This is a genomic window from Psychrobacillus sp. FJAT-21963 (assembly GCF_001420585.1).
Taxonomy (GTDB): Bacteria; Bacillota; Bacilli; order Bacillales_A; family Planococcaceae; genus Psychrobacillus.
In genome coordinates, this window is record NZ_LJIY01000001.1 from 173,014 (window position 1) to 222,515 (window position 49,502).

Here is a 49,502-nt window from a genome sequence, read left to right on the forward strand (position 1 = left end):
ACTGTATCACCTATTTGATAGTTTCCTACATCGTAAAGTCCAATAATATCACCAGCTACTGCTGTTTCAACAGTTTCCCGGTCATCAGCTAAAAATTGTGTGGACTGCGTCACTTTGAAGTTTTTACCAGTACGAGCTAGTGTTACATTCATACCTCTCTCAAACTTTCCAGATACGATTCGAACGAATGCGATACGATCTCGGTGAGCAGGATTCATATTAGCTTGAATTTTAAAGATGAAACCAGAGAAATCTTCGTTAATAGGATTAACTTCTTCCCCGTTATCCGTTTTACGCGGCTGTGGAGTAGGGGCAAATTGTAAGTAAGTCTCTAAAAATGTTTGTACACCAAAATTGGTTAATGCACTACCGAAGAATACAGGAGTTAAATCTCCTGAAAGGACTTTTTCTTTGTCGAAGTCATTTCCTGCTTCATCTAACAACATGATGTCTTCCATTGCCTGTGTATAATAAGAAGTTTGTTTCATCGAATGATCAACAGCAAGCTCCCCATCGTCATCTAATGGAAGGTATCGTTGGTCATCTTCCACCCGGAATTGTTCAATGCGTTTGTTATATCGATCGTAAATTCCTAAAAATTCTTTTCCCATGCCTATCGGCCAGTTCATTGCGTAAGATTGGATTCCTAAAACTTCCTCTAATTCTTCCATAAGCTCTAGAGGCTCTTTCCCTTGTCGGTCAAGCTTATTTATAAAAGTGAAAATCGGAATTCCTCTCATTCGACAAACTTTAAATAGTTTTAAAGTTTGTGCTTCAATCCCTTTTGCTGCATCGACAATCATAACCGCACTGTCAACAGCCATTAGCGTTCGATACGTATCTTCACTGAAATCCTGATGTCCTGGTGTATCGAGAATATTAATACGACAATTATTAAAGTCAAATTGCATGACAGAAGATGTAACTGAAATACCACGTTGTTTTTCGATTTCCATCCAGTCAGATGTTGCAAATTTTCCAGATTTCTTCCCTTTTACAGTTCCCGCGTCACGTATAGCTCCACCGAAATATAAAAGCTTTTCGGTAATAGTCGTTTTACCAGCATCCGGATGGGAAATAATCGCAAAGGTTCTTCGTTTTAATATTTCATCTTTTAATTGTAAGTCCATATATTTTGTATCTCCTTCTTATTTACTTTTTTATCATATGGATTTGAGCGTGAAAATACAAGTAAAAAAGAACCAGTCAACGGTTTTTCTGCATATTTTATCGCAGAATTAGTTGCTGATTCTAATCATTTTAAGAAACAGGTATTTAATTTATCTCTAAATAATTCTTACAATAGTTTTGAGTTTACATATGCAAATAAAAGTTTAGCAGTTTGTTCTAATGATTCCACATGCGTACGCTCATAGGCATGTGATGCCTCAATACCTGGTCCGAATAATGCATGCTTTACGTCAAATCCAGCTCGGATGGCAGCAGAAGCATCAGAGCCATAGTGTGGATAAATATCTAATTTATAATCAATATTTTCATGTTTAGCTAGATCTACTAGTTGTCTCGTTAACTCATAATGGTATGGACCAGAAGAGTCTTTCGCACAAATAGAAACAGTATATTCATCTGAAGCTTGCCCATCACCTATTGCTCCCATGTCAACTGCAATATATTCAGTTACTTGTTCTGGTATATTCGAGTTTCCTCCATAACCAATTTCCTCATTATTTGAGATATAAAAGTGAGTAGTGTTAGGGAGTGTCACTTTATTTTCTTGAATGTATTTAATCAATTGAAGTAACAACGCTGTGCTCGCTTTATCATCTAAATGGCGTGATTTTATAAACCCGGATTCTGTTTCTTCAAAACGAGGATCAAAAGAAACAAAATCACCAACTTCAATACCTAACTTACGTGTTTCTTTCGCATTTGTCACTTTTTCATCTACACGAACTTCTATATTATTTTCATCTCGTGGTAATCCACTAGCATTCTTATATACATGAACAGTAGTTTGGTGCATAAGAATCGTTCCACGTATTCTTTTACCATCCGCAGTATGAATTGTACAATACTCTCCTTCTACAGCATTCCAATTGAAGCCACCTACCATTGTAAGTTTTAATCTTCCACTCGACTTAACTTCTTTCACCATAGCTCCAAGTGTATCGGTGTGCGCAGTAAGCAAACGATGCTTGTAGTCATCTTCTCCAGTTATAGTAGCAATTAAAGCACCTTTATTTGTTCGTTGGTAAGTAACTTGTAAATCCGCTAATATTTTCTCCATAAAATCCATTATCTCTTTTGTATAACCGGATGGACTTGGTATTTCGACTAATTGCTTTAACAATGCAATAGTTTCTTCTTTCTCAAATAAAAATGACATATATATCCTCCTTATTCACTCATTTATTTTAACAAAATTAATTATTTTCTTACACGACCAATTGAACACCTATTTTTGTTGTATGTACGTTTTTTTAATCGTACCATTTTGAGGAATTTTGTATTCTTACATTCAGTATACCATTTTAGATATTATTAAGTGAAAAGCATTACAAAGGAAGAGGAATCTATCCACTTCATAGATTATTAACTTAAAAGACTGCTTTGTTGATTCACTGTTGGCGGACGCTTTTCGCTGTCGGTCCGTTAACCAACTAATTTTTTCCCTGAGCTTACAACGAAGTGCTAGCAAAATCTTTTGTTTGCGACGTGCTTTCCGAAGATGCAACGATGAATGCTATCGTTCGTCAACAGTTTGAAAGGACTGCTAATGAAGCAGTCCTCTTAGTTGAAAGTTTGGAATTTCCTCTGAATGTAACGGTTTAGAATAATAAAACCCTTGAACTGTATGGCAATCATGTAATTTAAGAAAATCAATTACCTCTTTTGTTTCTACTCCCTCCGCAACAACCTCTAATCCCAAGCTATGACCAATGCGGATAATGGATTCAACAATAACTTCGTCTCTATTTTCAACAATTCGATTCATAAACATACGGTCGATTTTCAGTGTATGAATCGGTAAATTACTTAGATATCGAAAATTTGAAAAACCAGAACCAAAATCATCCATCGCAATTTTAATACCAAGATCTTTCAAATCAATTAATAGTTTTGTTAAACGTTCAATATTTTTCATTAATACATTTTCCGTAACTTCAAGTTCTAGATAATGTGCTGGTAATCCTGTTTCTTTCAATATTAATTGGATATTTTGAAAAAAATCATTTTGTTCCAGTTCAGCAGGGCTTATATTTACCGATAAGGTATGAAACGATATCCCCATTTTTATCCATTCTACCGCTTGCTTACAGGCTTCTCTCAGCACATATTTACCAATAGGAATTATGAGTCCTGTTTCTTCTGCAAAAGGTATAAAATCATTAGGAGGAATCATTTCTTTTCCTTTTTTATTCCATCTAATCAACGCTTCAAAACCATGAACCGTCTCTGTTTTTAAATTGATTTTCGGTTGATAAACTAATATAAACTCTTTTTTCTCAAGACCTGTTCGTATGTCGCTTTCTAATTGAACTTTATTCACAAAACCTTCTACATGTGCTTGATCAAATACTACTACATTTCTCTTTCCACTTTCTTTTGAAACATTTAATGCTAAGTCTGCAGATCGATGTAATGTTTGATAGGATGTACCGTGGTTTGGATAAAAGGAAATTCCTACTGAACAAGATATATATACTTCCATTTCATCAATTAAGAATGGTTGCTCCATTTCTTGTATTAGTAATTCTGCACAACGAAATGGTGTATCTATTAGTTGATCATCGTCTAAAAGAAGAACAAATTCATCTCCGCCAATTCGATATAAAAGTCCTTCTCCTTTTTTCTGAATATATTTCTTTATTCTCGTAGTAACTTTTTTCAATAATTTATCCCCTGTGACGTGTCCTAGGGAATCATTAATATTTTTAAATCGATCTAAATCCATATATAAAAAGCTGAAAGGCTTATTTTCATTAATCTTTTTAATAACATCTCTTTCCAAAGCTGCCGCATTAAAGGTATTGGTTAAATGGTCAAAATAAGCAATTTCTGCTAATTTTTTTCTAGTATACTCTAACTCGGTAATATCGTTACCAAAACCTACTACAGCTGTAACTTTTCCTTTACGTTCGTAAGGTGAAAGTGTTATATAGATGCATTTTTCATCAAACCATTCTTTATACGATACCTCTTCTCCTTTAAACACATATTGGAGGTGACCTACTAATCTTTCGGTCATTTCTTCGGAAAAATATGCATCAATAGGTGTAGATAGTAATAAATTCTTTTCCAAAAATGTATCTCTTGAGGGTTGAACAGGCTCTAATCCTCGTTTAGATAAATATTCATGGGCTATTTTTCCGCTCAATAAAGAAAAACCAAAATTTCCGAAAGCATCGAGTTTTACTTGGAATACTAAGTTATTTACATAATTCGCTACAGTTGCAAAGGAAGATACTAAAGAAGATTGTAACAATTTTTCCTTCTCTTTTTCTGATGTTATATCAGTTCGGATACTCAAGAAATAAGATTCTTTTTCATTTAATTCAACAGGTAGAATATATGTTTTTACCCAATATAATTCACCATTTTTTCTTCGATTACATATTTCGCCTTCCCAAACTTCACCACTTAAGATTGTATTCCATATTTTTCGAAAGAAAGAAGCAGGGTGTACGTTGGAGTTCACAACTTTATGCGTTTTACCAACTAATTCTGATTTTGCATACCCAGATATCTCTACAAATCGATCATTCACATATAGAATTTGACCAGATTTATTTGTCACTGCTACTATCATTGTTTCGTTTAGGGCATAATCCATTAGTTCCATCTTGAAGAAAGCATCTTCTAGTTGCTCCTGAAGGATCATATCTTCAGCTAAAGACTCATTAAAAATCGCCTTTTTAACTGTATATAGCAGTTCATCTGATTTTGTATCGAAAATAGATCCCATAATTTCCTCTTTCTCCTTCTGATGAATTAGTTATATTGTCTCTGATAATTTACTATCGTTAGATATTTATGTTTAGTTCATCATAAGGAATAAGTAATGGTTTTCTTTTAATTTAACACATATCAACTTAAAAAACTCTATAAATTTTAATATACACTTGCTTCTTTTATTAAAAAGTCCAAAATTTCAAAAAAACATCCACAGATTTGTAACAATCGTGGATGTTTTTTATTATTTTAAAAGACTTCTGACAAGCTTCACTTTATTTTTATAAGGAGGAAATACTAGGTCAATTGGTAATTTCGTATTCTTTTTAATAATAGACTTTTGATGTGTAAACAAAGTAAAACTTGCCTTGCCATGGTATGCATGTACTCCTGAGTTACCTACCCCACCAAAAGGTAAAAAAGCATTTCCAGCATGGGTAATTGTATCATTAATACAACCTCCGCCAAATGAAAACTCTTCTAAAAAATAATTTTGAGCCCGCTCATGCTCACTAAACATATATGCTGCAAGAGGCTTAGGCAATGTACGTATTTGTCGAATTATCGCTGGCAAATTGTTGTAGGAAATGATAGGTAAAATGGGACCAAATATTTCATCTTCCATAGAAGGACTTGAAAAACTAACACCATCTAATAAAGTTGGTTCTATATATAAATCATCTTTATCGGTACTTCCACCAAAAATAATATGATCCTTTTCTTCATCTAGTATTTTTTTCAAGCGATCAAATTGAGCTGCATTTACAATTCGCCCTAAATCGACACTATTTTGAATATTTTCTCCGTAAAATTGATGAATAGATTGTTTTAAAAGATCAACAAACTTTTCTTTTACACTTTCTTCTACCAAAACATAATCAGGAGCAATACATGTTTGACCTGAATTAACTAATTTTCCCCATATTATCCTCTTTGCTGCCACTTCCAGATTTGCAGTATGATCTACTATTACTGGGCTTTTACCGCCAAGCTCAAGAGCTATAGGCGTTAAACGTTCTGAAGCAGCCTTCATGACAATTTTGCCCACTTTAACACTACCCGTGAAAAAAATGAAATCGAATGGAGCGTGGATTAATAATGAAGTTTCTTCTTTTTCCCCTTCTAAAACTCGTATATAGCCAGGATCAAATGTCTCTTCTATAATCTTCTTAATGACTTCAGCAGTATAGGGTGTGGATTCAGAGGGTTTGATAATTGCACAATTTCCCCCACAAATGGCTCCCAAAAGTGGTTCCATCACTAATTGAAATGGATAGTTAAATGGAGCAATAATCAGGACAGTTCCATAAGGGTCATTTACTATAAAGCTTTTTGATGGCATTAATGCTAATGGGGTTTTTACTTGCATCGGTTCCATCCATTTTTCCAAGTTTTTTTTCATATAAGATATATTGTCATATACAAGTCCTATTTCAGTTGTATATGCTTCAAATTCACTTTTACGTAAATCATTATATAAAGCTTTAATAACTTCCTTCTCATATTTTTTGATTGAGTTTTTAAGCTTGTCAAGTTGTTCTAACCTAAAATTAGCTGATCTTGTTTTACGAGAATAAAAAAAATTTTGATGTTCCTCTAAAATATTTTCCAATTGTTGGGCAGTAAAATTCATCATAACATCTCCTTTTTTCATTCAAAACCATATATACTAAACGTTCTTTATATTAGAATCATACAATTATTTTCTAGTCTAGGAAAGAATATCACATATAAGTTTTTTTCTGATATACATGATTCTTATCAAAGGTGGAAATACTCTTTTATGTAGAGAAAATTCTTTCCTTACACTTTCCACTCCATTAGTCTATAAGTCTTGCTTTGGTTGTGTGATATTTGATTCATTTTCTAATTAACAAGTTTGTTAACCAAACTTTTTAGGGTATGTATTGGTCAAATGGACAAACAGAAAATTAAAGGAGGAAATAGAAATGACAATAACAGAAACTTGGTGGGAAACCATTTTTACTGGAGCAATTGCAATGGGGATTAATAAGGAACGTATAGATGAATTGGATGAGGAATCGTTTTTATACTTCAAGGAAGTACAAGACGAACTGGAGAGCAATAATTGAATAATGTATTCACATAGAATCAGCTTCCTTCTTATTATATAAAGGAAGCTGATTTTTTATTCAATATTTCTCCATAAGTATAAAGAAGCATAGCTTAAATAAGGTGACCAAGATTCAAAATGAATAATAATTTCTTCTTTCGAAGGCTTTTTCTCCATATTCCACATTTGTTTTAATGAGTTTTGAAGTCCTATATCTCCTAATGGAAAAAGATTCTCTCTACCAAGGCCAAAAAGCAAAAAACTTTCTGCTGTCCAAGGACCTATCCCTCGATAGGAAGTCAATTTTTTCATAATCGTCTCATCAGTCTCATTAACGAAGGTATTCAATTTTAACTCCTCTGTTGCAATTGCTTTCGAAATACCAATTATATATTCCGCTTTTCTTGTACTAAATTGCATACCTCTTAGTGTGTCCACTTCTAGTTTTGCTATTTTATCAGCAGTAGGGTAGATCCATACACCATCTATCTGTTCACCAAATGTTTGCACAAATCTAGTTGTTAATGTTCTTGCAAAAGAAAGGTTTAATTGTTGATGAATAATGCTTTTTATTATATTTTCGTATAAAGAAAAATCCGTAATGATAGGAGTACCTTCAAATTTTAAGAATAAATCCTTCAGATTTGTTTTTATAAAATGTGCATGAACTGCATCTAGACTGCGATCAAAATGAAAAATGGACAATATACGTTGAAGCTGTTCATCCGATTCTATTCCGGTTAGTATAAACTTCGGCTCTCGATGTGATCCAATACTTTTTACAGTAATAATGGAATGATCTAATGGAACTCTAACTATTTGATTGGCTAAATCTACAGAATTTAGAGGGTCTAATGATAATCTGCTGATTGCTTCATCAAAACGATAAGCAAATGGTAACTCTATTATATGTGTCAACAGTATCTCTCCTTTATTTATATGCTAAACTAATGACGGTGATAAAATGAAAAAGTTATTATTATTAATAATTATTTCTTTGCTTTTTGGTTGTGAGGAAATTCCATCTAACGGTATTACTAAAACAAGTGGCTTTACTGATCAAATTCCAGTTGAATTACTTGAAGTAATTGACGGAGATACAATTAAAGTAAATTATAAGGGAAATACCGAAACAATTCGATATTTACTTATTGACACACCTGAAATAAATCATAAACAACTTGGAAAACAGCCTTTTAGTGAAGAAGCAAAGAATCGTAACAAAGAAATACTAAGCAACGGAAATTTAAAAATTGAATTCGACGTAGGAAATCGATTGGATAATTACGGTCGCATGCTTGCCTATATTTACATAGATGGAGTAAGTGTTCAAGAAACTCTTTTAGAAGAAGGTTTAGCACGTGTTGCTTACGTATTTCCGCCAAACACAAGGTATTTAGACGACTTTGAAAAAGCATCTAATATTGCGGAGAAAGGGAAAGTTGGAGTATGGGAAACCCCCAACTATGTTACTTCACGTGGTTTTGATTCTTCTGTGTTAGTCGAAGATACGGATTCTTCCAGAGAGCCAATTGGTAAATGTTTGATTAAAGGAAACATTAGCAAAGAAGGCAAGAAAATTTTTCATGTTCCTAGTGGAAATAATTATGATGTAACTAAACCGGAAGAATGGTTTTGCACAGAAGAGGAAGCAATTAAAGCAGGCTTTAGTAGAGCTAGAGAATATTAAAGCGCTTATATTATAAGTTAGTTGTGTGTATTTACAGATAATAGGAGAAGCACAAAGTCGCGTCCGAAGATACAATTCGGACGCGACTCTGTTATTTTATTTGTTATTGTTGATAATGACCCTGGCAGCTTTGTTGTTCAAATTTTGCATTTTTAAAAGACTTTATAGAAACGAATGGTACTGTATCTCTGATATTTTTCAGGGTGTGCACCTTACACCTGCAGGCAGCACGAAGGGCACCTGCAATTACTTAAATTTAGAGGTTCAGACAAAAAACGAGTATGTGAATGAAATGACGTTCACATACTCGCTAAAAAAATATCTTGATTAGTTTTTCAGTGCCCTCAGTAGCACGAAGAAAGCCCCCAATTCAGTAGCGACTCCTCCGCGGAGGCACATGCTTAGAGAGCGACAAGCGGAAGTTCGGTCAGCTACTAATGCCTATCGATTAGTACAGTGCCCTTTCATTCTTTAAATATCTATAATGAAATATTTAAGTTCGAGATCCTTTAACCTTTGTTTCTGGTGCAGTTTCTTCTGGAGGGATATCCTCAAATGTTTCGTTTGCCTCTGCTAAATCACGTGTTCGATGTGCTAAACGAGAAGCCGCGCTTGCAGCAATACTGGCAACTATATCATCTAAAAATGTATGGATAGTGCCTGTCTCTGCTTTTGTGTCCAATTTTGAAATAATACCGATTTTATTTTTATCTAAATGACCAAAAGTTGTCACTGCAATACTTCCATACGTATACACTGCTCCCAGAGCAATCGTTTCATCTATACCAAATAACCCTTCGTCTGCTTCTACAATCTGTTGCAATGGCTCCGATAATAACTTTTTCTCAGCTAGTTCATCTAGTTCAATCCCAACTAAAATGGCATGCTGCATTTCTCTTTTCTTTAAAACACTTTTAATCGACTCGATACAATGCTCAATTGTTAGACCTTTATTGTATGGAAATTGCATTTCATAAACGATTTTAGCAATCTCTTCGATTGTCACACCTCTTCGAAGTAATGCATCATTTGCAGCTTTCTCAACAGTCCGTGAATGTACTTTTGATGTCTGTCTGTCCAATTTAATTAACCCCTTTATTTATCTGATTTATTTTGAACTCAGCGCTGTCCCATATTCATAACCATCGAAATAATAATCTTTCAAATTTTCTAGTTGTTGTTCATTATACCTCTCTTCATGTATATGTTACAATTTCTATACAACATGATTATTGTAGGAGGTTCTTTATGAATAAAGGAGTTGTAAAAGATCTAACACTTTTTAGTGAATCTTTACAAGAAGAAATGCAGTTACTTATATACTTACCACCAAATTATTCGCCATTATATAAATACAGTGTACTTATTGCAAATGACGGTAAAGACTATTTTCAATTGGGAAGAATTTCTCGAGTGGCTGACGAGCTGTATGAAGAAAATGAAATTGAAAACCTTATTATTGTTGGTATTCCATATAAAAATGTGAAAGATCGTAGAGCAAAATATCATCCAGACGGAGAAAAGCATAAAGCGTACATACGTTTTTTAGCGCATGAACTCGTTCCTTATATTGATGCCAATTATCCTACCTATCAAATGGGTTTAGGCAGAGCACTAATCGGTGATTCACTTGCTGCTACAGTATCCTTACTTACGGCTTTACAATATCCTAATACATTTGGCAAAGTTATTTTACATTCTCCTCTAGTAAATGAGTATGTATTGAATCAAGTTGAAAAACATAAAGAAATACATGCATTTTCACTTTATCATGTCATTGGCTTGGAAGAGACAGATGTTAAAACAGGAGATGGACTAATCACAGACTTTGTCACACCAAATAGATCTTTGCATAATTTATTCATAAAAAAAGGATTTACGACATTTTATGACGAATTAGATGGAAACCACACTTGGAAGCTTTGGCAACCAGATATAAGGCGTTCACTAAAAAACAATTTCGGCTTGTAAATATTTTTTTGTTATAATGATAAGGTGATCTGTTACAAAAATTCGAGGAGGTAATGAAAAATGAAATACGGAATAGTTGCTTTCCCATCAAAAAAAGTGCAAGATTTTGCTAATTCTTATAGGAAACGTTATGACCCGCACTACGCACTTATAACACCACATATGACGATAAAAGGTGTATTTGAAGCAGACGAAAAGGAAATTAAAACAGTGGCTGAACAAGTAGCTCAAGTGGTTAGTAAGCATAAGCCATTTACATTAAAGACTTCTAAAGTGAGTTCTTTTGCTCCTGTAACAAATGCTATTTACTTTAAAGTAGAGCCTACAAATGAGCTATTAGCACTTCATGAGGATTTAAATGCTATTGAATATAACGATGAAGCAAATTATACGTTTGTACCTCACATTACTATTGCTCAAAAAATGAATTCTAGTGAACATGACGACATTTATCCGCAGTTAAAAATGATTGGTGCGGAATTTGAAGAAGAAATTGATCGACTTCATTTACTTTATCAATTAGAAGACGGTTCTTGGACTGTTTATGAAACATTTAGATTGTCTGGAGCTGAATAATCCTTGGTTTATGCAAAATTAGTTGAAACAGAAAAAGAATATCAAGATGCCATACTCATTAGAAGAAAAGTTTTTGTAGAAGAACAAGATGTGCCGCTTCACATGGAATTAGATGAATATGATCAAACCGCTACTCACTTTGTGGCATATGATGGAGAAACACCTTTTGGTGCAGGAAGAATTCGTACAGTTGAATCTTCTATTGGAAAAGTAGAACGTGTCTGTATACTCCCTAAATACCGAGGAAAAAATTATGGTAACTTGATGATGCAATGTATGGAAGAATACGCGCAATCGAAAGAATACGATAAACTAAAACTAAATGCACAAAGTCATGCTGTACCATTTTATGAGAAAAGAAATTACATGATTACATCTCCAGAATTTTTAGAAGCAGGAATTCCTCATCGTGCAATGGAGAAGAAACTAATTAAAAACAATTGATTTTAAAGTGGGATGATTATTCATCCTGCTTTTTTATGCATTTGATTTCAATATTCAGTAGCATTTTCACCTAGTATCACATATACATATTAAGAACGATTAAACAATAAAACTGTGTATTTAAATTGATGCTCATTGAAAGTATATATAAATTCCACTGCTTTTTCTTGAATCTTTGGGCTTTTAATACAAATTCTGATTGATCGAATGCCTTAACTACAAATTTAATATTCACTCATATAGATTCTTTTTAAACGCATCTAATCAATGTTTTGAAAGGATCTTTTTTCATTGAACAAAGAGATTAGCAGGAAATTTTTTTAGAATTTCCTGCTTTTCTACTTTATATTGCCCCTCAGATAACGTGTTCTTTTAGAGTTAATCCCTAGGATTAAAATAAAATTATTAGTAAATACAGTCTCCAACCTTCCAATTTAAGATTTTAATTAGAAAATACCATTTGTACCCAGAAAAATAAAAGAGCAAGCGTTACAATAGTCGTTATTGGTATAACGATAATCGTTACGCTTAGATAATCTTTCCAAGAAACTTTAATTTTATTTTTTCTTAAAATATGCATCCAAATAAGGGAAGCGAGTGTACCGATAGGTAATAATAACGATCCCATATCACTACCAATGATATTGGCAAGATAAATTGTCTTAAGGGTGATTGCATCCAGTCCCATTTCTGTTAATGAAATTGTTCCAATCATTAAAGCTGGGTGGTTATTAAACAAGTTCGAAAGCACTGATACAAGGCCCCCCATGATAAAACTTGCTTGAAATAATCCTTGATTTACAATTGGTTCAAACCACTGAACTAACAATGCTGTTAACCCTACATTATTCAAGCCATATATTATCACATACATGGAAAAAGCAAAAATTAGAATATGCCAAGGAGTCTTTTTCAAAATATCTACTGGGTTCGTACGTAAATGATACCATCTCCAAATAAGTAGTATTACAGAGCCGAGAACTGCAACGACTTCAATTGGTACGTTTATATAAGATGCAACGAATAGTAGACAACGCATGATAAACACAAATAGTAATAACTTTAACATAAATTTAGTGCGCTTGCGCTTTGTTTCTACAGGGATTTTCGTTTTTAAAGGATGAAAATTCTCTGTAAAAAATGTTTCTTCTATATCTATAGCGGAATCTGGTAATCTTCTCGGCAAATTTTTTCTCACTACTAAATACATCAAGTAAGACATAAATAATAAACCTAATGTAGCGGGCACAAACATCATCGCTGTATGCATCCAAAGTGTCATATGAACTATCTCTAGAGCGATCAAATTAACGATATTGCTTACACCTATTGGGGCACTAGAAGCTGTTGCGATAAGTGCTCCACTTAATAAATAAGGAATCTGTTGTGATGGTTTTAGTCGTAAATTTTTCAAGAGCAATATTAGAATTGGGGTGGTTATTAAAATACTTCCATCGTTATTAAATAATAAAGTCATTAAAAAACAAAGCAACTGAATATACCAGTATAAACGGTGACCAGAACCCCTTGCTAAATTCGCCAGTCTTGCAGCTGCCCAGTTAAAAAATCCAAAACTTTCTAATATTACTGCCATAACTATTGTTGCTATTATAGTAATGGATGCGCCGCCAATTTTATTGAGAATGTCCATAATGTCCGCATGAGAAACGATACCTACAACTAATATAATCGCTGCTCCTATAGATGCTGGCCATGCCTCATTCAGTCCTTTAGGTCTCCAAAAAATGACTAGCATAGTAGTTAGGAACACCAAACTGGCGACTCCAACATGAAAACTCATACATATCCCATTTCCTCTCGTTGTTTGTTTGTCCGTTCCTTGTATGTATATTCACCTCGTCCTACTAAGATAGAGGTGTATGTCCTTATTGAAAAAAAACTAATTTTTTGTCTAATAAAAATAAAAAAATTGTCTATCCATAATTGGTTAGACAATTTTTTATGTATACGGAGCATATATTTTTTTCAAGAAGCATGAAACATTTCATGCTTCTATAGTTTTTGTATTTCTTTATTGTTCTCTTCATAAATCAAGTACTTTAGTCTATCCATCGTTTACACCTGGTGAAGAGTTTTAATATGATCCAGGTTTAGATAGATAGGAACTATTCTAGCAGTTTTCATCTCAATAATCTGTTTTTCCACATTGTTTATTTTACCAACATGACTATGTTTACCTCCAATGTTTAGGACGACAATCGAACTTTTCAACTTTTCAACTTGAGCTTCAAACGTGTTCTCTAAAGAATCTTTGTCCGTTTGCAAGTTGCCTTCTTCTTTAATCTGGCCATAAGGGTTTTCATTTTTAACATAGGGTATTAACCACTTCAGATGATTAATAGCAATGTACATCTTTTTATAAATAGGTGAATAAAATTCAAAATAGTCATTTTTAATATGTGTAATATAACCATGTAGAGACTGATCATCTGTTATATAAATCTCCACATATTTTCCTTTTGCTTGTAATAGTACCTCATTATAAGATAACTCATCTTCAGTTTCTCCAGAGAATATGCTAGGAGAAACTGTCGGGGGCTGTATTTCGTATTCCTCATTACTACCAATATCTAAACTCTGGATATGATGTAAAGGGATGTACATAAAATCTGCTCCATTAAAAAGAACCACTATGTCGCTGCCTAAATCAATCAAAGTACCATTAATTTGCTTCTTCCCCGAAACTTCGATTTGAACAACTTCATTGATTAGACTTTGAATAATTTTATTCAAGGTCACATCTCCTTTTATTTTATTATAATAACTATAGATAAAGATTGAACAAACAAACGATTATGTCTATTGGAAAAACATGAAATGATATTTTAGCCAGCAACACATATAGCTTTAATGCATCTTGGTTTACTAATACTCAAAATATCGCCAATTAAGTTCTTAGACATATTTTTTTCGCCGTTCATAAATTAATATTCTTAATCAAAAATCTCTTATTTGACGATACATCTTTGCAGCATGCCTCATCAATGAATAAAATTGATTTTCTAACACTGCTTTTTCTTCTTTTAGACTTTCTGATACATAAGAATTCTTTAATTCTTCAAACTCTGGTTTATTGTTTACCTGATAATCTAAAGTTGGGTACCGTACAGAACGATATTCCTGGTTAGCTGAATTATTCTCTGCATGTTTCATTAATGCATAGTATTGTTTAAGCAACATCGCTTTTTTTTCTATGGGACTTATTGGATCTGCAGTAAAAAATACTTCAGAATGCTCTGGTGCAATAACCAATTTACCATGCTCCTCTGTTGTATTATTTTCATGCATCTCTTCAACAAATGATTTTTCATGGTCTGAAGCTAAATCTACAACAACTGAACTTGTTTTATGAGTAGGAGATTCGCTTTCTACATTTTTTTTGGGGGGAATAGTAATTGAATTTTGGTCTAGATTCATTTTACTCCATGCAGTTAAAAGTATTCTTTTTTCCTTGTTTTGAATCTCAGGTTCTTTAGAAATAATTTGTTCTTCATTAATAACGCTACTCCTTGAATTGTAAGGATCTAAATAATCTGCTTCTAGGTCTTCTCTATTCGGAAGATTTTGCGTTTCTTCTTGATTTAATGAAATCTTCAGTTTATCTATTAATTCCATTGTTTCTTGAACCTCAACTTCTTGACTTGTATCCACATGGTTCTCATTTTCGTTATACATATTTAATAATTCATCATCTTGCACAGATAACACTTGATTGGTTTTTATTTCTAGTACATCATTATTGGAGTCAATATTATCAACTAAATGAGATACCGATTTTAACAGTTCTGAATTGTTTTCTTTCATCGTTGAATTGAAGCCTAAAGCTGAGTAATGTAATTCAGAAATTAAATTTCTTAGATTTTTCGCTTTGTTTTGGTCATCGTTATTGGATTTGATACTCCATTCTTTTGTTAAAGGAATATCTTCTACACTATGCAAACTTAGAACATCTGGAACTTCATTAATAGCTTTATTTTTCTCTTCCGTCTGCTCTTCCATAATAGGCACTTTAACAAATTCTTCATAATTATTGTATGTTTTAAAACGTTCAGCGAGAATTTGTTCCTGATGCTCATCTTTTTGCTGCTTTTCATTCATTGCGACGTTTGTAAATTGTATTAGTTCAGCATTTACACTAGAAACGGTGTCTTGAATAACTAATTCATTACTGATTTCTGTCGATTGCTCATTAATTTTATTTATCTCCATCTTGGATATACCTTTATGAATACTTGATATATAAGATTTTGGGATATAGTATAGATCCTGATTATTTATTAAAATGATATGATCTTCCACAATGCTCGTTAGTACTCCAAATAGCGCCTGATTACTCAAACTATTAATGGTAACCCAGTTGTATTTCAATACTTTCAAAACATCTGTTAAATCATTGCTTTCTGGATAGGAATCAGTTTTGGGGTAGACGCTATAGTCCTTAGCATTCTTAGATATAGCTCCAATATGTTCAAATGCGAAATAGAATACGTTTCCATTGACATCAACAGCAAGGTGATCTTGTTTGACGTCTAATAAAATACCTTCTACAAATTTACTGTTTCGTAAATACAAACCAATCTTCATATTAATAAGGGCGCATAAAACTTTTTTAATATTGTCCTCTTGCAAGATAGAGCGCCTCCTTCATAGAATATTCGTCGCTTCGGATCAACAGAAGCGACGAAAACATCATTTATTTATTCACTATCTTTTTTAGATTCATTTTTATTTTCTGCTTCATCTTCTTTTGGAAGTTTTACTCCGTAGCTAATGTTTCGGATATGGAACAAAGAAATACGGATTATTTCTTCGTTTGAGACAATCGTTATATAATCATCATCGACATAGTCCATTACTCCTTCTAACGTTTCAGGTCCACCACGATTAATTTTTACCCATCGAAGTGTTAAATTTCTTAAAACGCCTTTGAAGTCATCCGCTTGTATGAATTCAAAATCCTCTGGTACTTCAATATTAACTTGATCCTGATTTTTCGTATTAATTGTTAAGCTTTTAATATGTTGTGTATTGTAATAAATGATTCCATCGTTATCTGTAAGTAGAGTTAAGTGATCATCTTGAACTGCAAGTAGTTTTCCTATACGAGACTCCGGACCACCTCTATCTACTTTTACTACTCTATCTACTAGTGAAAGCATCATCTTCTTATTCATATTTTCTAACCTCCTTTTATAGTATCCTAATATTTATATGTATCTTGGGTCAGCTAAGCATTGGCCAAACGCCCATTTTATTTTAATTGTACAAACCAACCTAATAATCCATTTTTTATTTATATTAGTGCAGAAAAAAAATGCCGATTTTAAATCGGCATTTAAATTTAATCACTTTATANGGTTGGATAAAAGATTTAAATAAAGGCGGATTAGTTGGATACTTATCAAACGATGATGATTTCTCATCATTATCTTCATTTTCTTTAAGTACCTGTTCCTGGTCCTCAAGATGTTCATCAAAAGTTGATTTCATCTTTACTCCATTAATATTGCTTACATAAGCAAAATTATAATCATCCATCGACATACGATTAGCATAAATTTGCGACTGAATTGGTTGAACTGGTATGATGTATCCCATTTCCTCCACCTCCGATTTATTTATCACTCTATACCCTATGTCTCCAAGTATTAAACCTATTACTCTTAAAATCTTTTCTTACTATTACAACAACTTTTCGATATCAGATAAACTTAACGAATTTCCACTTTTTAAAATGGAATTCGTCAGTTCATCTTCTAGCTGTTGAGAAACTGGTTTATTTGCTAGCTTGCCAACTTTGCGTACAATTTTACGAACTTGTTTTTCATCCGTAAAATCAGCATGCGAGATGGCATTGGCAAGCGTAAAAAGATCTTCCATCGAAACACCAGTTTTATTTTCTATTGCTTTAAAAAATGAATTTTGCACTAATTTTCCTCCTCACATTAATTATTTATGATTAATGGAGAAAGCTTGCTCCTACAATTATTAATAAGATAAATAAAACAACGATCAATACAAAAGTTGAGCTTTTATTTCCGCCATAGCCTCCGCCATAACCGCCGCCGTAACCAGGGTATCCTCCACCACAGTAGCCGTACATAATCTTTCCCTCCTCTCCTCTTCAACATATAGTATGCAAAGGCAAGAAAAAGAAAAAGGGCTAATCAACTAGTAGTGAGTTTTCTGTTTTTGAAAAATAAACGCTCCAATAATTCCAAATAAAATAGCAGAACTAATCCCTGAGCTTGTAACCTCAAACATCCCTGTAACTACTCCTATTAGTCCGTGCTTTTCTGCTTCTGCTAAAGCACCGTGTGTTAGTGAATTACCGAAAGATGTTATTGGAACAGTAGCACCTGCTCCTGCAAAATCAATTAACGGCTCATATAATCCAAATCCATCTAAAATAGAGCCACTAACTACAAGGGTACATAACGTATGTGCTGGGGTAAGCTTAAAAACATCCATTAATATTTGTCCAACTACACAAATTAGACCTCCGACAATAAATGAAACTAATAATGATGAAATCATTTTTATCCTCTTTTCTCCATACGACATTCAATGGCATGAGCAATACAAGGGATTGTTTCACCTTGTTGAAAAGTTAATGGCGATAATAATGCGCCAGTTGCGACTAGTAATACCCGTTTGTATACACCGCTTTTTAATTGATTAAATACATAACTGAAATAAACAGCAGCAGAGCATCCTGCACCACTTGCTCCAGCCTTAAAAAATTCATCTTCACCATAAAATTGTGCACCAGCGTCTTGTAGGATTACTCCACTATTTTCATCTTGAAACATTTCTTTTAATATAGACAAACCTATTTTCCCTAAATCACCGGTCATAATTACGTCATAATCTGCCATCCTACTATTTGTATTCGTTAAATGCCTTTCAATTGTATCTCTTGCGGCTGGTGCCATTGCAGCTCCCATAAAAAGTGGGTTCTTTTGTCCACCATCCACTACTCTTCCAATGGTGGCGTGCGTAATAATAGGGGCATTTTTTGCATGCTTTTGTAGTAGTGCAAAACCTGCTGCAGTGACAGTCCATTGAGATGTTCCAGGTCTTTGTGCTCCATATTCAAGAGGATATCTAAACTGTCTCTCCACGCTCGGATGATGGCTAGAGGCACCAGCAAGTACAGATTTTGCATTTCCTGATTCCAGTAGAAGACTTCCCAAAATAACTGATTCTACAGAACTTGCGCATGCGGAAAAAACACCTAAAAATGGAATCGCTAACTCGCGAGCAGCAAAATTAGTAGGGGAAAGTTGATTTACTAGGTCTCCTCCAATAAATACATCTACATTTTCAAGCTTTTCATGCCCTTTTCTCAAAGTTTCTTTACAAGCTTTTTCGATAAAATGGGTATGCGCTTGTTCAAATGTTTCACCTTTTTCATTCTCTAAAAGAAGAACTTCATCAAATGATTCAGCAAAAGTACTCTTCTTTTCCGTAGGACCTACCACAACACCCGTACTTGCTATACTTGGATTTTCTTTAAATTGTATTGTCCCAGACTTTATTACCATGAGAGCACTCCCATTTTAACTAAAATTGTTTTAATCAAGGCTACTATAAAAGCGGAAAGTACACCAAAAACAATAACAGAGCCGGCTAGTTTAAACATATTTCCACCGACACCTAATACGTACCCTTCTGTTTTGTGTTCTAAAGAAGCAGATATTACAGCATTTCCAAAGCCAGTTACTGGAACAGCCGATCCCGCTCCACCTATTTGAGCAATCTTTTTATATAGTCCTGTACCCGTTAGGATCATTGCAATAAAAACCAAAGTTGCTACAGTTGGGTTTCCTGCTGTTTTCTCTGTAAATGGAAAAAAACGAATATAAAAAAAAGTAATAAGCTGTCCAATAGCACAAATAATGCCCCCAACTAAAAACGCTTTTAACATATTCATAAAAAGTGGTGTTTTCGGTGTTTGATTATCTACTATTTTTTCGAATTGTTTTTGATCCATTATGTCTCTTCCTTTGATAAAGATTTTATTTCTTCAATTGATTTGGTTAGCTTTTCGGATTTTAATTTCTGGTCAATTATTTTTTCAATTTCCCATTTTACTTTTAAATCACCTGTGACTAGCACTTCTTTCTCCGGAAATTTTTTCTCTAATTCTTTTGTTATTTTTTTTTCTATTTTTTCTTTATTGAACCTACTCATTCTTTTTATGTCGATTGCCACTAACACATTATTATTGTCAGTAACACTCTGAAATCCTTTGACCGAATCATGGTGTTTTATTTCTTCCTCTATCTCAGGTGAAGTATTAGAAGGATAAACGATGTGCACAGATTCATCAGAACATGCACTTAAGAGAAAAAACAGCAGAAGGACAGTAATAATTTTATGCATAGGATTCATGGCCCCTTTTCGAGTAGTATGAGCATGAGAAAAAGAAATATACGAAGAGCATTTGAGATATTTGCCCTAACCTTTATGAAGAAGCTACATAAGTTAGATAGAGAAGAGGAGGTGAAATCAATGGGTTGTGGAAGAGTTGAAGATATTGCAGATGTAAGAAGAAATGAAGGCTGTGTTTGTGACGTTGTTCGTGCAATCAAAGATATTCAAGATCAAGCAACACGTGACGATTGTCCAGGATGTCCAACAAGTTGTTTCTTAGAACCACTAGGTGGTATCGTTAGTCCAGCACGTAACCAAGCGGACACACGTGTATTTATGCTTTTGAATAAAGACGGTACTCCATTCAAAGCATTTTTCCGAGATAGAGATAGATGCGATAATGATTGTTTCTCCGTATTTTTCCGAGTGGAAGATATTTTTGATACATGCTGCGCAACATTACGTGTATTAGAACCGCTAGATAGAGAAAGAAATGAAGTTGATTTGTTAAATGATGATGGTACAAAAATCGACTTAAGACAAATTTGTAAAGTTCGTAATTGGAGATTGACTGGTAGCTGTGTAACAGTCGATTTAAATTGTTTCTGTGCAATCGAATGTATAGCGGACGTATTTTTAGATGTATGTGACTGATTAGTTTCCTCCTCGCAATGTCTACTCCGTTCGGGATATCCCGAACGGTTTTATCGTTTATACAGAAAAAAAACTACCCTTCATAGGATAGTTTTTTTGTTCATTTCATTTCTACGCCACGCCACACTATTTTTTCTACTTTATTTACTGGGTAAGTAACAATTTCACCTTCTCCAATTATTAAAGTCACTACATCATCATCTACATCTACTACCTCACCTTGAAGGTATATACCACCTTCCATATGAAAAACTAGTGGCCGATACGCTTTTCGTTGAAACGGCTTAGAAAGAAAGTGCAATTTTTCTAATATAGCAAGTGTTTTTTTTGACATTGTTGTTCTAATTTCGTATATGGAAGTACTTTCATCTTGGACTTCTTCTACAGCATCCATTTGGACTTCCACCGGTACGCTAACTTTAACGTTTGGTGGTAAATGGAATACAGGCGGTGCTTTTATAAATAATAAAGGATCATTGAAAGAGTTCACAGACACATCCTTTTTTGCTTTAATTTATGCTTCATTAGATGAAATGGTGAAAATACCTTCTCACGATAAGGAGGAAATAAATAATGTAGCAAGTCCAAGATAGATTAAAATACTTACTACGTCATTAATCGTAGTAATAAACGGACCAGATGCAACAGCAGGATCGATTTTCATTCGATGGATCAGCAAAGGAATAAATGAACCTCCAAGTGTAGCGACAAAAATAGACCCAAAAATTGCAGCTCCAACTAGTAATCCTATTAATAAGTCATGTTTCCAAAAGAAAACTATGCCTACCACTATCAAACCACATAATAGACCAGTTATTAGTCCCGTTCCAGCTTCCCGTAGTAATATTTTAAATTTGCTTTCTTCTTCAATATCTCCTGTTGCAATACCTCTAATGGCAACAGCTAATGCTTGTGTTCCACTATTGCCTGCAGTACCTGCTATTAGCGGAATAAAAACAGCAAGCAATGCAACCTGTTCCAAAGTTTCTGTAAAAATACTCATTAAATTTGCTGTCATCATACCTAAAAATAATAATACGATAAGCCAAGGTAATCTCTTCTTAGCAGCAGTGAAAGGACTTTTGTCAAATGTATCCATATCAGAAACTCCGGCAAGTTTAGAATAATCGTCAGAAGCTTCTTCATCTAATACATCTATGACATCATCGACAGTAATAATTCCAAGTAGATGTTGTTCAAAATCTACTACTGGTACTGCAAGAAAATCATAATCTTTTATAGTACGAGCAACCTCTTCTTGATCTTCACTTACTAAAACACTAACGACACGTTCATTCATTATTTCTTTAATCAATGTATCTTCATCAGCTATGATTAAATCACGAAGAGATATAACCCCTGTCAATTTATGGGAATCATTTACGACAAATAAATAATAAATTGTTTCGGCGTTTGGAGCCTCATTTCGCAAAATTGTCATCGCTGATCTACATGTAGATGATTCTGGAATTGCTACATATTCAGTAGTCATGATAGAACCCGCAGTATATTCTTCATAATGGAGAAGCTCTTTAATTTCTTGTGCAGATTCTTCGTCCATAATACTTAAATAACTCGCTACTTGGTCTTTCCCTAATTCGTTCAAGACGTCAACAGCATTATCTGCATACATATAAGAGAGCATGTCTGCAGCGTATGTGGTGTCCATTTCTTTTAAATAAAATTCATATTGTTCCTCTTCGAACTTAGTCGCTTCAAAAATTTCCGCCAATTCCTTTGGAGAGAGATAGTGATATATTTTCTTCCTTATTTCAGGCTCCACCTTCTCAAAAAATAACGATTGATCATATGGGTGAAGTTGCATAAATTCATCCCTGAACTCATCCATTAAATCATTTGAGAGAATGTCAATTAACTGGGATTCTTCTAATGCAATTGGATTCAATTCTTCTTTCACATTTCTCACTCCTTTCTGCGGTTATCCTTATTCATTGTATGAGGTTTAAAGATATTAAGCAACATCCGTAAAGTATGTTTTATAAAATTATTCCCTGGGAAATTATCTTAAAACTAATTTAATATATAATAAAACAAATCCCTCCATAATACCTTTTAGACAGGTAAAATAAAGGGATTTATAATACAATTTGATACATATCTTTAGGGAAAGGCGCTTCTATAAGAAGATTTTCTTTTGTAAAGGGATGAATTAACTTTATCGACTTTGCATGTAACGCTTGTCGATCAATTAGAAATCGACTCCCTCCATACAAATCATCGCCAATCAATGGATGACCAATTGACATCATATGTACTCGAATTTGATGTGTTCGCCCAGTATGAAGATTTAATCGCACATGGGTAATATTTTCTTCTTGAAATGTAAAACGCTTAATTACTTGGACCGTTGTTTTTGCATACTTACCTTCTGAAGTAATGATTCGTTCAATGATACTCCCATTTTTACGACCTATTGGTGCTTCAATTGTAAAAGAATCTTCCATCACATGTCCATGCACAATCGCTTCATATGTCCTATAAATCGAACCTGTTTTTTGCATTTCACTTAACAAATGATGAGCATGTCTATGCTTAGCAATACAAATAATTCCTGAAGTATCCTTATCTAATCTTGTAACAATATGAACTGTAGAAGCAATTCCTTTTGATTGATAATAGCCTGCAACTTTATTGGCTATCGTTCCATTTGGATGCTCTCTAGAAGGAATTGTACTTATTCCTGCTTCTTTTAAAATTATTAGTATATGATCATCTTCAAAAAGAATTGGAAAGTCACCAAATTCAGGGATAAGTCCCTCACTTTTTTTCTCTTCTGGAAAAATAAGGGATACAACATCTCCAACTTTTAGTTCATGTCTTACAGTCTTTTCTTCCCCATTAACTAAAATTTTTCCACCTTCATATTTAATACTCGTCAAAGCTTTTTTTGAAATACCATACTTTCTGATTGCATCTCTAAGTAGTATATGATTTTCCTTCATTGTAAATGTTAGCGTTAATTTTGTGTTTTTCATTCTTTCAAATCACTATCAATAAACGAATCATGCACACGTTGCCAAAATGGAAATGAACGAAAACGAGCAAAACGTATTTTTTCATTGGCAACTCGATACATAATAGATTGAACATCTTTATGCAAAAGTTGCAAATGATCTACTGTTACCATAAAATCTGGACCTTTTACTGGTTTTAATAAACACGAATGATGCTTCGGTAATACAAGGGGTGAACCAACCGTACGGAAAACACGGTTATTAATAGAAGCAATTTCTGCTAATTGCATCGCCTCTAATGAAGGATGAACGATAGCACCACCAAGTGCTTTGTTATATGCCGTACTTCCAGATGGAGTAGACATACACAATCCATCACCTCTAAAACGTTCGAAGTGCATACCGTTTAGCTCTACGTCCATTACTAAAGTAACGTCAGGAGATTTTACGGTTGATTCATTCACCGCTAAATAAACCGAGCTATCTTCTTCATGACGATAGTTAATCGTAACTTCCAGTAATGGATATTCTATTACATCGTATTCTTTCTTAGCAATACTAATAACTAACTTTTCAATTTCAACCGGTTTCCAATCCGCGTAAAATCCTAAATGTCCAGTATGAATACCAACAAAAGCTACGGAAGATGTTAAGTGCTTATACTTATGAAAAGCATGTAATAATGTTCCGTCACCACCAATGGATAAAACGATATCAGGATTTTCTTCATCAAATGTAAGACCGAAATCCACTAGATACAATTTTGCATCTTCCATTAACTTATTGGAAAGATCATCATTTCGAGACTGTATGAAAAATTTCATTATTCACGAGACCTCTCTTCTGTTTGGTTTAGATGTAGTTTTGGATTGGACAATTCTTTTATTTCGCTAAAATATTTTTGAGCTTCTTGAATTTCTCCTCTGATTAAGGACATTTCTTCATCTAAGCGAAAGGCCGCTTCTGCTGCGTATTGTAATCTTTTTTTAATTTCTTCAGGAAATACGCCTTTGTATTTATAGTTTAAAGAATGCTCAATAGATGCCCAAAAATTCATTGCAAGCGTACGAATTTGAATTTCAGCTAATATGTTTATTTCTCCATGGATTGTTTGAACTGGGTATTCAATTATCATGTGATACGATCTATATCCACTTTGTTTTTTATGAGAAATATAGTCTCGTTCTTCTACAATTGTTAAGTCATTCCGTGCACGTAATAAATTAACGACAGTTTCAATATCATCTACAAATTGACACATCATCCTGACCCCTGCAATATCGGGTATTTCTTTCGCTAATACATCAGAAGGCACGAATACAATTCCTTTTTCTAACGATTTATCATATATACTTGCTAATGGTTTAACCCGTCCAGTTACAAATTCAATCGGGGAATTTATATTTTCTATTTCATATTGTGTACGCATTCCCTTTAGCTTAATTTTCAGCTCTGAAACTGCTTGCTTGTACGGCTCTAAAAAACGTTCCCACTGCCCCATAAGCGTGACCTCCACTCCACATGACTTTCTATGCTTTAAGAATCTCGTTAAATGCTTCCTCTACCGCACTTGAAAATTCAACACCATAGTTTTCATTTCCTTCGATATTGAAAATTAGCATCTCAAGTTCTTCTCGAAACATATCTAACACTAATTCATCCTCACCATATTGCAAAGTTGGATCTTTTGTTGCTTTTAATGTAGTAACTAAAAGCGGCCATACATCTTGTCCAAACTTAACATAATGATATCCTGTTTCATCTTCTAGTAAATAAACAAATGCTAACGAATCTGAATCCGTTATCATTTGACCGCCTGCTTTTATTTGTGGATTTATTGGATTGTCATCTAAAATAAATCTGATATCATTTTCTAATTGCACACCACTGTGCACATTATAAGTAATAGGCAAAGTATATCTTCCTCTCTATCCATTCTTCCCCTATTTTATCATATTGAATGTCGTTGCAAAGCGTCTATAATAGAAATAATAAGAAAGGTTGTGAATTCATGCATACTGAAAAAGAAATCGAATTTAAAAACTTATTGACTAAAGATGAATTCGAACAAATGCTCGCTCACTTTCAAGTAGACTCAGATGATTTCTATACACAAACTAATTACTATTTTGATACCTCAAGTAATTATTTTAAAGAAAAGAAAATGGGCTTTCGCTTGCGAGTGATGGACAATAAAAATGAACTCACATTAAAAGTTCCTGAGAAAGAGCATATTATGAACGAAACAACATATCTACTAACGGATAGTGAAAAAGAAGAGATTTTGCAGAACCTCCATTTTCCAGATATTCCAATTATAAATCAAATAAAGAATGAAGGAACTCTCACTTGCATAGGAAGTATGCAAACTAATCGGGCTAATAAAACCTTTGAAAATGGAATGCTCTTTTTTGATCATTCACTTTATAGTCAAACAGAAGATTTTGAAGTAGAATATGAGTGTGATAATGTCGAAAATGGAAAAAAAGTATTTGTAAATTTATTGGAATCGCTTCAGATACCCATAAGAAGTGCCGATAAAAAGATTGCACGACTAATAAACTATAATCATACCTTGAAAGGTTGACACCTTGTGGATATACAATCATTAAAAACATTATTAGAAATTAATGCTATGCAAACCCTAGGATCAGTACAAAGTTCTCAAAACTCTAGTAATTCTTCCTTGTTTTCAGACCTACTTGGAGAAGTACTTCAAGATAGCGGAAGTACTGCGAATTCCAAAACTGCTAACTCTCTTTTTTATAATGGGAATGCTCCAGTATTTATTCCATCAAGTATTTCTATTCAAAATGACAGTCTAGCAACAACTTTATCGTCTTTCACATCACAAGGCGTTGCTTCTTCTAATTATGATAAAATTATTCAACAAGCTGCTTCAAAATACAATTTACCTGAAAAGCTTATTTCATCCGTCATTAAACAAGAATCGAATTTTAACGCCAATGCTGTAAGTACGGCAGGTGCTTCTGGATTAATGCAATTAATGCCTGGTACTGCAAAATATTTAGGAGTAACTAACATTTTGGATCCTTTAGACAACATAATGGGCGGCGCAAAATATTTACGTCAGATGCTTAACCAATTTGATGGGAATATTGAAACTGCTCTTGCTGCATATAATGCCGGACCGGGAGCTGTTAAGAAATATGATGGTATTCCACCATATAAAGAGACGCAAAACTACGTAAAAAAAGTGATGAATTACTTCCAAGCTTAATTCGTCACTTTACTGACCCCTACATGATGCATAATGAAACGACCTCATTTAGTGGTCGTTTTTTTATGGCTCTAACTTTAGAGACAGTCTAATTGTTTGAGATATTTGATGCAGATTGATAGAATATAAATAGAGCTAAGCAAAGGAGTCAGAAAGATGACAGAAAAACCAATTCTTCCTTTTGATGAAATCGGAGCAGAAAAATTATCAGAGTTAGTCGATGCATTCTATAGTAATGTAGCAAAACATCCTAAGCTGAAGCCAATCTTCCCAAATGATTTAACAGAAACTGCAAGAAAACAGAAACAATTTTTAACTCAATATTTAGGTGGCCCTAATTTATATACTGAAGAACACGGACATCCTATGATGAAGATGCGCCATAATCCGTTTCCAATCACACCCGAACGTGCAGAAGCCTGGCTTGCTTGTATGAGTGATGCAATGGATAAAGTGGGTCTAGAAGGAAAGTTCCGTGATAATTTTTTTAGAAGACTTGTACTTACTGCCAACCACATGGTCAATCAAATGAGTCATGAGGAGGAAAAAATGTGACAAGAATACAAATTCCGGCTGAAACGATTGCACATTCTTTAATAAACAAGCCAATTGAAATGTATATTTTTCTTGATCCTCTTTGTTCAGCTTGTTGGGATTTGCAACCAATCATTCGGAAATTGCAAGTGGAATATGGACAGTATTTTACAGTTCGCACAGTACTAAGTACTCAAATTAGTAAATTGAACACTGTTTGCAAAAAACCAAAGGAACAGATACTAAAAACAGAATATGATGTATCTGAAATAGAGCACCCTGTTTTCCCTACAATTGCAGTTAAAGCTGCAGAGTTTCAAGGAAAAAAAGCAGCAATACGTTATTTTAATAAACTACAAGAACATCTCTTTCTAAAAACTAGAAACGTAACCTCCTTCTCTGTGCTACAAGATTTAGCAAATGAGGTTAAAATTGATGTGAAGGAATTTACAAATGATTTTCAGTCAAAAGAATGTGCTCGTTCTTTTCAAAATGATTTATCGATAACAAGTGAAATGGAAGTAACTTCTTTTCCAAGTATCGTTTTCTTCAACGAAAATATAGAAGACGAAGGCATTAAAGTGTCCGGCATTTATCCTTATGAAATTTATGTACAAATATTATCGGAAATGCTTTATGAAGAACCTAAGAAACAACAACCGCCGACCCTAGAAAAGTTATTTGACTGGTTCCACTCATTATCAACTAGTGAAATAGCTTGCTATTATAATATATCTGAACAACAAGCCGAGCGTGAAATGAAAAAACGTCTATTATTACAAGAGGTGGAAAGAGTTTTCATAGAGGGCAACGTTTTGTGGCAATTAAAATAAATAAAAGCAGTCTAACATTTCAGTGTTATAAAACTAGAATGTTAGACTGCTTTTTAAATTGGTCTAGCAAAAAGAGTGCAGTGAAATTGTCTGAACCAATTCACTACACCTCAACATTTTAATTAGATTCTTTAAATAATAAGTTATACTTTATATTTACATAAAAATAATGGAAAAAGAAAAAGCCCATTCCTCCAATTGAGGAAAAGGCCTTATCTTTTTACAAAGGGGATGGGAGAAATGTTCACGTTCAAACAAAGGGGTGTATGTTATCTTGTGATTTATTTCACACTCTTACTTTAACATGTCATTTTTAAAAATACAATATATTAGATACTCTTTTCACAAAATCGTCATACATAGGACGTCTAACCTTTATTAATTACTTAAACAATACCTTTATCCGCATTGGTTATCACAACCAGCACCTGCCAAATATACGGATGTGCGCTTGCTGCACAGTACGCATCCGCCCCGCAGGATAAGTCGCTCCTTCGTCCAATCCCTCATTACTTTACGAGACTCCATTCTGCTCACTCCAGTGGCGTGTTGGGCGTACATCCTGATAACTTCTGAAAGATGACCATCAGATAACAATCGATTAAATAGATACAATTCAATGAAAGTAGTATGCCAAATTCAGTTTTTCAGTAATATTTATTAACATTCTTGCTGAGCCATCTGATTGTATACGTGGACCGACCGATTATTGAGACAAACCATCCGATTATCTAACCGAACCTACCGATTATTGAAACAAACCAACCGATTATTGAGACAAACCGTCCGATTCGACCGGATAAGCATTTTTTCTGACCGGATAGAAAAAATTGTGTCCGGATAAGCGTAAATATGACCGGATAAAAAACTTTGTACCCGGATAAATTACTTTCTGTCTGTTCAACATCTTTTCTACATTAAAAATGGACTAATTATAAAAAAGACTGACATAAAAAATGTCAGTCTTTCGATCTTATTCTCCTAAAAGCAGTTGCTCTAGTTCATTTAGTTTTTCTTCGAATACACGACATGCTTCCTCAATTGGAGCGGCAGTATTCATATCTACCCCAGCCTTTTTCAACACTTCAATTGGATAATCTGAGCATCCAGCTTTTAAAAATTCATTAATATAACGATCAACTGCTGGCTTGCCCTCTGTCAGTATTTGATTGCTAAGCGCAGTAGCAGCACTTAATCCTGTTGCATATTGATACACATAGTAATTGTAGTAGAAATGTGGAATGCGTGCCCATTCTAGTCCAATTTGCTCATCAATAATAATTTCATCACCAAAATACTTTTTGTTTAAATTGTAATATTCCTCTGTCAGCTTATCTGCAGTAAGGGCTTCTCCGTCTTGATCTAGTTTGTGAATGATATGCTCAAATTCAGCAAACATTGTTTGACGGAAAACTGTCCCACGGAAACCTTCTAACCAATGATTTAATAAATATATACGTTTTTTAGGATCTTCAATTGTTTTCAACAAGTAATCATTTAACAATGCTTCATTACTTGTAGATGCAACCTCTGCAACGAATATAGAATAATCTCCATAAACATATGGTTGATTTGCTCGAGTATAATAACTGTGTATACTATGTCCAAACTCATGAGCTAACGTGAATAAATTATTCACGTTATTTTGCCAGTTCATTAATATAAATGGATTTGTTCCATACGAACCCGAAGAATATGCTCCTGACCGTTTTCCCTTCGTTTCTACAACGTCCACCCAACGATTTTCCAATCCTTTTTTCACTAGGGATACATACTCTTCCCCTAGTGGTTCAAAGCTCTTTAGCATTGTATTGCATGCTTCTTCATACGTATACTCCATATCTACCTCTTTAACAAGTGGTGTATATAAATCCCACATATGAAGTTCATCTACACCTAACACTTTCTTCCGTAATCCTACATATTTATGAAGTAAATGCACATTTTTATTGATCGTACCTACTAGATTATCGTATACACTTTCCGGAATATGATTTTGGGACATTGCAGCTTCACGAGCAGACGCATAATTTCTAATCTTTGCGTTTACATTGTCCCCTTTCACATTACCACTTAAAGTGGAGGCAAACGTATTACGAAACTTACCATAGGTGTCATACATCGCTTTGAATGCATCCTCGCGTACTCTTCCATCTTCACTTTCTAATAAGCGAGTATATCTGCCGTGTGTAAGTTGTATTTCATTACCATCTTCATCTTTTATAAATGGAAATTCTAAATCAGCATTATTTAATTTACCAAATGTATCGGCAGATGCACCAGCTATTTCGGAATATTGAGCAAGGAGTGCTTCTTGTTCTTGTGAAAGAACATGAGGGCGTTCCTTATTAATTTCTTCTAACAACTGGTTGTATAATTTCAAGTCATTATTCTGTGATAAATAACTCGAAATGATTGTTTCATCTATAGATAATATTTCAGGAACTAAGAAAGACAATTCAGTGGAAACCTTTACAAAAAGGGATTTGATACGGCTCTCCATTGCTTGATAAGTGCTATTTGCTGTATCTTGATCATGACGCATATGTGCATACGTATATAGTTTGCGTAAACGTTCCGTTAGTTCATCTCTATATTTTAAAACAGCTAATAGTGCGTCTGCTCCATTATTAATGGTTCCTTTGTATGAAGCTGCTTTTTTAGATAGCTCTGAAACTTCCTTGAACTCCTTTTCCCATACATCATTAGAAGCAAAAATATCTTCTAATTTCCATGTTAAATGCTCATCAACTTCTTCTCGTGATAAGATTTTGTTTTTTGTTTCTGCAGTCATGATGAACTCCCCTTCCATTTGCTTCGAATTTCGAATCACTTTTTATTTTCTCAATTTTCTAGTTAATATGCAAGAAAATCACTGTACAATAGTTTAACCATTTTAGGAAAATTGATATGACCATCATAACCATCTTCCCCAATTTTAAGCATACTTTCATTTAAAATATTTATATAAGCTTTTACCGCTAGTAGCTTTTGTTCATCTCCCGCTAGTCCAATTGGTCGGATTCGAATAAATTCCTTAGCATGCGAAACGTTGGCAGAGTCAATTGGTACATTTATTTCTTTTAAATAATCAAGAAGTTGAATTTGCCATTCCACTGCATGGACACCAAATACTTCTGCATAGGTAGTTGGAATTCCAATAAACAACGGGAGTTTTAATGGAGATATTCTCCATCTATAACATACTTGTAAAAAGGCAGATTGGATTCCTCTTCTATTATAGTAATACAAGTGATTAATATGCTTGACCCTATGGTTTTGATATAGATAAAGATATTTTTGAAATTCTTCCATTGATATGCGCTTTAAAACCGCAAATGGCCATGTTTGATCGTTTATAGATAATTTTTTCGTTTTGATAATATAAGTATTTGCTTTAATATGAAGCATATTTGAAATATATTGAAATTGTTTTGTACGGGGACAGTAGGTGATAATGGTTTTTCCATCAGTAGGATATCTAATAAAGAAGTGTTTTTTAAATGCGGATAACTTCATGATACCAATGTCATTAATAGGGAGCTCAGTCATAGGGGGAGTTCTTAGTATCCATAATGGTGTTATGGATTGTTTCTTATAGCCTTTTGACCGATCAATTAAAAGAGAGGTAGGTATTTGACTACATTGAAATTCAATAGCGATGGACTGCTTTTTGTCTTTGATTAAAATATCAGGTCTCTGTTTAATTGAAGGTATATATCCCTCTAAATAAGCTTGTACTTTTTTCTGTTGAAAAAATGAAAACAATTGAAGTTTACCGTTTAGATGGTCTTCGGTTTCTCCTTCAGAAAATGAGCTGACACAATCCGACCTACTTCTGTGAGCAAAATGCGGGATATTAATTTGTCCATTTTTTAATATGACTTCTTCTCTGCATTGTAGACAATAAAAAGTTGTATGCTTCTTACATTCCGATAGATGTTCTTTTGTATAGTGCGCTGGCATAAAAATTTTTCCATGTTTTGTAATTGCGGTAAGAAATTTAAACACCTCCTCACTCAAAGTTACGAATATTCAGATAAAAAGTCAAGTCCATACAATATTTTGTATTGTACAGACTTTAGTAGAAAAATAGTTCTCAAATAAAAAAAAACCTTCTATTACAGAAGGTTTAAAAATGTTTGTTTAGTTCTTGAAATGCATCGTTTGCTATTATTTCTTTCCCGTATTCTTGAATTATATGAATTGTTTTATTTGTTTTATTAGCAAATTCTGATATAACACTTAGCGTATCCAGGATAGATACCAGTTCATTCATATCAAAGTTAAAGTGTACATTCAAGTAATATTTATCTTCGTAATAATATAACGATGACTGGGTTATTTTTTTATCCATTTTTTTAGCCAGAGGGAGCAAGTCATCAAAATTTTCAAATACAAACGTATAATCTGATGGTAATTCTTCTAAATCATCCATATAGCTTGGGAAGTCTTCAAACTCATGGGGACCTATAGAACTTGATACACCGTTTTTGAAAATTTTTCCTGATTGATCTTCCAATTCAAAACTTGATTCTGATCGGTCATTTCCTTTAGTCATTTCCGTTCGAGTAACAATTACTTCCAAACCTTTTTCCATCGCATGAACTTGAATCCATAATGGACCATCTAAATCGTCAAAATGATCATCATCATGAACCTCATCCATCATCTCCCAAAAAAGCTGCTCGCTCTTATCTTTGTTAAACCATATTTCATCTCGGCTGAAGCCTCTTTCTTCAATGTCGATGTATGAAATGTATACTTTGAAAGTGTTATCATTGATACGCTCGATATCCATTTAACACATCTCCTTTCGCTTCTGACCGTTTCTTGCTGCAATGTCTACTACTATTGTATGTTGTTTAATAAAAAAAGAAAAGGATTCATGCTCACCTTTTCATAATAATAAGTAGACTATCTGCATTGTAAGAAAATTTAGGTAACAATGCAAGTACTAAAATAAAAACGCAAGACAATTTTCAGGCAAATGCCTAAATTGTCTAGCGTCTGTTCATTTTATAATTAGAATTAAGTTGCTAAGATAAATATAAATTATCTTAAAATAATACACATTGCTATTAGTTTACAAGTCGTTGAGCTTCAAGCAATTGATACGCTCGAACTTTTCTCGGCAAAAATCGACGAATTTCGTCTTCGTTGTATCCAACTTGTAATCGTTTTTCATCTAAAATGATTGGACGGCGTAATAATCCAGGATACTCTTGAATTAACTCATATAGACGTTGAAGTGGTAAGCTTTCCACATCAACATTTAATTTTTGGAATATTTTAGAACGAGTTGAGATAATTTCATCAGTCCCATCCTCTGTCATTCGTAAAATCTCTTTTATTTCACTTATGCTAAGTGGTTCAGAAAAAATGTTACGCTCTGTATAAGGAATATCATGCTCTTCTAACCATGCTTTTGCTTTTCTACAAGAAGTACAACTTGGTGAAGTAAATAATGTAACCATCAATAAAAACACTTCCTTTCAATTAGTGATTGTGTTATATGAAGTAGATTATAATTAGTTTAATGTAAGAACTTTACTTTTAAAGTATACACCAATTTTATATTAATTAAAATATGTTTATAAAAATTNTATTTAAACCTACTTAAAAATATTTTTTGATATTATTCTCAATTAGAAAAGTCAAATTGAAAATGCCTGTTATACTTAATAGTACGTTTTTGATGAAAAAAGGTTTCAAAAAATAAAAAAAACACAAGATTTTCATCTTGTGTTTCTTCATAAATGCTTCAATTTGGTGTGTAATCCACCCCTGGAGAATACTTATTGCCAGCATTCCAAAGTAAAAATTCTTTAATACCTGCTTCATTTAACGCTTTAATTTGTGCTTCTACTTCTTCCTTACCATACGTTTGATAATTGCCAGCACCTAAATATGAAGCAGTAAAATCCTGTAGCCAAGGTCGTGATATTGGTGGATTTTTCAGTTCTCCCAATTTAGCATTCTCTACCTTAGCATATTCCTGAACTAATCGATAAGGTTCGAGATCTGGTTTAGCAATCCCAAAATAAGATGTCCAATGACTTGGGTATATCATAGATGAAATGACATCTACGTTTGCCGATATTTTAGAAAAGTTTTGTCCAATGCCTGGTGCTTCAGGAAGTGTTGCAGAATAACCAAAAATATCTACAGATACTTGTGCTCCGTATGGTTCCAATTTTTCCTTAGCATAGGCAACAAAATCTGTAACAGCTTGTACTCGTCTTTGAACAGGATCAAGCTCTGAAGTTTCATAGTCCCCCATGTTGTATTTGAGCGTGCTATCTCTTTTTTCAAATCCTTCGGGGAAACGTACGTAGTCGAATTGAATTTCTTTAAAACCCATTTTAGCAGCTTCAATTGCAATTTGGACGTTATGATCCCATACTTCTTGTAAAAATGGATTAACGAATGCTTCACCTCTTCCATTTTTCCACACAGAATCTCCTTCCACAAACGACCATTCTGGTTTCATTTCAGCAAGCTCTGTATCTTTAAAAACTACTACTCGAGCAATCGGATAAATTTGTTTCTCTTCCATTGTTTTCAACATTGCTTGAGGGTCCTTTATGTATGGTTTACCAATTTCATATTTTGCTAAAGATGAATCCTCCTTTGGTATGTATGTTAAATTTCCAAAGTCATCTTTTATATCTATTACCATAGCGTTTAGTTCAGTGGAGTCCATTAGTTTTACTAAATCGTTAAATCTAGAACCACCTGCGGAATGACCAGTCACATATACCCCTCTTACTGCATCTGGATATGCAAATTTAAGCCCTGAATCATATATGAATAACTTGGAAGTGGAAACGAGAGACTCGTCAATTGCTTGAAAGCTATATTCTTTAGATGAAAAGCTTTCCGAGAACAAATTGCCTTCGGCTGACACAGAAGTAGGAATAATAAGTGTAGTTGCAATGCCAAATGTTGTTAACAATCTTAAAGAATTCTTCATATGTTATAGACTTCCTTTCTGCTTTATTTATTCATTCTATCAGTAGTACTTATAGATTGAAAGAATATATATAATAAAAAACGGCCATTCCAATTAGAATGACCGTTTAAACAAACTATAAACGTGCGCTTGCAGCTGCCTTTAATGCCACATATTCTTTTTCTGAGCAATAAACAAAATGCCCAGGTGTAATTTCACGCATAGCTACTTCTTCTCCGTCTTGATAGTTATGAGAAGAAGGATCATATGATTTACGAACACGAGTGCGTTCATAATCAGGATCCGGAAGCGGAATAGCGGATAATAAAGATTGAGTATATGGATGTAGAGGATTGTTATATAAATCCTCCGCAGGAGCTAGCTCGACCAGTTTACCAAAATACATTACACCAATTCTGTCTGAAATGTATTTAACCATCGATAAGTCATGGGCTATAAACAAATACGTCAATCCTTTTTCTTTTTGCAATTCCTTTAATAAGTTAACAACCTGCGCTTGAATAGAAACATCAAGAGCTGAGATAGGCTCATCAGCAATAATAAACTCAGGATTAACTGCAAGTGCTCTTGCAATTCCTAAACGTTGACGTTGACCTCCGGAAAACTCATGTGCATAGCGGTCAGCATGTTCACGATTTAAACCTACTGTCTCTAATAATTCCACAACGCGTTCTTTACGTTCTTTTGGATTTTTCACTAGACCATGAATATCTAAACCTTCTGCGATAATATCCAATACTTTCATACGTGGATTTAATGAAGCATAAGGGTCTTGGAAAATCATTTGCATTTTGCGATTAAATATTTTTAAATCTTGTTTAGATTTTTTATCGTGAACATTTACACCATCATAAATTACTTCGCCATCTGTTGCATCGTAAAGACGAATGATAGTACGACCTGTTGTAGATTTTCCACAACCCGATTCTCCAACAAGACCTAGTGTTTCACCTTTATAAATATCAAAGCTTATATCATCTACCGCTCGAACTTCGTTTGGCTTACCTGGATTGAAATATTGCTTTAAATTTTTAATTTCTAGTAATTTTTCAGCCATTAGTAAGTACCTCCTTCAGTTCCATTATAATAGCGGCTTCCCGGGAATTTTTTCATTCGCTCCACAATTGATACAGGTGGTTCTACTTGAGGCGCGTCTGGGTGTAATAACCAAGTTGCTGCATAATGTGTATCACTTACTTTAAAGAATGGTGGCGCTTCTTCTAAATCGATTTTCAATGCATAGTCACTACGTAATGCAAAGGCATCTCCTTTTGGTGGATACAATAAATCCGGAGGAGTTCCTGGTATTGCATACAGTTTTTCTTCCGTCACATCTAGAGAAGGCATCGAACTTAATAGTCCCCATGTATATGGATGTTGTGGATTATAGAAAAGTTCATCAACCGTCCCAATCTCTACGATTCGCCCACCGTACATAACTGCCACCCTATCTGCTACGTTCGCTACAACACCTAAATCATGTGTAATGAATATAATTGATGTGTCAATTTTCTTCTGAAGATCTTTCATTAACTCTAAAATCTGCGCTTGAATAGTAACGTCCAGTGCAGTAGTAGGCTCATCTGCAATAAGTATTTGTGGATTACAAGCCAAAGCTATTGCAATAACAATACGTTGACGTTGCCCTCCAGAAAATTGATGAGGATACTGTTTAATACGTGCTTCTGGTTTCGGCATTCCTACTAAACGTAATAAGTCTACCGCTATTTTACGAGCCTCGGTCTTACTAACTTTTTGATGTTTCAAAATAGGCTCCATAATTTGTTTGCCTATTGTCATAGTAGGATTCAAAGAAGTCATAGGATCTTGGAAGATCATTGAGATATCTTTCCCGCGAATCTTCTGCATTTCTTTATCCGTTAATTTAGTTAAGTCTTTCCCGTTAAAAAGAATTTGACCATTTTTAAATTCTGAACTATGTTCAGGTAATAAGCGCATAATTGCTTTTGTTGTAACTGACTTTCCAGAACCAGACTCTCCAACAATTGCAAGAGTTTCCCCTTTTAATAAGTCGAAATTAACGCCTCGAATAGCTTTAACTTCTCCTGCAAAAGTATGGAAGGAAAGCTCCAAGTCTTTTACTTCTAATATTTTTTCCATCTCGGCTTTCCTCCTTTTAGTCTTTCATCTTCGGATCAAACGCATCACGTAAACCATCACCCAATAAGTTAAAAGCAACCATCAGTAAGCTTAAAATTAACGCAGGGTACAATAAAATATGTGGTTGGAATTTAATTAACTTGTAACCGTCATTTATAAGTGTCCCCAAAGATGCTTCAGGAGGTTGTAAACCTAAACCAATAAAGCTTAAAAAGGCTTCAAAGAAAATGGCAGTTGGAATAGTAAACATCGTATTAATAATAATAACACCCATAATATTAGGTAATATATGCTTGGTAATGATTCTACCGTTGCTTGCACCTAGAGTACGGGATGCAAGGACAAATTCCTGGTTTTTGAATTTTAAAACTTGACCACGCACGATACGAGACATTCCGGTCCATCCTGTTAAAGTAATAGCGATAATGATCGCTGTTACACCAGGTTCCATGAACAGAAGCATTAAAATGATAATTACTAAACTTGGAATACCAATAAGGATTTCCACAATGCGTTGCATAACATCATCTATACGACCACCATAATATCCGGAGATACCACCGTAAGCAACACCAATTACAACATCAATCAAAGCGGCAACGAATGCTATGAATAACGAAATTTGTGTCCCTTCCCATACACGAGAAAAAGAATCGCGCCCAAGACCATCTGTACCAAACCAATAGTACGTATCTACTTTTTTCATTTCATATAAATCTACTTCTTTACCTGCTAGAGTACCAACACCGTCAAATATCCCTAGTTTTTCAAGCCCTGGAACTTTAGGTGGTAAGTTCGCATGTGTAATTGTTTGAGTTTCGGCATCATGTGGACTAATCATTGGCCCAACAAAAGACATGATAATGATAAATACCAAAATAAAAATACTAACAATCGCAGCTTTATTTTTGCGTAATCTCAACCAAGCATCTTGCCAAAAACTAACACTAGGTTTAGAAATTCGCTCAGCATGGGTACTATCAAGATGAACCCTTTCAAAAGCATCAGCAGGTAGGTTTTTTAAATCTTGAGTCATTATTTATTACCTCCTGATAAACGAATTCGTGGATCAATAATTCCATATAGAATATCTACTATGAATATTACGACAATTAAGAACGCAGAGAAGAACAATGTTGTTCCCATTATTATAGAGAAGTCATTGGACATAATAGACTTAACAAATTGCTCACCAATACCTGGAATCGCAAATATTTGTTCAATAACAAGAGAACCGGTAAGTAGTCCTGCTGCTAATGGTCCTAATACTGTTACTAGTGGAATTAATGCATTTCTAAAAGCATGCTTAAAAGCAATTTCAAAACCACTAGCACCTTTAGATTTAGCTAAAGTTATATAATCCGAACTTAATACTTCAATCATTTCAGTTCGGATGAAACGAGAAGCTGTTGCAAGTGGTCCCATAGCTAGAGCTATTGAAGGAAGTACACTCGACATCCAACCATCTTTCCATAAAGCCACAGGGAATATTTCCCATTTAACACCTAACCAATATTGAAGAAAAGTCGCAAAAACGAAAGATGGAATAGAGATCCCGATAATAGCTATTAATGTACTACCGTAATCCCAAATTGTATTTTGTCGTAGTGCAGCAATCATACCTAACATTATTCCAATAGCAACACCTAATATTAAACCTTGTGAACCAAGAATAAAAGATGGTCCTAAACGATTTGTTATTAAGTCAGTGACACTTGCATTTTTAAATTGGAAAGAGTTACCTAAATCACCTTTAGCTAAGTTTAGCATGTATTTACCGTACTGCACTGCTACTGGTTGATCTAATCCATATTTCGCTTCTACTATCGCAAGTTGTGAAGGGGATAGTTTTGAAGCAGAGCTAATCGGGGAACCTGGAAGCGCCTTCATTAAGAAAAACGTTGCCGTTGCAATCAAGAAAAACGTAATCAAGGCATAAACCACTCGTCGAAAAACATATTTGGCCATCTTAGCACCTCCTAAATAAAATATTTTTTAATAGATTTGATTAATCTATNTTTGATTAATCTATTAATATATAAACAGATAAGACTAGTAATTGTCAAAGTCGAAAAAAAAAATAAAATATTTGGTTAATTCTGACTCATTTAAAAAGAGAGTATATGATCCAAAAGGACACCATATACTCTCTAATTATGAGATTTTTAAAACTCTAATATTCTTAGATGATTATTAGTTTTTACCTTCAATGTAAGCCCATTTGTAGCTATAGTCTCCACCGAATGGGTGAGCAATTATACCTTTAACATATGGTTTTTGAAGGAACATTAATCCACGTTGGTAAATTGGTCCAATACCGAAATCTTTTTCAATTAGAAGTTTTTCAGCATCAGCCAATGCTTGCCAACGAGCAGCTGCATCTAAAGCTAATTCGTTGTTAGCAGAGTTTACTAATTTATCATATTCTGGGTTAGAGTATGACATTTTGTTATTTCCGCCACCAGTTAACCACAAGTTCATGAATGTATAAGGATCTTGATAATCTGGTCCCCATCCTGCAACTTGAATCTCGTAATCTTGGTTTGTATCAAGATCTAAACGAACGTTAAAAGGAACTTCTTTAAGAGTAACAGTTAAACCTGGTAAATTAGTTTCAAGTTGAGACTTGAAGTACTCATCCATTTTTTTAGAAAGTTCAGTGTCTCCACCAAGAATTTCGATAGAAAGTTCTTTAACACCTAGTTCTGCTAAACCTTTTTCCCATGCTGCTTGAGCTTCTTCTACATTAAATGTAGCCATGTCACCGTTTACATCACGGAAATCATTACCATCTTCATCAAAAGTAAAGTCTTTAGGTACTAAATAGTTAGCTGGAACTGAACCGTTAGCTAAAACAACAGAAGCTAAATCTTCTTTGTTGAAAGCTTTTGTAATTGCTTCACGAATATTTACGTTAGCAAGTGGAGTTTTTTCTCCATTACGTTCTTGATTGTATTTGAAATAGAACACAGAAGTTTCTGATTCTTTTAATAGTTCTGGGTCAGCAGCGTATTGCATTGCATATTCTCCAGAAAGACCTGCACGATCTTTTTCACCATTTGTATAAAGGTTAACTGCAGTAGCAGGTTCTTTAACTACGTCATAATTGATTTCAGTAAGTTTTACAGTATCTTTATCCCAGTATTGCTCATTTTTAAGTAATTGCCAAGATAAACCTGTTCCGTCCCAGTTAGCAAGTGTAAATGGACCGTTGTATAAAAGTGATTCTGAGTTTTTCGCATAGTTTTCACCTTGCGATGTAACGAACTCTTCTTTTTGTGGTAAGAATGTTCCAAATGACATAAGTGATAAGAAATAAGGAGTTGGTTTTTCAAGAGTTACTTCTAACGTTTTTTCGTCAAGAGCTTTAACACCTAATTCAGTGTACTCAACCGTTCCTTCAGAAATTTCAGTAGCGTTTTTAATAACTCCACCCATCATGTATGGACCATATTCAGATGCAGTATCTGGGTTCATAGCACGTTTCCATGCAAATTCGAAGTCATTTGCAGTAACTGGAGAGCCGTCAGACCAATTAGCATCACGTAATTTGAACGTATAAACTAAGCCGTCTTCAGAAACTGTTGGTTCACCATCAGCGATGGCAGGTACAGCAACGTTTTCTTGATTCAAACGATATAAACCTTCATTTACATTGTTTAGAAGATCAAATCCAACTGCATCAGTTACTAAAGCTGAATCCATTGTTGGAATTTCTGCTGTCATGATTAAGTTAAGTACTTGTTCTTCATCTACAGCTACTTCTTCTGTTGTTGCTGGATCTTCTTCTTTTTCTGTAGTTTTAGTAGTACCTTCTTCTTTGTCGCCACAAGCAGCAAGGAAAATACTAAGAACTAACAGAAGGCTAAAAAGCCATAAAAACTTGCTATTCTTCAAAAGAATAACCTCCTTTAAATAGTCAGAAAAAATTCATTACATTAATTATTATACATTTTCAGAAAGACTTGTACAGGTTTTTCGGAAAATTTTTTACATTATTGTAACAAAATCATTACATTGTCCTAACAATTGTGAATCTTTGGTAAAAGATTTGCGAGTTTTTTACAACTATTTCTCTAAAATTTTGATTAATTCTATTAAATCTTCTATAATCAAATCTTGTAGAGGTGAAATATGAAGACAAAAATTGTTTACTTTTTAGGATTACAACTCCTAATTTTCATTCTTATTATCATAGTATATGGAAAATTAAACCTAGTTTCATATGCCAATATGTCTTTCTATGTTGGAGGAACCATAACGTTTTTTGGATTTCTGACATATGTTGTATCAGGAGGTTTTTTTGACTTCTTTACAGAAAGCACAAGGAAAGTATTCACTCCTAAACATTTTAAAAAGCATGCCAGTGAAATGCGGTTACCATCAGAAATTTTCTCCTTTCCACACAAGCCTATTATCGCTTTAGGATTGTCTAGCTTATTCTGTATGTGTATAGCTCTGTTCGTTTATTATAGTTAAGTTTTCAGCTTGATTTTTGAGTTTCTTCTATACTATAATGTTCAAAACACTATAATATGCTTTGACGAAGAAAAGTATATTTGACTTGTATGTTTAGAGAGTCTGCGGTTGGTGCAAGCAGAACATACATCAAATGGAATGGGCTTCTGAGCAGTATATGTGAACTTGAAGTAGCATATACCGTCCCCTTCACGTTACGAAGAAGAGTGGCTAATTTACTTTTAGCAAACTGGGTGGTACCACGGATTATACATCATTCGTCCCTTTTTTTAGGGATGTATGATGTTTTTTTATTTTAAGGAGGAAGATGAAAATGAAAAAGTTATTTTCAGGTGTGCAGCCAACAGGAACCATTACTCTAGGTAATTACATTGGTGCGTTCAGACAATTTATTGCACTCCAAGATGATTATGATTGTGTATTTTGTATCGTCGATCAACATGCAATCACTGTTGCCCAAGATCCACAAGAATTAAGCAAACATATCCGTTCACTTGCGGCATTGTATCTTGCCGTAGGGATCGATCCAGAAAAATCAACATTATTCATACAATCAGAAGTTCCTGCACATGCACAAGCAGGTTGGATTATGCAATGCATTTCCTATATTGGTGAATTAGAAAGAATGACACAGTTTAAAGATAAATCCGATGGAAAAGATGCTGTATCAGCTGCGTTATTAACATACCCACCATTAATGGCTGCAGATATTCTTTTGTATCAATCAAATATTGTCCCAGTTGGAGATGACCAAAAACAACATGTCGAATTAACTCGTGATTTGGCAGAACGTTTTAACAAACGTTATGGTGAAATTCTAACTATCCCTGAAATACAATTACCGAAAAGTGGAGCTCGTATTAAGTCACTTCAAGACCCATTAAAGAAAATGAGTAAATCTGATTCAAATCAAAAAGCAACCATTCGTATTCTTGATACACCAAAAGAAATTGAAAAGAAAATTAAAAGTTCTGTGACTGATTCTGAAGGAATTGTTGCATTTGACCCGGAAAACAAACCTGGCGTTTCAAACCTATTATCAATTGAATCCGCATTAACTGATGTTTCAATTGAATCGCTTGTACAAAAATATAATGGTAAAGGATATGGAGACTTTAAAGCATCAGTTGCTCAAGTCATCATCGACCATTTTGCTCCAATTCAAGCCCGCTACGAAGAGTTATTAAACTCTTCAGAACTAGATGATATCTTAGACCGTGGAGCCGATAAAGCAAATAAGCTTGCAAGAGAAACACTTTCTAAGATGGAATCCGCAATGGGCCTTGGTAGAAAACGATAACCGTTAAGGAAATAAGCGAAAAGCAAAAAATGATAAAGTCATTTGTTTGGAAAATATACATGATGACAGAACTGAAAGAGTATCCTAGAGATAAAAAGTTTAGATAAAGTACTAAATTGGAACAGGTGATTATTGCTATTCCATAACTGATTAAAAAAAGTAAAAGTCTAATTTTTATCACTCCTTCTTAAACCATATGAAAAACCGTTCCTAAACTTTCGTATAGGAACGGTTTTTTATATTTTCGTATGCAGCCTTCTACGCTTTTCAAGAATTATTTTGTAGATTTAACACCTGTATCTGATACAAGTTCGATCAGTTGTAATTCAGTTGGGGTAGCATAGTCAATACTGTAGTTTTTCACACGTTTATTAACTGGCACTAACTCATAACGATACATAGTTGGAATAACTGGTGCTTGCTCTGCCATATATTCTTGCCATGCACGGAATTCTTTTGCACGGTATTCAGGATCGAATGCCTCTGGTGAGTCGATATTAGTCAATGTTTGCTCTAAGAAATCTGAAGAGTAACGGCTAAAGTTATATTGAGCAGTTTTTGAGTATAAACCTGCTGGAGATGGGTTTGTACCTGTACCCCATGCAGCCATGAAAATGTCGATTTCAGGATCATCTGCTTCAACTTTATCATAGAAGCTGTTAAATTCGATTGTACGACCTGTAGTCAATGTTACGTTTAAGCCAACATCTTTCCAGTTTTGTAAATAGAATTGAGTGATATCTTCTGCAATATCATCGCCAGCCATTGTAGCAAATTTAATTTCTAATGGTTTACCTGCTTTATCTTCACGGATACCATCGCCATTTGTATCTTTATATCCAGCTTCATCTAGTAATGCATTAGCTTTGTCTGGATCATATTTATATCCTTCTAAAGTAGCGTCATAGAAAGATTCAAATACAGGTGGAATTAAAGAGTTAGCACGTTCACGTAAACCACCATAGAATACTTCTGCAACTTGTTCAACATCGATTGCGTAACCCATTGCTTGACGTAATTTCACGTCTCCCATTTTAGAACCTTCAATATCAGTTACTACTGTGCTATTTTCAAAATCGTATTTACCAAGTTTGAATCCAAGGTAAGAATAGTAAAGCTCTTGACGTCCTAGTACATCGATATTATCAAAGTCTTTGATTTCTTCCATTTTAGAAGCACTGAAGCTTGAAGCAATATCGTATTCACCTTGTTGAATTGCTACAGAAATAGAACTTGTTGGTACTACTTTAACAAGTACGCCATCTAATTTTGGTTTACCTTTCCAGTAGTTTTCGTTAGCAACAAATTGTACTGATTCACCAGGTACGATTTTATCAAATTTGAATGCACCTAGAGTTACTGGATTTTTACGAACTGCATCTGATTCTACTAATTCTGCTACAGGAATGTCTTTGATGATGTGACTTGGCTCAGCATAAAACCATAGGCCATCTCCACCACTAAAGATTGCAGGTGATAATTTATTAAATGAAATTTCTAAAGTAGTTTCATCTACTTTCTTAAGACCAGAAATTGTGTCTGCTTTACCATCATGGTACTCAACAGCACCAACAATGTTTTGGAAATCTGCGTCATAACGAACACCAGTATAATCTTTATGACCAATAATTAAGTAAGGTTGAATTAAGTCTTCAATTTTAAGAGGTTCTCCATCAGACCATTTAACACCTTCTTGAATTTTAAGTGTTACTTTGTTGTTATCTTGGTCAACTGTCATTTTAGCGATACCTTTATCATTAATTAAGAAATCACCATCAGTTTCAAAAAGTACGTTACTTGAATATGCTAAAATATCTGCATCATAAGCATCTTCGTATAATACATATGAAAAAATTCCTTGGAAAGGCTCATCTTTTGCCATAGCCACTTTAAGTGTACCGCCGCTAATTGCGTCACCATCATTTTTTACTTCTAGTGGAAATTTTGCTGAATCATCAGCTGCTGGCTCTTCCCCTTCTTCTGTATCTTCTTCTTTACCATCTTCAGTTTTTGAAGTGTCTTCTGTTTTTGTACCTTCAGAGCCTTCTTTTGTATCCTGATTACATGCACCAAGGACTAGCATAAAAGCTAAAAGAACTGCAAGTAAAGCCCAAAGCTTTTTATTCATTCTGTTTCCTCCTTTTTATTCTCTTTAATTTATATATCAAACGTTAAACGTCTAATACCACTACATACTTTGGTTGGGTTTAGCCTAGTCGTTGCTTCGCATCAGCTGAGCGGCGTAATGCTTGACCTACATAGTTGATTCCAAGCATCATTAACAAGATAAATAATGATGCAGGTAACCAAACCCACCATTTTTCTTGCAATACAAGCGGATTATTTGCATAGCTTACAAGTGTTCCTAAGCTTGGTGTTTGTGGCGGTAATCCAAATCCAAGAAATGATAATCCTGTTTCTATACCAACATTACCAGCAAAATTTAAAGTTAATTCAACAATTAATATAGAACTTAGGTTTGGCATGATTTCTTTAAAAATGATAAAGACTCCTCGCGTACCCATTGTTTTTGATGCGTTTACATAATCTCGCCTACTCTCCGAAAGAGCTTTACTTCGAACTAGCCGAGCTGTAGATGTCCACAAAAATATACTCATGATCAGAATGAACACGGTCACTGTGTATTTAGGGACAATCGTAACAAAAACGATAATCAGCATTAAGGAAGGAATAGTAATAAAGAAATCAATGATACGCATAAAAATGTTATCAATCCAGCCACCGAAATAACCACATACCAGACCAATAATTACTCCAATAACACCTGTGATCAGTGTAATCGAGATAGCAATCGCAATACTATTTCTAGCTCCAATAACTAACTGTCCCAGAATATCTTTGCCGCCCTGGTCAGCTCCTAAAAAGAATTTGTCTCCTGGTGCAGCATATTTATCTCTTAGGCTTACACGCATTAAAGTTTCTTGGTCAATAAGCCAAGCCCATATAAAAACTCCGATAATTACAACGATGAGTGATATCAGTGAAAACATTGCTAATTTATCTTTTTTAAACTCTCTAAAAATCACTTGTATACCTGTTGGAGGAGAGTTTAATTCTATTAATTTGTCATCTGCTAATTTTTCCATATTATTCACCTCTCCTTAACATAATTCGCCTATTCTATCCTAATTCTTGGGTCAACAATACTCATGATAATATCGGACAGTAGACTACCTAATAATGTTAAGAAGCCGTATAACATAACAAGCGCAGTAATTACACTGTAATCACGTGATTGAATAGATGAAATAAACAACTGTCCCATGCCTGGATAACCGAAGATTGTTTCAATAAAAATCGAACCACCCAATAATCCGGTAATTGTGAATCCGAAGAAAGCTGCAATAGGAAGTAAAGAATTTCTAAAAATATGTCTAGAATACACTTTACTTATCGGAATTCCCTTACTTCTTGCAGTACGCACATAATCCAAGGCCTTAGCGTCAATAATTTCAGAACGTAAATATTGAATAACACTAGTTGTACCTAGTATCGCTGTCGTAATAGCAGGTAAGAGCATGTGATAAAGCTTACTCCAAAAGTATCCAAAGGTCCCTGTATCATATTTAATATCTACACTACCTACTGTTGGAAACCAGTGAAGCTGATAGCCAAAAATAAATAAAAAGATTAACGCTAGAACGAATGTCGGAATCGCATAAGTAACAAAACTATACAATACGACCGTTTTGTCTAAAAAGGTATCTTGGTAACGGCCAGCTAAAACCCCTAACGGAATAGCTAGTAAATATAACAAAATGACACTTACTAAAGATAACCAAAATGTATTTAATGCCCGTTCTCCTATTAAAGTAGAAACTCCAATTTTATACGTGTAGCTTTTTCCAAAATCTCCTTGTACAGCGTTGGTAATCCACGTAGTATACTGTACGTACCATGGATCATTTAAACCAGCTTTTTCGCGAAGTTCCTCAATCCGAGCTGGATCTGTATCTGGTGTAATCATTCCTGTAAAGGGATCACCAGGCATAAATTTTGCCATAAAAAATATTAATAAACTTAAGACTAGTAACTGTGGAATCATGATTAATACTCGTCTTACGATTGTTTTCCACATATTAAATGCCCCCCTTTTCATGAGCATTCATCGCTACTTGATGTGTTTCGTTTAATTGTTTTAAATCATATACTTTCCCATTTTCATCGTAATAACTTCTATGGTTTACAACGTAATCTGATTCAACTTTAATTCTTTCTCTTTTTCGTATATCTCGCCCTATCGGATTTACATCTGGTATTGCAGATAATAAACGCTTTGTATAAATATGTTGAGGATTATTATAAATATCATTTCGATTTCCAGACTCAACAAAACGTCCTTTATACATAATTGATATATGGTCGCACATATGTTTCACTACACCTAAGTCATGTGATATAAACAAATAGCTAAGTCCAAATTCCTGTTGGATATCTTTCATAAAGTTAAGAACTTGAGCCTGCACGGAAAGATCAAGGGCGGAAACTGGTTCATCTGCTATGATCAATTTAGGATTACATGAGATCGCTCGCGCTATACCGATTCTTTGCTTTTGTCCTCCCGAAAACTCATGTGGATATTTTAATTTCACATCTTCACTCATACCAACTATCGCTAGAAGTTCGTTGATTTTACGTTTTTCTTCATCTGGAGATAATTTCAAAAAATTTCGAATTGGTTCCGCAATAATGTCTTGAACTCGTTTCCTAGGATTTAAACTAGAGTGTGCATCTTGAAATATCATTTGAATATCTCGATTATAGGAAGAATTTAGACTTCGACGCTTATGCGTCACGTTCTCTCCCTCATATATAATCTCACCGGAGGTAATTTTTTCTAATCCAATAATCGCTTTACCAGTAGTTGATTTACCACAACCAGATTCACCAACTAATCCATAGGCTTTTCCTTTTTCAAATTCCAAGTTGATCCCATCTACTGCATAGACATTGTCTATTACTGTATTAAAAAATCCACCTCTAATAGGATAATGGACTTGTAAATCATTGATTTTCATAAAGCTCATCTTGCTATACCTCCCTCTTCACCTTCAAAGTGAAAGTGTTTCCAGCAAGTACATCTAACTAAATGACCTGGAGAAATTTCATGAAGTGTTGGATTTTCTTCATGAGCTATCGCTGGAATCCATGGGATTCGTGCAGAAAACCTACATCCATTACGTGGAAGTTTCATTAGAGATGGCACCATTCCTTGAATAACTTGTAGCCTTTCATTTTCACTGTTCATTTGCGGTATTGAGTTGAATAATGATCTTGTGTACGGATGTTGTGGATTTGAGAATAATTCATGCACAGGTGCTTCTTCAATAATTTGACCTGCATACATAACCGCAACGCGATCGGCTACTTCTGCTACAACACCTAAATCATGAGTAATTAAAATAATTCCTGATTCTGTTTCTGCTTGTAAATCCTTTAAGAGATCCAGTATTTGTGCTTGAATCGTAACATCTAATGCAGTTGTCGGTTCATCGGCAATTATTACTTTTGGTTTACATGAAATGGCAATTGCAATAATAACCCTTTGTCTCATTCCACCAGAAAGCTGATGAGGAAATTGTCTAGCAACACGCTCAGGGTTAGGAATCCCAACTTGGTTAAGTAATTCAATTACTCGTTTATCCCGAACCTCTTTTGTCATTTTTGTATGAAATATTAAACTTTCTTCAATTTGTTCTCCAATTCGCATAAGAGGATTTAATGCTGATAATGGATCTTGGAAGATCATCCCTATCTCTTCGCCTCTTACTTTATTAAATTGTTCTTCATCAAGGGTCGCTAGGTTCACTCCGTTGTAATTAATCTCACCTTGTACTCTAGTTTTTATGTGGTCATGAAGCCCTATAATCGATGTTGCTAATGTACTTTTCCCACATCCGGATTCTCCAACAATTGCAAGAATCTCATTTTTCTTTAATGTAATCGATACGCCATCAACTGCATCATAATATGTATCTTTGATTCTAAAACCAGTGTGTAAGTCATTAATCTTTAAAAGTTCACCAGTCATAATTATCATTAAGCTCCTTTCGATGTAGGCAACCTTCTGCTTTTAGCTCCTGATTTATTCTATGGAATTTTTCGTTAACTAATGAAATGGATTTTTTAACTATATACACAACCCTAAATTTCAATTTTTCTGTTAATTCAACTCTTAAGTGTAAATTCTATTACAGGTTTGTTACAATCGCAATACATTTTTTTAATTATTTCATCAATTTACTCTTTTTTGAAAATGTAAAATTATCTACTAATTCAATCTTATCAACAGTTTTTAT

At 34.1% G+C, this 49,502-nt stretch carries 49 protein-coding genes and 1 other annotated feature (1 of these 50 running past the window's edge); of the genes, 12 read left to right on the forward strand and 37 right to left on the reverse strand.

Features of this window, described 5'->3' with window-relative positions; translation table 11 throughout:
* From AN959_RS00840 to AN959_RS00855, 4 genes are all read right to left on the reverse strand, one after another.
* Positions 1 to 1,130, reverse strand: the 5' portion of a protein-coding gene (locus AN959_RS00840; protein WP_053590203.1) for a peptide chain release factor 3. Its footprint begins 445 nt before the window's first position; only the first 1,130 of its 1,575 coding nucleotides appear in the window; its start codon is at positions 1,128 to 1,130; the stop codon falls past the left edge of the window.
* Between the two features lie 167 nt (positions 1,131 to 1,297).
* The gene (locus tag AN959_RS00845; RefSeq protein WP_056827512.1) at positions 1,298 to 2,347 is read right to left on the reverse strand and encodes a M42 family metallopeptidase; all 1,050 of its coding nucleotides are present in this window, start codon (positions 2,345 to 2,347) and stop codon (positions 1,298 to 1,300) included.
* A 387-nt stretch (positions 2,348 to 2,734) separates the two neighbouring features.
* Positions 2,735 to 4,927, reverse strand: coding sequence for an EAL domain-containing protein (locus AN959_RS00850; protein WP_056827514.1), 2,193 nt, complete (start codon positions 4,925 to 4,927; stop codon positions 2,735 to 2,737).
* Between the two features lie 231 nt (positions 4,928 to 5,158).
* The gene (locus AN959_RS00855) at positions 5,159 to 6,547 is read right to left on the reverse strand and encodes an aldehyde dehydrogenase (RefSeq protein WP_056827516.1); all 1,389 of its coding nucleotides are present in this window, start codon (positions 6,545 to 6,547) and stop codon (positions 5,159 to 5,161) included.
* Between the two features lie 316 nt (positions 6,548 to 6,863).
* Here AN959_RS00855 and AN959_RS21200 point away from each other — a divergent pair, with 316 nt between their 5' ends.
* A complete protein-coding gene (locus AN959_RS21200; RefSeq protein WP_172794281.1) occupies positions 6,864 to 7,007 on the forward strand; it encodes a hypothetical protein in 144 nt (47 codons plus the stop codon).
* Between the two features lie 56 nt (positions 7,008 to 7,063).
* Here AN959_RS21200 and AN959_RS00860 read toward each other — a convergent pair whose 3' ends face one another.
* Positions 7,064 to 7,906, reverse strand: coding sequence for a DNA-3-methyladenine glycosylase (locus AN959_RS00860; protein WP_056827517.1), 843 nt, complete (start codon positions 7,904 to 7,906; stop codon positions 7,064 to 7,066).
* A 46-nt stretch (positions 7,907 to 7,952) separates the two neighbouring features.
* Here AN959_RS00860 and AN959_RS00865 point away from each other — a divergent pair, with 46 nt between their 5' ends.
* Positions 7,953 to 8,678: a thermonuclease family protein gene (locus AN959_RS00865; RefSeq protein WP_056827519.1), complete on the forward strand. Its 726-nt coding sequence runs from the start codon at positions 7,953 to 7,955 to the stop codon at positions 8,676 to 8,678.
* 493 nt (positions 8,679 to 9,171) lie between these two features.
* Here AN959_RS00865 and AN959_RS00870 read toward each other — a convergent pair whose 3' ends face one another.
* Positions 9,172 to 9,759, reverse strand: a complete 588-nt coding sequence (locus AN959_RS00870) for a phosphatidylglycerophosphatase A (RefSeq protein ID WP_053590209.1) — start codon at positions 9,757 to 9,759, stop codon at positions 9,172 to 9,174.
* A gap of 167 nt (positions 9,760 to 9,926) precedes the next feature.
* On the opposite strand from AN959_RS00870, the gene AN959_RS00875 reads away from it, so the two are divergent.
* Genes AN959_RS00875 through AN959_RS00885 form a run of 3 tightly spaced genes read left to right on the forward strand, consistent with a single transcriptional unit; the run spans position 9,927 to position 11,669 of the window.
* Positions 9,927 to 10,649 (forward strand): esterase family protein, encoded by a 723-nt coding sequence (locus AN959_RS00875; RefSeq protein ID WP_053590210.1) that lies wholly within the window; start codon positions 9,927 to 9,929, stop codon positions 10,647 to 10,649.
* Positions 10,650 to 10,709: 60 nt separating this feature from the next.
* A complete protein-coding gene (locus tag AN959_RS00880; protein ID WP_053590211.1) occupies positions 10,710 to 11,225 on the forward strand; it encodes a YjcG family protein in 516 nt (171 codons plus the stop codon).
* 3 nt (positions 11,226 to 11,228) lie between these two features.
* Positions 11,229 to 11,669, forward strand: coding sequence for a GNAT family N-acetyltransferase (locus AN959_RS00885; RefSeq protein WP_056827521.1), 441 nt, complete (start codon positions 11,229 to 11,231; stop codon positions 11,667 to 11,669).
* A gap of 442 nt (positions 11,670 to 12,111) precedes the next feature.
* Here the strand turns inward: AN959_RS00885 and AN959_RS00890 are convergent, their stop codons facing one another.
* The 10 genes from AN959_RS00890 to AN959_RS00935 form a co-directional block, all read right to left on the reverse strand.
* A complete protein-coding gene (locus AN959_RS00890; RefSeq protein WP_056827523.1) occupies positions 12,112 to 13,470 on the reverse strand; it encodes an arsenic transporter in 1,359 nt (452 codons plus the stop codon).
* Between the two features lie 275 nt (positions 13,471 to 13,745).
* Positions 13,746 to 14,423 carry a hypothetical protein gene (locus AN959_RS00895; RefSeq protein WP_056827525.1) on the reverse strand — a complete coding sequence of 226 codons (678 nt, stop codon included), beginning with the start codon at positions 14,421 to 14,423 and terminating at the stop codon, positions 13,746 to 13,748.
* A 204-nt stretch (positions 14,424 to 14,627) separates the two neighbouring features.
* Positions 14,628 to 16,319, reverse strand: a complete 1,692-nt coding sequence (locus AN959_RS00900; RefSeq protein ID WP_056827527.1) for a hypothetical protein — start codon at positions 16,317 to 16,319, stop codon at positions 14,628 to 14,630.
* Positions 16,320 to 16,387: 68 nt separating this feature from the next.
* Positions 16,388 to 16,864, reverse strand: a complete 477-nt coding sequence (locus AN959_RS00905; protein WP_056827530.1) for a hypothetical protein — start codon at positions 16,862 to 16,864, stop codon at positions 16,388 to 16,390.
* 508 nt (positions 16,865 to 17,372) lie between these two features.
* Entirely contained in the window at positions 17,373 to 17,618 is a 246-nt protein-coding gene (locus AN959_RS00915) for a stage VI sporulation protein F (RefSeq protein WP_082355238.1), read from the reverse strand.
* A 31-nt stretch (positions 17,619 to 17,649) separates the two neighbouring features.
* A complete protein-coding gene (locus tag AN959_RS20510) occupies positions 17,650 to 17,793 on the reverse strand; it encodes a YjcZ family sporulation protein (protein ID WP_082355239.1) in 144 nt (47 codons plus the stop codon).
* Between the two features lie 68 nt (positions 17,794 to 17,861).
* Positions 17,862 to 18,227: a stage V sporulation protein AE gene (gene spoVAE, locus AN959_RS00920; RefSeq protein ID WP_056827533.1), complete on the reverse strand. Its 366-nt coding sequence runs from the start codon at positions 18,225 to 18,227 to the stop codon at positions 17,862 to 17,864.
* Positions 18,228 to 18,229: 2 nt separating this feature from the next.
* Positions 18,230 to 19,237 carry a stage V sporulation protein AD gene (locus AN959_RS00925; protein ID WP_056827535.1) on the reverse strand — a complete coding sequence of 336 codons (1,008 nt, stop codon included), beginning with the start codon at positions 19,235 to 19,237 and terminating at the stop codon, positions 18,230 to 18,232.
* Positions 19,231 to 19,686 carry a stage V sporulation protein AC gene (gene spoVAC / locus AN959_RS00930; RefSeq protein ID WP_053590220.1) on the reverse strand — a complete coding sequence of 152 codons (456 nt, stop codon included), beginning with the start codon at positions 19,684 to 19,686 and terminating at the stop codon, positions 19,231 to 19,233. The genes AN959_RS00925 and spoVAC overlap by 7 nt, the downstream gene beginning before the upstream one ends.
* Positions 19,686 to 20,078 (reverse strand): YhcN/YlaJ family sporulation lipoprotein, encoded by a 393-nt coding sequence (locus AN959_RS00935; RefSeq protein WP_056827537.1) that lies wholly within the window; start codon positions 20,076 to 20,078, stop codon positions 19,686 to 19,688. The genes spoVAC and AN959_RS00935 overlap by 1 nt, the downstream gene beginning before the upstream one ends.
* Positions 20,079 to 20,207: 129 nt before the next feature.
* Between AN959_RS00935 and AN959_RS00940 the strand changes: the two genes are divergently transcribed.
* The gene (locus AN959_RS00940) at positions 20,208 to 20,723 is read left to right on the forward strand and encodes a CotY/CotZ family spore coat protein (RefSeq protein ID WP_053590222.1); all 516 of its coding nucleotides are present in this window, start codon (positions 20,208 to 20,210) and stop codon (positions 20,721 to 20,723) included.
* Between the two features lie 100 nt (positions 20,724 to 20,823).
* Here AN959_RS00940 and AN959_RS00945 read toward each other — a convergent pair whose 3' ends face one another.
* From AN959_RS00945 to AN959_RS00970, 6 genes are all read right to left on the reverse strand, one after another.
* The gene (locus AN959_RS00945) at positions 20,824 to 21,213 is read right to left on the reverse strand and encodes a hypothetical protein (RefSeq protein WP_056827539.1); all 390 of its coding nucleotides are present in this window, start codon (positions 21,211 to 21,213) and stop codon (positions 20,824 to 20,826) included.
* A gap of 60 nt (positions 21,214 to 21,273) precedes the next feature.
* Positions 21,274 to 22,620: a magnesium transporter gene (gene mgtE, locus AN959_RS00950; protein ID WP_231687571.1), complete on the reverse strand. Its 1,347-nt coding sequence runs from the start codon at positions 22,618 to 22,620 to the stop codon at positions 21,274 to 21,276.
* A gap of 199 nt (positions 22,621 to 22,819) precedes the next feature.
* The gene (locus AN959_RS00955; RefSeq protein ID WP_056827540.1) at positions 22,820 to 23,719 is read right to left on the reverse strand and encodes an RluA family pseudouridine synthase; all 900 of its coding nucleotides are present in this window, start codon (positions 23,717 to 23,719) and stop codon (positions 22,820 to 22,822) included.
* Positions 23,716 to 24,522: an NAD kinase gene (locus tag AN959_RS00960; protein ID WP_053590226.1), complete on the reverse strand. Its 807-nt coding sequence runs from the start codon at positions 24,520 to 24,522 to the stop codon at positions 23,716 to 23,718. The genes AN959_RS00955 and AN959_RS00960 overlap by 4 nt, the downstream gene beginning before the upstream one ends.
* A complete protein-coding gene (locus AN959_RS00965; protein WP_053590227.1) occupies positions 24,522 to 25,199 on the reverse strand; it encodes a GTP pyrophosphokinase family protein in 678 nt (225 codons plus the stop codon). Before AN959_RS00965 ends, AN959_RS00960 begins: the two co-directional genes overlap by 1 nt.
* A gap of 28 nt (positions 25,200 to 25,227) precedes the next feature.
* Positions 25,228 to 25,611: a hypothetical protein gene (locus AN959_RS00970; protein ID WP_053590228.1), complete on the reverse strand. Its 384-nt coding sequence runs from the start codon at positions 25,609 to 25,611 to the stop codon at positions 25,228 to 25,230.
* 98 nt (positions 25,612 to 25,709) lie between these two features.
* Here AN959_RS00970 and AN959_RS00975 point away from each other — a divergent pair, with 98 nt between their 5' ends.
* From AN959_RS00975 to AN959_RS00990, 4 genes are all read left to right on the forward strand, one after another.
* Positions 25,710 to 26,285, forward strand: coding sequence for a CYTH domain-containing protein (locus tag AN959_RS00975; protein ID WP_056827543.1), 576 nt, complete (start codon positions 25,710 to 25,712; stop codon positions 26,283 to 26,285).
* 6 nt (positions 26,286 to 26,291) lie between these two features.
* Positions 26,292 to 26,939, forward strand: a complete 648-nt coding sequence (locus AN959_RS00980) for a lytic transglycosylase domain-containing protein (protein WP_056827545.1) — start codon at positions 26,292 to 26,294, stop codon at positions 26,937 to 26,939.
* A gap of 156 nt (positions 26,940 to 27,095) precedes the next feature.
* A complete protein-coding gene (locus AN959_RS00985) occupies positions 27,096 to 27,494 on the forward strand; it encodes a globin (RefSeq protein ID WP_056827547.1) in 399 nt (132 codons plus the stop codon).
* Positions 27,491 to 28,306 carry a DsbA family protein gene (locus AN959_RS00990; protein WP_056827549.1) on the forward strand — a complete coding sequence of 272 codons (816 nt, stop codon included), beginning with the start codon at positions 27,491 to 27,493 and terminating at the stop codon, positions 28,304 to 28,306. The genes AN959_RS00985 and AN959_RS00990 overlap by 4 nt, the downstream gene beginning before the upstream one ends.
* Before the next feature lie 973 nt (positions 28,307 to 29,279).
* Here AN959_RS00990 and pepF read toward each other — a convergent pair.
* From pepF to AN959_RS01040, 10 genes are all read right to left on the reverse strand, one after another.
* Positions 29,280 to 31,100 (reverse strand): oligoendopeptidase F, encoded by a 1,821-nt coding sequence (gene pepF / locus AN959_RS00995; protein WP_056827551.1) that lies wholly within the window; start codon positions 31,098 to 31,100, stop codon positions 29,280 to 29,282.
* Between the two features lie 62 nt (positions 31,101 to 31,162).
* The gene (locus AN959_RS01000; protein ID WP_056827553.1) at positions 31,163 to 32,317 is read right to left on the reverse strand and encodes a competence protein CoiA; all 1,155 of its coding nucleotides are present in this window, start codon (positions 32,315 to 32,317) and stop codon (positions 31,163 to 31,165) included.
* Positions 32,318 to 32,438: 121 nt separating this feature from the next.
* Positions 32,439 to 33,107: an adaptor protein MecA gene (mecA, locus tag AN959_RS01005; protein WP_056827554.1), complete on the reverse strand. Its 669-nt coding sequence runs from the start codon at positions 33,105 to 33,107 to the stop codon at positions 32,439 to 32,441.
* Between the two features lie 280 nt (positions 33,108 to 33,387).
* Positions 33,388 to 33,783 (reverse strand): transcriptional regulator SpxA, encoded by a 396-nt coding sequence (gene spxA / locus AN959_RS01010; protein ID WP_053590237.1) that lies wholly within the window; start codon positions 33,781 to 33,783, stop codon positions 33,388 to 33,390.
* Positions 33,784 to 34,070: 287 nt separating this feature from the next.
* Positions 34,071 to 35,282 carry a putative glycoside hydrolase gene (locus tag AN959_RS01015; RefSeq protein ID WP_056827555.1) on the reverse strand — a complete coding sequence of 404 codons (1,212 nt, stop codon included), beginning with the start codon at positions 35,280 to 35,282 and terminating at the stop codon, positions 34,071 to 34,073.
* A gap of 115 nt (positions 35,283 to 35,397) precedes the next feature.
* Complete coding sequence (locus AN959_RS01020; protein ID WP_053590239.1) at positions 35,398 to 36,339, reverse strand: ABC transporter ATP-binding protein; 942 nt, start codon at positions 36,337 to 36,339, stop codon at positions 35,398 to 35,400.
* Entirely contained in the window at positions 36,339 to 37,403 is a 1,065-nt protein-coding gene (locus AN959_RS01025) for an ABC transporter ATP-binding protein (RefSeq protein ID WP_056827556.1), read from the reverse strand. The genes AN959_RS01020 and AN959_RS01025 overlap by 1 nt, the downstream gene beginning before the upstream one ends.
* A gap of 16 nt (positions 37,404 to 37,419) precedes the next feature.
* Complete coding sequence (gene opp3C / locus AN959_RS01030; protein WP_056827557.1) at positions 37,420 to 38,439, reverse strand: oligopeptide ABC transporter permease; 1,020 nt, start codon at positions 38,437 to 38,439, stop codon at positions 37,420 to 37,422.
* Entirely contained in the window at positions 38,439 to 39,371 is a 933-nt protein-coding gene (opp3b, locus tag AN959_RS01035) for an oligopeptide ABC transporter permease (protein ID WP_053590242.1), read from the reverse strand. Before opp3b ends, opp3C begins: the two co-directional genes overlap by 1 nt.
* Before the next feature lie 225 nt (positions 39,372 to 39,596).
* Positions 39,597 to 41,300 carry a peptide ABC transporter substrate-binding protein gene (locus tag AN959_RS01040; protein ID WP_056827558.1) on the reverse strand — a complete coding sequence of 568 codons (1,704 nt, stop codon included), beginning with the start codon at positions 41,298 to 41,300 and terminating at the stop codon, positions 39,597 to 39,599.
* A 336-nt stretch (positions 41,301 to 41,636) separates the two neighbouring features.
* Between AN959_RS01040 and AN959_RS01045 the strand changes: the two genes are divergently transcribed.
* On the forward strand, positions 41,637 to 41,882 hold the full coding sequence (locus AN959_RS01045; RefSeq protein WP_231687572.1) for a DUF3899 domain-containing protein: 246 nt from the start codon (positions 41,637 to 41,639) through the stop codon (positions 41,880 to 41,882).
* A gap of 52 nt (positions 41,883 to 41,934) precedes the next feature.
* Positions 41,935 to 42,150, forward strand: a binding site (T-box leader).
* Between the two features lie 45 nt (positions 42,151 to 42,195).
* Complete coding sequence (gene trpS, locus AN959_RS01050; protein WP_056827559.1) at positions 42,196 to 43,182, forward strand: tryptophan--tRNA ligase; 987 nt, start codon at positions 42,196 to 42,198, stop codon at positions 43,180 to 43,182.
* Between the two features lie 274 nt (positions 43,183 to 43,456).
* Here the strand turns inward: trpS and AN959_RS01055 are convergent, their stop codons facing one another.
* The 5 genes from AN959_RS01055 to AN959_RS01075 form a co-directional block, all read right to left on the reverse strand.
* Positions 43,457 to 45,310, reverse strand: coding sequence for an oligopeptide ABC transporter substrate-binding protein (locus AN959_RS01055; protein ID WP_056827560.1), 1,854 nt, complete (start codon positions 45,308 to 45,310; stop codon positions 43,457 to 43,459).
* A 79-nt stretch (positions 45,311 to 45,389) separates the two neighbouring features.
* Positions 45,390 to 46,289, reverse strand: coding sequence for an ABC transporter permease (locus AN959_RS01060; RefSeq protein WP_053590247.1), 900 nt, complete (start codon positions 46,287 to 46,289; stop codon positions 45,390 to 45,392).
* Positions 46,290 to 46,318: 29 nt separating this feature from the next.
* Positions 46,319 to 47,281 (reverse strand): oligopeptide ABC transporter permease, encoded by a 963-nt coding sequence (gene opp4B, locus AN959_RS01065; RefSeq protein ID WP_056827561.1) that lies wholly within the window; start codon positions 47,279 to 47,281, stop codon positions 46,319 to 46,321.
* A 1-nt stretch (position 47,282) separates the two neighbouring features.
* Positions 47,283 to 48,230, reverse strand: coding sequence for an ATP-binding cassette domain-containing protein (locus AN959_RS01070; RefSeq protein ID WP_056827562.1), 948 nt, complete (start codon positions 48,228 to 48,230; stop codon positions 47,283 to 47,285).
* Entirely contained in the window at positions 48,227 to 49,234 is a 1,008-nt protein-coding gene (locus AN959_RS01075) for an ABC transporter ATP-binding protein (RefSeq protein WP_216598623.1), read from the reverse strand. Before AN959_RS01075 ends, AN959_RS01070 begins: the two co-directional genes overlap by 4 nt.
* Positions 49,235 to 49,502 lie beyond the last annotated feature (268 nt).

Coding starts and splice junctions, on each gene's coding strand:
- AN959_RS00925 (WP_056827535.1), bottom strand. CDS start 19,237: ATGGTAATAAAGTCTGGGACAATACAATTTAAAGAAAATCCAAGTATA.
- AN959_RS00940 (WP_053590222.1), top strand. CDS start 20,208: ATGGGTTGTGGAAGAGTTGAAGATATTGCAGATGTAAGAAGAAATGAA.
- AN959_RS00880 (WP_053590211.1), top strand. CDS start 10,710: ATGAAATACGGAATAGTTGCTTTCCCATCAAAAAAAGTGCAAGATTTT.
- AN959_RS00975 (WP_056827543.1), top strand. CDS start 25,710: ATGCATACTGAAAAAGAAATCGAATTTAAAAACTTATTGACTAAAGAT.
- AN959_RS01075 (WP_216598623.1), bottom strand. CDS start 49,234: ATGACTGGTGAACTTTTAAAGATTAATGACTTACACACTGGTTTTAGA.
- opp3b (WP_053590242.1), bottom strand. CDS start 39,371: ATGGCCAAATATGTTTTTCGACGAGTGGTTTATGCCTTGATTACGTTT.
- AN959_RS21200 (WP_172794281.1), top strand. CDS start 6,864: ATGACAATAACAGAAACTTGGTGGGAAACCATTTTTACTGGAGCAATT.
- AN959_RS00935 (WP_056827537.1), bottom strand. CDS start 20,078: ATGCATAAAATTATTACTGTCCTTCTGCTGTTTTTTCTCTTAAGTGCA.
- AN959_RS00960 (WP_053590226.1), bottom strand. CDS start 24,522: ATGAAATTTTTCATACAGTCTCGAAATGATGATCTTTCCAATAAGTTA.
- AN959_RS01045 (WP_231687572.1), top strand. CDS start 41,637: ATGTCTTTCTATGTTGGAGGAACCATAACGTTTTTTGGATTTCTGACA.
- spoVAC (WP_053590220.1), bottom strand. CDS start 19,686: ATGGATCAAAAACAATTCGAAAAAATAGTAGATAATCAAACACCGAAA.
- AN959_RS01015 (WP_056827555.1), bottom strand. CDS start 35,282: ATGAAGAATTCTTTAAGATTGTTAACAACATTTGGCATTGCAACTACA.
- AN959_RS01025 (WP_056827556.1), bottom strand. CDS start 37,403: ATGGAAAAAATATTAGAAGTAAAAGACTTGGAGCTTTCCTTCCATACT.
- AN959_RS01060 (WP_053590247.1), bottom strand. CDS start 46,289: ATGGAAAAATTAGCAGATGACAAATTAATAGAATTAAACTCTCCTCCA.
- opp4B (WP_056827561.1), bottom strand. CDS start 47,281: ATGTGGAAAACAATCGTAAGACGAGTATTAATCATGATTCCACAGTTA.
- mecA (WP_056827554.1), bottom strand. CDS start 33,107: ATGGATATCGAGCGTATCAATGATAACACTTTCAAAGTATACATTTCA.
- spoVAE (WP_056827533.1), bottom strand. CDS start 18,227: ATGATTTCATCATTATTAGTTTCATTTATTGTCGGAGGTCTAATTTGT.
- spxA (WP_053590237.1), bottom strand. CDS start 33,783: ATGGTTACATTATTTACTTCACCAAGTTGTACTTCTTGTAGAAAAGCA.
- AN959_RS00845 (WP_056827512.1), bottom strand. CDS start 2,347: ATGTCATTTTTATTTGAGAAAGAAGAAACTATTGCATTGTTAAAGCAA.
- AN959_RS00875 (WP_053590210.1), top strand. CDS start 9,927: ATGAATAAAGGAGTTGTAAAAGATCTAACACTTTTTAGTGAATCTTTA.
- AN959_RS01020 (WP_053590239.1), bottom strand. CDS start 36,339: ATGGCTGAAAAATTACTAGAAATTAAAAATTTAAAGCAATATTTCAAT.
- AN959_RS00865 (WP_056827519.1), top strand. CDS start 7,953: ATGAAAAAGTTATTATTATTAATAATTATTTCTTTGCTTTTTGGTTGT.
- AN959_RS01070 (WP_056827562.1), bottom strand. CDS start 48,230: ATGAGCTTTATGAAAATCAATGATTTACAAGTCCATTATCCTATTAGA.
- AN959_RS01055 (WP_056827560.1), bottom strand. CDS start 45,310: ATGAATAAAAAGCTTTGGGCTTTACTTGCAGTTCTTTTAGCTTTTATG.
- AN959_RS00855 (WP_056827516.1), bottom strand. CDS start 6,547: ATGAATTTTACTGCCCAACAATTGGAAAATATTTTAGAGGAACATCAA.
- AN959_RS20510 (WP_082355239.1), bottom strand. CDS start 17,793: ATGTACGGCTACTGTGGTGGAGGATACCCTGGTTACGGCGGCGGTTAT.
- AN959_RS00985 (WP_056827547.1), top strand. CDS start 27,096: ATGACAGAAAAACCAATTCTTCCTTTTGATGAAATCGGAGCAGAAAAA.
- AN959_RS00850 (WP_056827514.1), bottom strand. CDS start 4,927: ATGGGATCTATTTTCGATACAAAATCAGATGAACTGCTATATACAGTT.
- AN959_RS00955 (WP_056827540.1), bottom strand. CDS start 23,719: ATGAAAAACACAAAATTAACGCTAACATTTACAATGAAGGAAAATCAT.
- trpS (WP_056827559.1), top strand. CDS start 42,196: ATGAAAAAGTTATTTTCAGGTGTGCAGCCAACAGGAACCATTACTCTA.
- pepF (WP_056827551.1), bottom strand. CDS start 31,100: ATGACTGCAGAAACAAAAAACAAAATCTTATCACGAGAAGAAGTTGAT.
- opp3C (WP_056827557.1), bottom strand. CDS start 38,439: ATGACTCAAGATTTAAAAAACCTACCTGCTGATGCTTTTGAAAGGGTT.
- AN959_RS00965 (WP_053590227.1), bottom strand. CDS start 25,199: ATGGGGCAGTGGGAACGTTTTTTAGAGCCGTACAAGCAAGCAGTTTCA.
- AN959_RS00905 (WP_056827530.1), bottom strand. CDS start 16,864: ATGAATAAGAAGATGATGCTTTCACTAGTAGATAGAGTAGTAAAAGTA.
- AN959_RS00890 (WP_056827523.1), bottom strand. CDS start 13,470: ATGAGTTTTCATGTTGGAGTCGCCAGTTTGGTGTTCCTAACTACTATG.